This window comes from Cupriavidus sp. 05N38, from assembly GCF_056397345.1.
Genome location: NZ_JBFTNF010000010.1, coordinates 56,876 through 113,232 on the forward strand (window position 1 = coordinate 56,876; position 56,357 = coordinate 113,232).

Here is a 56,357-nt window from a genome sequence, read left to right on the forward strand (position 1 = left end):
CGCCGGTGGTGGTGTCGATCTCCGCCGATACGGCCGAGGAGTTCGCGCTGGCATGCGAGGCAATGTCATTGCCCGAAGTGGCGGTGATCGAAGCCAATATCTCATGCCCCAACCTCGAGGCCGACGGCATGGCCTTCGCCATGCTGCCGGAGACCACCTACAAGGCGGTGGCGGCGATCCGCCGGCGCACGCGCCATCCGTTCTGGGTCAAGCTCACGCCCAACGCCTCCAATATCGCGGCGGTGGCGCGCGCGGCGGAAGACGCGGGTGCCGATGCCATCGTCATGGGCAATACCGTGCTCGGCATGGCCATCGACGTGCACACGCGCAAGCCCAGGCTCGGCAATGTCATGGGCGGCCTGTCCGGGCCGGCCATCAAGCCCATCGCGCTGCGGCTGGTGCACCAGTGCTACCGCGCGGTGCGCATCCCGGTGATCGGCTGCGGCGGCATCCAGAGCGCGCACGACGCGGTGGAGTTCATGCTCGCGGGCGCCTCCGCGGTGCAGGTCGGTACCGCCTCGTTCCGCGACCCCGGCGTCATGCAGAAGATCGTCGACGGCCTGCATGCGTACTGCGACGAGACCGGCACCCCGGCGCTGCGCGACCTCACCGGGCAGGTCAGGCTGGACCGCCAGCTGAGCGACCGCTGGCTGCGCTTCGCCCAGCAATCGGGCTGAGCGCCCGCACCGCATCAATGGACATCTGTCATGGATATTGAGGAACTCAAGCCGCTCGCGCAGATGCTGTTCGACGACATCCGCGCGCTGTCGTCAGACGGCGTCGGCGTGACGCGCGACAGCTACGGCGCGGGCGAGACCGCGGCGGCCGACTACCTGCGCGCTTTCGCGCAGCGCGAGGGCCTGCACGTGGAGGCCGACGGCGCCGCCAACCTCGTGTTCCGCCTTGGCGGCGCGGCCAGCGACACCCCCGCCGCCTGGGTCGGGTCGCACCTGGACTCGGTGCCGCAAGGCGGCAACTTCGACGGCATGGCCGGCATCGTGGCCGGGCTGCTGTGCCTGGTCGCGCAGCAGCGCGCGGGCCGCGCGTCGCCCGTGCCACTCAACGTGATCGGCTTTCGTGGCGAGGAAAGCGCGTGGTTCGGCAAGGCCTACATGGGTTCCGGCGCCGCGCTCGGCAAGCTGTCGGCCGACGATCTCGCGCTGCGCCACCGCCAGCACGGCCGCACCATGGCCGAGTGCATGGCCGCGCTCGGCGCCGACATGGAAGCGATCCGCGCGCAGCAGCCGCTGTTCGACCGCGCCCGTGCGCGCGCCTACCTGGAGCTGCATATCGAGCAGGGCCCGGTGATGGTGGCGCGCGGCCTGCCGCTGGCGGTGGTGCCCGGCATCCGCGGCAATGTGCGCCACAACCGCATCGCCTGCCTCGGCGAGGCCGGGCATTCCGGCGCCGTGCCGCGCTGGCTGCGCAAGGACGCCATGTTCGCCGTGGCCGAGCTGATCGTGCGCCTGGACGAACACTGGCGCGTGCTGCTCGAGCGCGGCATCGACCTGGTGGTGACCACCGGCGTGGTCACCACCAGCCCGGAGGCGCATTCGGTCTCGCGCATCCCGGGCACGGTGAGCTTCAGCTTCGAGGCGCGCAGCAAGAGCGTGGAGACGCTGGAAGGCTTCTACCAGCTGATGCGCACGGAGTGCAAGGCCATCTCGCGCGACCGCGGCGTGCGCTTCGATTTCGACCGCCGCGTGGATTCCGCGCCGGCGACGATGGATGCGGGCCTGTCCGAGTTGCTGGCGCAGCAGTGCCGCGCGCAGGGCACGCCGTTCGAGATGGTCGCCAGCGGAGCAGGGCACGATGCGTCCCTGTTCGCCAATGCCGGCATCCCGACCGGCATGCTGTTCATCCGCAACGAGCACGGCTCGCACAACCCGGACGAGGCCATGGACCTGGACGACTTCATGCTCGGCGTGGGGGTGCTGGCAGGCACCATCGCCCGCCTCTGACGCGCCACGCCCCGCACACCGGAAGGAGACCCCCGAGATGATCCCGAACCCCCGCCGCCTGACCATCCGCCGCCCGGACGACTGGCACCTGCACCTGCGCGACGGCGACACGCTGCGCGCGGTGCTGCCCTATACGGCGCGGCAGTTTGCGCGCGCCATCGTCATGCCAAACCTGGAGCGGCCCGTGACCACGGTGGACGCGGCCCATGCCTACCGCGAGCGCATCGTGGCCGCGCTGCCGGCCGGCGCGCGCTTCACGCCGCTGATGACCTGCTACCTCTGCGACGCCACCGACCCCGCCGAGCTGCGGCGCGGCTACGCAGAAGGCGTGTTCGCCGCGGCCAAGCTGTATCCCGCGGGTGCCACCACGCACTCGGAACATGGCGTGACCGGGATCGCCCGCGTGGCCGGGGTGCTCGCCGCCATGCAGGAGATCGGCATGCCGCTGCTGGTCCATGGCGAAAGCACCGATCCCGCCGTGGATGTGTTCGACCGCGAAGCCGTGTTTATCGAACAGACGCTCAAGCCGCTGCTGCAGCGCTTTCCCCGCCTCAAGGTGGTGCTCGAGCACATCACCACGGCGCAGGCCGCCGAGTTCGTCGGCCGCGACGGCAGCGGGCGGCTGGCTGCCACCATCACCCCGCAGCACCTGATGTACAGCCGCAATGCGATGTTCGCGGGCGGGCTCCGGCCGCACTTGTATTGCCTGCCCGTGCTCAAGCGCGAGCGGCACCGGCTGGCCCTGCGGCGCGCCGCCACATCGGGCTCGCCGGCCTTCTTCCTCGGCACGGACTCGGCCCCGCATGTGCGCGCCGCCAAGGAGGCGGCGTGCGGCTGCGCCGGCATCTTCAGCGCGCCGGTGGCGCTCGAAGCCTATCTCGGCGTGTTCGGCGAGGAGGGCGCGCTTGACCGTTTCGAGGCCTTCGCCAGCGAGAACGGCAGCCGCTTCTACGGCCTGGCGCCGAACGAGGGCAGCATCACCTTCGTGCGCGAGCCCGGCCGTGCGCCGGAATCAATTGCCTTGCCGGACGGCGGAGCGATCCGGCCCTTCCTGGCGGGCGAAACACTGCAATGGCGGCTGGCGGATGCCGGCCAACCCGGCAAGCCGGAAGCCCGATCCCGGTAGCAAGCAATGGAGCAAGCCATGTCTGAACTACGAACCCGTCTCGGGCTCGCGGCCACCGTCGGCCAGGCCCTGCTGGAGGCCGGCTGCGTGAAGTTCCGCACCGACGAGCCGTTCCGGCTGCCGTCGGGCTGGGCCAGCCCGGTCTATATCGATTGCCGCCGGCTGATCGCCTTTCCGCGCCTGCGGCGCGAACTGGTGGCGCGCGGCCTGGCAATGCTGCGGGACCGCCATTGCCTGGAGGGCATCGACGCCGTCGCCGGCGCGGAATCCAGCGGCATTGCCTTCGCCGCCTGGGTGGCCGACACGCTGGACCTGCCCTTGCTGTACGTGCGCAAGGAAGCCAGGGGCCTCGGCCCGGCTTCGCAGGTCGAGGGCTTGCTGGCCGCGGGCGACCGCGTGCTGCTGGTCGACGACATGATGGCGGCGGCCCGCTCCAAGCGCATCTTCTGCGCGGCGCTTGGCGCCGCCGGCGCCACCGTGAAGGACATCTTCGTGCTGTTCGACTACGGCACCTTCCCCACCGCACAGGCGCTCGCGCCATGGCAGGTGACGGTGCATGCGCTCGCGGACTGGCGCGACATCCTCGATGCCGCGCAGGCCTCAGGGCATGTCGGCCAGCGCAGCCTCGACGAGCTGCGCCGCTTCCTCGACGACCCCGTGCGCTGGTCGCAGGACCACGGCGGCATCGGCACGCTGCCGACCTAGCCCGCGCCTTTCGCCCGCAGAGCAATCATCCGGCCGCCCGCCACAGCAGGCAGGCGGCGGGGCCCCCTTTTGCCGTCAGCCGGCGGGCAGGGCACTGGCAACGCCGGCGGCCAGGCAAGCCAGGACAACAAGCAAGAGCCACAAGCAAGAGACACACAAGAGCCACACGCAAAGACAACAACGACGAGGAGGAAACACATGCGGAAGATCGCGAAGAGAACGTCAATGGCCAGGAGCAAGGCAGCGCTGCTGCTGTTCGGCACGCTCTGCGTGGCCGGCACAGGGCACGCGCAGTCCGGCGTCACGCTCTACGGGCAGGTGGACAGCTTTGTCGGCAGCACCCGCGCCGCCGGCGGCGACCGCGCCTACGTGCTCGGCGCCGGCGGCATGCAGACTTCGTACTGGGGCATGCGCGGCAGCGAGGAACTCGGTGGCGGCCTCAAGGCGATCTTCGATCTCAACGGCTTCCTGCGCGTCGATGCGGGCAAGTCGGGCCGCTCCGATACCGATCCGATGTTCACGCGCAACGCCTTCGCAGGCCTGCAGAGCAACAGCTATGGCACGCTCAAGCTGGGCCGCAACACCACGCCGTACTTTCTCTCCACCATCCTGTTCAACCCGCTGGTGGACTCGTACAACTTCGCGCCGTCGATCTTCCAGACCTACAAGACGGCGGGCAGCGGCGCGCTCTATGATCCCGGCATCATCGGAGACTCCGGCTGGAGCAACTCGGTGGTCTACTCCACCCCGGTGCTGGCCGGGCTGACGGTCAACCTGATCTATGCCTTCGGCGAGCAGCCCGGCAGCGGCGGCCAGAACAAGTGGGGCGGCAACGTCCTGTACTTCAACGGGCCGTTCGCGGCGACGGTGGCGTTCCAGCAGGCGAAGTTCAACGGCGCGCCGGGCGATGTCACCGCGCCGGCGGCGCTGGCCGGCTTCGGCAGGCAAAATGCGGTGCAGGGCGGGCTGAGCTACGATTTCAAGGTGGTCAAGCTGTTCGCGCAGGGCCAGTACATCAAGACCGGCGTCGACAGCGCCAGCGGCGATATCCGGCACGCCAACGGGCAGCTCGGCGCGTCGGTCCCGCTCGGCGCCGGCAGCATGCTGGTGTCGTATGCCTACGCCAGGACCAGCAGCAACGCGGGCGAATTCCGCCGCAACACGGCCGGGCTGGCGTATGACTACAACCTGTCGAGGCGCACCGACGTGTACGCCGCGTACTTCTATGACCGGCTGACGGCGCAAGCGCACGCGGACACCCTCGGGGTGGGCTTGCGCCACCGGTTCTGAACGCGAACGGTGGGGAGGCCGGCCGCAGCCGGCTTACCTCAGGTCGTCATTTCAGGTCGCGGAACGACTTGCCCTGCGCCACCAGGTCTTCGAGCAGCCTGGCGGGCTTGAAATCCGCACCGAAGCTGGCCTCGAAGCGCTTCATGGCCGCCAGCACCTTGTCCAGCCCGATGGTGTCGGCATAGCACATCGGGCCACCGCGATAGACCGGCCAGCCATAGCCGTTCACCCACACCACGTCGATGTCGGAGGCGCGGATGGCCTTGCCTTCCTGCAGGATCTTGGCGCCTTCATTGATCATCGGGTAGATGCAGCGCTCCAGGATCTCCTGCCGGGACACCTCGCGGCTGGTCTTGCCCTGCTGCGCGGCGAAGGCGCGGATGATCTGCTCGACCTTGGGCGAGGGCACGGCGTTGCGCTTCTCGTCGTAGTCGTAGTAGCCGGCGCCGGTCTTCTGGCCGCGCCGGTCCATCTCGCACAGGATCTCGCGCAGCGTGGAGCTGCTCGATGCCTCGCGGCTCCAGCCCAGGTCCAGGCCGGCCAGGTCGCTCATGGCGAACGGGCCCATCGGGAAACCGAAGTCGTAGAGCACGCGGTCCACATCCCACGGCAGCGCGCCTTCCAGCACCAGTTTCTGTGCCTCGCGCTGGCGCTGGGCCAGCATGCGGTTGCCGACAAAGCCCGGGCATACGCCCACCAGCGCGGCGACCTTGCCGATCTTGCGGGCAAGCTCCATCGCGGTGCGGATGACGGGCTTGGCCGTCTTCTCCCCGCGCACGACCTCGAGCAGCTTCATCACGTTGGCGGGTGAGAAGAAGTGCAGGCCGATCACGCTCTCGGGGCGCGCGGTGGCGCCGGCGATCTCGTTGACGTCCAGCGCCGACGTGTTCGTCGCCAGGATGGCTCCCTGCTTTGCGATCTTGTCGAGCTTGCCGAAGATGTTCTTCTTCACCTCCATGTTCTCGAACACGGCTTCGATGATGAGGTCGGCGTCGGCGAGCTGGCCAAGGTCCAGCGACGGCGTCAGCAGCGCCATGCGCTTGTCGACGTCGGTGGCGGTGATGCGGCCTTTCTTCGCGGTGTTGTCGTAGTTGGCGCGGATGGTGCGCAGGCCGCGGTCCAGTGCTTCCTGCGCGGTTTCCACGATGGTGACGGGGTAGCCGGCGTTGAGGAAGTTCATGGCGATGCCGCCGCCCATGGTGCCCGCGCCGATGATGCCGATCTTCCTGACCGGGATCAGCGGCGTGTCGGCCGGCACGTCAGGCAGGTTCCATACCTGGCGCGAGGCGAAGAAATAGTAGCGCTGCGCAGCCGATTGGGTGCCGCCCATCAACTCCAGGAAGAGCTTGCGCTCCACCTTCATGCCTTCTTCGAACGGCAGGTTGACCGCCGCCTCGATGCAGCGGATGTTGTACTCGGGCGCGTCGAAGCCGCGGAAGCGGCGCGCATTGGCCTTGCGGAATTCGGCGAACAGCTCCGGCTGGCCGCGCGCGGCCTGCACCTTCTCGTCGAGGTCGCGCACCTTGCGCAGCGCACGCCCCTCGGCGATCACGCGGCGGGTGAAGGCGATGGCGTCCTGGCGCAGCGTGGCGTCGTCGGTCACCAGGTCGAACAGGCCCATTTCGGCCGCCTCGGCCGCGCCGATGTGCGCGCCGGAGGTCACCATCTCGAGCGCCTTGGCGGCGCCCACGATGCGCGGCAGGCGCTGCGTGCCGCCCGCGCCGGGCAGCAGCCCGAGGTTGACTTCGGGCAGGCCGCACTTTGCGGTCCTGGCCGCCACGCGATAGTGGCACACCAGCGCCGTTTCGAGCCCGCCACCCAGGGCGGTGCCGTGAATGGCGGCCACGACGGGCTTGGGCGCGTCCTCGATGGCGGCCTGCACCTCGGCGAGCGCCGGGCCCGACGGCGGCTTGCCGAACTCGGTGATGTCGGCGCCGGCGATAAAGGTCTTGCCCGCACAGATCAGCACGATGCCCTTGACCGCGGAGTTGGCCACGGCCTGCGCGATGCCGTCGCGCAGCCCCGCGCGCACCGCCGCCGACAGGGCGTTGACGGGGGGCGAGTCGAGCGTGAGGATGGCGATCTCGCCTTCGATGGCGAGATCGGCTACGGCGTTGATGGCTGTCATGAGGGTTGGCTCCCGGAAAGTGGCTCGGAAAATCGGCTTCAGAAAATTTCGAACAGGCCCGCGGCACCCATGCCGCCGCCAATGCACATCGTCACCACGCCGAACTTCGCGCCGCGGCGCTTGCCCTCGATCAGCAGGTGGCCCGCCATGCGCGCGCCCGACATGCCATAGGGATGGCCGATGGAGATCGCGCCGCCGGAGACGTTCAGGCGTTCGTCGGGAATGCCCAGCGTGTCGCGGCAATGCAGGACCTGGCTGGCGAAGGCTTCATTGAGTTCCCACAGGCCGATGTCGCTCACTGAGAGGCCATGCTGCTTGAGCAGCCTGGGGATGGCGAAGACCGGGCCGATGCCCATCTCGTCCGGGTCGCAGCCGGCCACGGCCATGCCGCGGTAGGCGCCCAGCGGCTGCAGGCCACGGCGTTCGGCCTCCTTTGCCTCCATCAGCACCATGGCGGAGGCGCCGTCGGAAAGCTGCGAGGCATTGCCGGCGGTGATGAAGGCGCCCTGGGCCACGCGCTGGCCGTTCTTGAAGACCGGCTTGAGCGCCTGCAGGTCCGCCAGGGTGGTGCCCGGGCGGTTGCCCTCGTCCTTGCGCAGGGTGAGCTGTTTCTCGCTGACCGCGCCGCTTTCCTTGTCGGTCACCAGCATGGTGGCGCTCATCGGCGCGATCTCGGTATCGAAGCGGCCGGCTTCCTGCGCGGCGGCGGTACGCTGCTGCGATTGCAGGGCGTAGGCATCCTGCGCCTCGCGCGAGACGCCATAGCGCGCGGCCACGATCTCGGCCGTTTCCAGCATGGTCATGTAGATCTGCGGCAGCATCTGCACCAGTTGCGGGTCGGCGGCGCGGTAGCGGTTGATCTTGTCGTTCTGCACCAGCGAGATCGACTCCAGCCCGCCGCCCACGGCGACCTGCATGCCGTCCACGATGATCTGCTTGGCGGCCGTGGCGATGGCCATCAGGCCGGAGGCGCACTGGCGGTCCAGCGACATGCCGGGCACCGTCACCGGCAGGCCGGCGCGCAGCAGCGCCTGRCGCGCCACGTTGCCGCCGCTGCTGCCCTGCTGCACGGCGCAGCCGAGGATCACGTCGGCGATCTCGGCGGGGTCGATGCCGGCGCGCTGCACCGCATGCGAGATGGCATGCGCGCCCAGTTCCTGCGCCTGGGTGTTGTTGAACGCGCCGCGATGGGCCTTGCCGATCGGGGTGCGCGCGGTGGATACGATGACGGCTTCACGCATGGGTGGTCTCCTGTCTGGTTTTGAATCAATGCTCAGCCATGCCGGGACGAGACGTCCCTGGCAATGGCGAGGAATTTGTCGAGATCGTCGCGGATCTGCTTCTTGTTGAACTTGCCCACGCTGGTCTTGGGGATGTCGCGCGTGATGGCGACCAGCTTGGGCAGCATCCAGCGGGTGATCTTGCCGGTCTCCACGCCGTGCACCTTGAGGAAGTCGATGACGCTTTCCTCGGTGGCCTCGAACCCGGTGCGCACGCTCACCAGCGCCATGGGCTTTTCGCCCCACACCGGATCGGGCACGCCGACCACGGTGGCCTCGTGCACGAAGTCCGCCATGGCGATCAGGTTTTCCAGCAGCACGGTGGGCACCATCTCGGCGCCGCTGCGGATCACGTCCTTCAGGCGGTCGGCAACCGTGATATAGCCCTCGGCATCGACGCGGGCGATATCGCCGGTGTGCAGCCAGCCGTCCTGCCACAGCTCGGCGCTCTTCTCGGGATTGCGGAAATACTGCTCGGTGGCCCACGGCGCGCGTACCACGATCTCGCCCACGGTCTGGTCGTCCTGCGGCACGGGCTTGCCTTGCCCGTCGACCACCTCCACTTCCACGCCGAGGATCGGCAGGCCGGCCTTGACCAGCACGGCGTCGGTCGCCTCGCGGCCCTCCTGGACCATGGTCTTCTTGATAAAGGAGCTGACGATGGTGGGCGCGGTTTCCGTCATGCCATAGCCGGAACTCATGCGGAAGGTGGGGATCAGCGCCTCGAGCTTGCGCTTGAGTCCCAGCGGCAGCGCGCCACCGCCCACGCTCACGCGCACCAGGCTGCTGAGGTCGTACTTGCCCAGGTCCGGGTACTCCAGCAACATCGCCGCGATGGTGGCGACGATGCCCACCGAGGTCACGCGCTCGCGCTGCACCAGCTCGCAGAAGCCCTGCACGGTGAAGGTGCCGTGCAGCACGATCTTCTGCGCGCTGTAGACCGCCACGAAGGGCTGGCCCCAGCCGTGCACGTGGAACATCGGGGTGTTGAGCAGCGGCACCGCGCCTTCGCCCAGGCGCGTGCCCAGGCCGTCGGCGATGTCCTGTTCCGGGGTGTTGGCGATGGCCGTCTGCGCCATCATGTGGACCGTCATCAGGTAGAGCTGGCGATGCGTGAAGGTGGCGCCCTTGGGCTGGCCGGTGGTGCCGGTCGTGTAGCACAGCGTGGCGTTCACGTCTTCGTGCAGCGCCGGCCATTCGATGGTGTCGGGCTGGCCGGCGAGCAGGTCTTCGTAGCTGATCAGGCCGGGGATGCGGCTGTCCGGCAGGCCTGGCTTGTCGGACATGTAGACCACTGTTTCCACCACATCGCTGATCTGCTCGTAGATGCCTTCGAGCAGGGGCATCAGCGTATCGTCGACGAAGATCACGCGGTCCTGCGCATGCCGGATGGTGTAGACGATATGCTGCGGCGACAGCCGGACATTGATCGGGTGCAGCGTGGCGCCGACACCCGTCACGCCGTAGTACAGCTCCAGGTGGCGGTGCGTATTGAGCGCCATGGTGGCGATGCGGTCGCCGGCCTCGCCCGGCACGCCCGGCCGCACCTTGAACCGGCCGCGCAAGCCGTTGGCCAGCCGCGCCACGCGCCGGTACCACTGCATCCAGGTGAAACGGAAATACTCGCCGCTGACATGGTTGCGGTACACCACGCCGGTCTGGTCGGGGTACATCCGCACCGGGCGCTTCATGATGGTGGTGAGCACAAGCGGGTAGTGCGTGCTGAACTCCGGATAGGTCTTGTTCGCCATTAGGTCTCCTGAAGATCCCGGTATGTCCCGCGCAGGCGGGCTATGCGTTGGGCTCGCGCTGCGGCCGCGGCAGGCGGCGTGGTTCCTCCACCCGCAGCGCGAGCAGGAAGGCCATGCCCAGTACGGCGATGGCGGCCACGAACACCAGCGAAAAACGCACGCCCTGCGCCAGCAGCCCGCCAAGGACCGGACCGCAAGCCATCATGGCAAAGGTGGCCGTGTCGGAGACCGCGAGCAGCATCGGGCGGTCGCGCCGGTTGCCGAATTCGAGCGCGAAGTTGTCGGCGGAAGGGAAATAGCCGCCGAAGCCGGCGCCCAGTCCGCAGAACACCAGCAAGAAGGCGGGCAGGCTGTCGCACAGCATCAGCGCCGCGGTGGACACCGCCCACAGGCCGATGCTGGACAGGAACACCAGGCGGTAGCCGTGGCGGTCGGCAAGGCGGCCCCACGCCAGGTTGCTGGTGGTCTGCGCCAGCAGGTAGGCGATGCTCAGGTAGCCCAGCGTGGCGCCCGACAGCGGCAGGTGGCTGCCGACGAAGATGGCGTAGAACGGCACCGCCATCATGCTCAGCGCCACCAGGGCGCGCGCCACGAAGAAGCGCACATAGTGCTTGTCCGCGCGCAGCAGGGCCGGCACTTCGCGCAGGCGCTGGCGAAAGCCCGCCTGCGCGCGCACGTCGTGCAGCACCGGCTCGCGCATGCGCGTCAGCGCCGAGATGCCCAGGCTGGTGAGCACGAAGGCGGACAGGAAGGTAGTGGCGTAGCCGTTGCCGAACACATTGCCGCCCACCAGGTAGCGCCCGCCCAGGTAGGCCACGGCGGCGGCGATCAGCCCGCCGAGGAAGTTGCGCAGGGCACTGAGCGCGCCGCGCCGCTCCAGCGGGATGATCTTCGACGTCAGGTAGTTGAAGGTGACGTTCTGCACCCCGTTGAACAGGCCGAACAGCAGCAGGAACACCGCCGCCGCGCCCAGCGCGCCGGCGCCGGAGAGCAGGAAGGCCGACAGCGCCAGCCCGAGGATCTGCAGCCGCACCATCCAGCCCACCAGGTAGATCAGCGGCATCACGCGCTGGCGATGCTCGATCTGCGTGGCGCCCCAGATGGAGGACAGCGCCATGCCGGCGTACTGTGCGGACAGCACGCAGCCCACCACCAGCTTGGAGCCGGACAGCAGGTAGATATAGGCGGGCACGAAGGTGGGCGCGGTCACCAGCCGGAAGCCGGTCATGCCGAGCATGCCGTGGATCAGGTAGGCCTGGGCGTTGCGCGGCAGGTTGCACCGCACGTGGGCGAGGAAATCGTCTTCCGCCAGCGCGTGGGCCGAGGACGCATCGTGTTGTACCGTGCCGGGCATGGCGGCGCCTTCGGTGGCAAGGCCGGCTTTCATGCCGCCGCGCCCCCGGCCTGCGCGGGCAGCGATGCGTAGCGCTGCAGCGCCTGCGCCAGCTCCGCCTTCTCCAGCGAGAGCAGGTCGATCACCGCCTTGAGCCAGTCGGGCCGCTCGCTGGTGCATATCGAGATCGGTTGCGGCGTGGCGGAGTGCTGCGCCGCCAGCATGGCGTAGTTGGCCGCATAGCTGGGCGGGCGCACGTCGGTGGCCAGGTCGGCGATGGCGTAGGGATCCGGCGGGCCGCTGCGCGCGGTGTCGACGATCGGGATATATGGGTTGCGCGCGGCCGTGCCGCCGCCGGCCAGGCCTGGCCCGTCGCGCAGGATCGCGCCACGCACCTCGTGCGGCCGCGCGCCCGCCAGCAGCAGCGCGATATAGCCGCCCAGCCCGCGCCCGGCCACGGTGCAGGGGCCGAGGTGGGCCAGTGCGATATCGGCGTCGGCCATCAGGAACTCGCAACTGTAGCCGCCGCCGCGCGGGATGTCCGACTGGCCGTGTCCGGTGAAGTCGAGAGCATGCACGGCGCCGGGCCACGCCGCGTACTCGGGCGGCAAGGCCTGCGGCGAGCGCTCGCCCAGGCCGTGCAGCAGCAGCAGCGAAGGGCCGTCGCCGGCCTTGAGCGGATGCAGTGCCAGCCGCAGGCGGTTGTGGCGCAGGCGGATGGGCGTGTTCATGGACGCAGGAAGCCCAGGATCAGCGCCGCGGTCTCGTGCGGCTGCTCGATATGGATGAAGTGCCCGGTATCGCGCATCACGTGGACCTGCGTCGACGGCGGGAAATAGGGCGCCAGGTCGGCGGCGGTGGCATCCCAGCCCATCGGCTCGCGCTCGGTGCCGAAGATGGCCAGCATCGGCACCGGAAAGCCGGGCAGCCGGTCGGTCATCCAGCGCGCGCGCATGGGGCCAAAGCCCGAGGTGCCGATCACCGGGTCGAGCTTCCAGCGCCAGCCGCCGGCATCCTGGCGCGCGCCCAGCGCGGCAAGGTAGCGCAGCCAGTCATGGGACAGGCGCGGGTTCATGCGCGCGCGCCGGCGCGCCAGGTCTTCCAGCGTGCCGGGCTTGCGCGCCAGCGTGGCGCTGCGGCGGCGCGTGTCCAGCCAGTGCGTGATGATCTCGGCGGTCATCGACTTCTTCTCTCGCACCGCGCTGTCCGCATGCGGATTGCGAAAGGGCAGCCCGTCGATGGCCACGAAGCGGGTGAAGCGGTGCGGCAGCGCCTGGATGGCATGCACCAGCAGGGACCCCCCCTTGCTGTGGCCGATCACCGCGAAGGGCTCCCGCGTGACCGAGTCCGCCACCGCGAGCAGGTCGCGTTCGTCGGCGACCCAGCTATACATGTCGGTGTGCTCGGAATCGCCGTGGCCGCGGTGGTCGTAGGACACCACGCGGTAGCCGGCGTCCGCCAGCAGCGGCGCGAACACGTCGAAGGTGCGCGCGAAATCCATCGCGCCGTGCACCAGCAGCACCGGGGTTGCGCTTGCGTCGCCCCATTCGTAGACGGCGATGCGGATGCCGTCGGCGTCGACGGTGCGCATGCGGTCCGGCGCGCGGGCGCCCGGATAGCTGGCGTGCGCGGGCGGCGCAATGACGGCGGCAGCCGGCGGCGTGCCGTTGGCTTCAGCCTTCACTCGGTCTCCTCGTCTTCCACGCGGCCCCGGCGAACATGGTTCGCCGGTCAGGTTTCGTGGTTTTGGTATGTTTTTTCGATGCTATCACAGCGGCGCCGGGGAAGGGCGGGGTCACCCCCGGTCAAGCGCTAAAAATGCGCGGGATTCTTCCAGTACTGCTGTGCAGAACGCGGCAAAAACTGCGGATTTGACAGGCGACATCATGCACGAGGCGGGCGGGACGTCATGCACGACGGTCATGGCCAGCAAGCGGGGGATTATCTCCGTTTCGGAAATGGAGTATTGACGTTGACCGATGCGGATTATATAAACCAGCTACGCCAGCCGCGCCTGTGCCGCGGGCAGCGGGCAAGAAAACCAAGAACAGGACAGGAGACAAGCGTGGATGACCTGGAAACCTTCCGGCAGGAGGTACGTGCCTGGCTGGAAGCGCAATGCCCGCAGGAAATGCGGCAGCCGGTGCGCAACGACGACGATATTTGCTGGGGCGGGCGCAAGTTCAGGTTCCAGTCCGAGGCGCAGCGGCAGTGGCTGGCGCGCATGGCGGACAAGGGCTGGACCGTGCCGGAATGGCCGCGCGAATACGGTGGAGGGGGCCTGGGCCGCGAGCAGGCCAAGGTGCTGCGCCAGGAAATGCAGGCGCTCGGTTGCCGCGTGCCGCTGCAGAGCTTCGGTATCTGGATGCTCGGGCCGGCCTTGCTGAAGTACGGCTCGGAAGCGCAGAAGCGCGAGCACCTGCCCAGGATCGCGCGCGGCGAGATCCGCTGGTGCCAGGGCTACTCGGAGCCCAACGCGGGTTCTGACCTTGCCTCGCTGCAGACCCGTGCGGATGACCGCGGCGATCATTTCGTCGTCAACGGCCAGAAGATCTGGACGTCGTATGCCGACAAGGCGGACTGGATCTTCTGCCTGGTGCGCACCGATTTCTCCGCGCAGAAGCACACGGGTATCAGCTTCCTGCTGTTCGACATGGAGACGCCGGGCGTATCCACGCGCCCCATCGTGCTGATCTCCGGCAAGTCCCCGTTCTGCGAGACCTTCTTCGACGATGTGGTGGTGCCGCGCGCCAACCTGGTGGGCGAGCCCAACGGCGGCTGGGCCATCGCCAAGTACCTGCTCACGCACGAGCGCGAGATGATCAGCGGCATCGGCAGCCGCGGCGTGCGCCAGCCGCTGGGCGAACTGGCGGCCGAGACGATCGGGCGCAACGCGGGCGGCGAGATCGACGCGCCCATGCTGCGCGCGCAGATCGCCGCCTTCGAGATCGACGAGGCCGCCTTCGGCCTGGCCGCGGAGCGCGCGATGGATCTCGCCCGCCAGGGCGAAGGCATTGCCGCGTTCTCGTCGGTGCTGAAGTACTACGGGTCGGAGCTCAACAAGCGACGCTACGAACTGCTGATGTCGATCGGCGGCAGCGCCGCGCTGGAGTGGGAAAGCGAGCGCAGCCAGGAGGGCGCGACCGCGCGCGGTTGGCTGCGCAGCAAGGCCAACTCGATCGAGGGCGGTACCAGCGAGGTGCAGCTGAATATCGTGGCCAAGCGCCTGCTCGGCTTGCCCGGCGCCTGAGGCTTCCCCGAATCCACGCAGAGAGATCGAACCCATGGCAATCGTACTGAACCAGACGCAGGAAATGTTGCGCGAGAGCGCGCTGGCATTCCTGCGCGAGAGCGCGCCGGTTTCCACGCTGCGCAAGCTGCGCGACACGCGCGATGAGACCGGCTTCTCGCCGGACCTGTGGCACAGCTTTGCCGAACTCGGCTTCGCCGGCGTGCTGGTGGCGGAAGAGTTCGGCGGCAGCGGCCTCGGCGCGGTGGAGGCGGGCGTGATCATGGAGGCCCTTGGCCGCACGCTGGCGCCCACCCCGTTCTTTTCCACCGCGGTGCTCGGCGCGCTGCTGATCTCGCGCTGCGGCAATGCGGCACAGCAGGCGCAATACCTGCCTGCCATTGCCGCGGGCAAGCACCTGACCGCGCTGGCCATCGACGAGCAGGGCACGCACCGGCCCGAGCGGCAGGCATTGCGCGCGGCACGCCAGGATGGTGGCTTCGTGCTGGACGGCGACAAGATGTTCGTCATCGACGGGCACGTCGCCGATACGCTGATCGTGGCCGGGCGCACCGCCGGCGGCACCGACGATGCCGACGGCATCTCGCTGTTCCTGGTGCCGCGCGGCAGCGCGGGCGTCTCGGTCGAGCGCACCGTGATGGCGGATGCGCGCAATGCGGCGCGCATCCGGTTGCGCGACGTGAGGGTGGGCGACGATGCCGTGCTCGGCCCGGTCGGCGCCGCCGCCGGGCCGCTCGGGCAGGTGCTGGACCTGGCGCGCGCGGCGCTGGCTTCCGAGCTTGTGGGCATTGCCGACGAGGCATTCGAGCGTACCGTGCAGTACCTGAAGGAGCGCAAGCAGTTCGGCAAGATCATCGGTGAGTTCCAGGCGCTGCAGCATCGCGCCGCGCACCTGTTCAGCGAGATCGAGATCACGCGCGCGCTGGTGCTGCGCAGCCAGCAGAAGCTGGACGAAGCCCCCGCCGGGCCGGCGGCGCTGGTGTCGGCGGCCAAGGCGCGCGCCGGCACCACGGCGCTGCTGGCCGTGCAGGAGGGCGTGCAGATGCACGGCGGCATGGGCATGACCGATGAGTTCGAGATCGGCTTCTACATGAAGCGGGCGAGCGCGGCGCAGGCGCTGCTGGGCGACAGCCACTTCCATACGCAGCGCTGGGCCGTACTGCGCGGCTACTAGCCGTCTCCTTGCGCGCGGCGCGGTACGCAGGCGCGTGCCGCGCTGCGCAACTTCCTCTCCATCCAGCCACCCCCGGGGCCGCCGCGCGCGAGCGCGGCGTGGCCCGTGCTCGTGCGTTGCCGGCGTTCGCGCTGCCGGTTTGCAGCGCACAAGCAGCCGCCTGGCCCCGCATCAGACCTAGGTAAATCCACTAGACATTCGGGGCCCGCTTTGGTTGTCATGAATTAGAACTCTGAGTATGCTGGTTGCTCGATCTTCGAGAAGAGCAGGGCGCCAGATGGAAGAGCGCATGACCAAGGCTGGAGGCAAGGCGAATACGCGAATATCGCTTGATTAAGCCATCAGATGACGCAGGCGCGATTGGAGTCGATGATCACACGAAGCACCGGACAGGAGACGGAATGGTCGGCGCGGAAATCGTTATCGTGATTGCGGTATCTTCTGTCGGGGCGGTGCGCCCGAGATCGGCGGCAGCCGGGGCGCGGACATCATGAACGCCTACATCGCACGCCGCGTGATGGCGCTGATTCCCACGCTGCTGTTCGCCAGCCTGATCGTCTTCGTGATCGTGCGCATGGTGCCGGGCGATGTGGTGGACCTGATGCTGAGCCAGAACGACATCAGCGCCGACACCAAGAGCCGCGAGGACCTGGTCCGCCTGCTGGGCCTGGACCAGCCGATGTGGCGCCAGTACCTGCACTGGGCCGGCAATATCGTGCTGCACGGCGATCTCGGCCATTCGCTGTGGCAGGGCGAGCCGGTGCTGAAGATGGTGCTGGCGCGCATGCCCGCCACCTTCTCGCTGGGCGTGATGGCGCTGATCGTGGCGCTGTCGGTGGCGCTGCCGATCGGCGTGCTGTCGGCGATCCGGCAGGACACCGCGGCCGACTACGTGGCGCGTTCCTTCTCCATCCTGATGCTGGCGGTGCCGAGCTTCTGGCTGGGCACCATGGTGATGGTATTTCCCTCGGTCTGGTGGGGCTGGTCGCCCGAGGTGCGCTACGTGCCTTTCCTCGAGAACCCGCTGCAGCATGTCGTCAACATGCTGGTGCCTGCCGTCATCCTGGGCATGGCGCTGTCGGCCATCACCATGCGCATGACCCGGACCATGATGCTGGAGGTGCTGCGCCAGGACTACATCCGCACCGCCTGGGCCAAGGGGCTGGACGAGCGGCTGGTGATCCTGCGCCATGCGCTGCGCAATGCGCTGATCCCCGTGGTGACCCTGATCGGCCTGCAAGCGCCGCTGCTGATCGGCGGCGCGGTCGTGATCGAGCAGATCTTCGTGCTGCCGGGCATGGGCCTGCTGCTGCTCGATGCCGTCAACCAGCGCGACTACCCCGTGATCACCGGCGTGTTCCTGGTGGTCGGCGTTGCCGTGATGCTCATCAACCTGCTCGTGGACCTGAGCTACGGGCTGTTCGATCCGAAAGTGAGGCACCGCTGATGGCCCCTCCAGTCGCCAACGCGCCCGCAATCGAGCCGGCGCAAGCCGCGCGGCCCGCACCCGGGCGCCGCGCGCCTGCCGCCATCGCGCTGGCCGGGCGCCTGTTCCGCGAGAAGCCGCTTGGCGCGGCCGGCGCGGTGATCTGCCTGGTCTTCCTGTTCTGCGGCATCTTCGCCGGCTGGCTGGCGCCATACGGCGTCAACGAGATCAGCATGATGAAGCGGCTGCAGCCGCCATCGTGGGCCCATCCCTTCGGCACCGACAACCTCGGCCGCGACATGCTCTCGCGCTGCCTCTACGGCGCGCGGCTCTCGGTGATCATCGGGCTGTCGGCGGCCACGCTGGCCACCGCGATCTCGGTGCTGGTGGGCATCCTGAGCGGCTATCTCGGCGGCAAGTTCGACATGATCGTGCAGCGCATGGTGGATGCGTGGATGAGCTTTCCGGACCTGGTGATCCTGATCGTGGTGGTCGCGGTGCTCGGCCCCGGCAGCTGGCAGATCATCGGCACGCTGGGCCTGCTGCTCGGGGTGGGCGGCTCGCGCATCATCCGCAGCGCGGTGGTATCGGTGCGCGAGAACATGTACGTGCATGCCGCCCGCTCGATGGGCGCGTCCACCGGGCGCATCCTGTGGCGCCATATCCTGCCCAATGTCCTGCCGCCCATCATCGTGCTGTTCACCACGCGCGTGGGCACCGCGATCCTGGCGGAGTCCGGCCTGTCTTTCCTGGGCCTCGGCGTGCCGCCGCCCGCGCCGACCTGGGGCGGCATGCTGTCGGGCAACGGCCGCACCTTCATGTTCCAGGGGCCGTGGCTGGCGCTGGCGCCAGGCGTGTGTCTCACGGTGGTGGTCTACGCCATCAATGTCTATGGCGATGCCCTGCGAGACCTGCTCGATCCGCGCATGCGCGGATCCCGGTAAGCGCGCCGCCGCAGGAAGACCAAGCAGAGGCCGGCGCCATGACGCCAGGCCCGGGAGGATCCGGCGCGCGAGCCGACGGCACGCGCGGCCCACTTGACGAGACCAAAGACGGAGGGACGCGGTTTGARCAGAACTGGCTCGAACGGAACGGCAGCCTTGCTGGCCGCAGGCATGGCGCTGGCGCTGGCAGCGGGCGGCGCATGCGCGCAGGCCGAAGCGCCGAAGTATGGCGGCAATCTCGAAATCGGCTCGATGTACCCGACCATCTCGGCCCTGTCCTGGGACCTGGCGGACTGGAACTGGAAGCAGAACTACGATACCGGCCAGGTCTACGAGCAGCTGTTCGTGGCCGACCTCTCCAAGGCGAAGCGCAACGGCGGCAAGTACGCCTTCCATGCCGATGCCTGGCTGCCCGAGGATGCCATCCGCGGCGAGCTTGCCGAGAGCTGGAAATGGCTCGATCCGCTGACGCTGGAAGTCAGACTGCGCAAGGGCGTGAAGTTTCCCGCCAAGCCCGGCGTGATGGCCGAGCGCGAGCTGACCGCGGAGGACGTGGTCTACAGCTATGGCCGCCAGAACAGCAGCGCCAAGAAGATCCCGACCTACTACGACCACCTCTCCAAGGTCGAGGCGACCGACAAGTACACGGTCATGTTCCGCTTCAAGGAGTTCAACGCCGAGTGGGACTACCGCTTCGGCTGGGGCTACTACTCCGGCGTGATGCCCAAGGAAGTGGCGACGGCCGGCGCCGGCAACTGGAAGAACGTCAACGGCAGCGGGCCCTTCGTGCTGAGCAACTTCGTGCAGGGCAATGCCACCACCTATGCGAAGAACACCCTGTACTGGGACAGCGACAAGATCGGCGGCAAGGACTACAAGCTGCCTTTCGTCGACAAGGTGGTGCTGCGCACGGTCAAGGACGAGGGCACCCGCAACACCATGCTGCGCACCGGCAAGATCGACGTGCTGGAGAACATCGGCTGGAGCGCGGTGGATGAACTCAAGAAGAACGCGCCCGCGCTGAAGTGGTCTCGCTGGTTGTCCACCAACGGGCAGTACCTGGCGCTGCGCGTCGATACCAAGCCGTTTACCGACCTGCGCGTGCGGCGCGCGCTGAACATGGCGGTCAACAAGGAGGAGATCGTCAAGCAGTTCTACGGCGGCAACGCCGAGCTGTTCGCTTATCCGCAGCACCCGGAGTACGCAGGCTATTTCGAGCCGCTCAGCGCCATGCCGGACTCGGTCAAGGAGCTCTACACCTACAACCCGGACAAGGCGCGCAAGCTGCTGGCCGAGGCCGGTTACCCGAAGGGCTTCACCTTCAAGGTGCAGGTGTGCGCCTGCCAGCCGGACCACCTGGAGCTGCTACCGCTGATCGGCGCCTACCTGGAGCAGGTGGGTGTGAAGATCGAGATCCAGCCGATGGAGTACGGCGCCTTCCTCTCGGCCATGACCACCAGGACCAACGCGCCCGGCTACCTGATGAGCAACGGCCACACCAACCCGACCACCACGATCCGCAAGAGCTTCGTGCTGGGCCAGGTCTGGAACGCAGCGCAGTGGGGCAACCCGAAGTACGAGCAGCGCGTAGGCGAGGCGTTCCAGATGCGCGACCTCGGGCGCCGCCAGGAAGCGCTGCGCGCGCTCACGCGCGACGTGCTGGCCGATGCGCCGTATATCTGGCTGCCCACGCCCTACCAGTACACCGCGTGGTGGCCCTGGGTGAAGAACTACAACGGCGAGCTGCGCGCCGGCGCGGTGCGTCCCGGCCCGATCTACGCGCGCATGTGGATCGACCAGGACATGAAGAAGAAGATGGGGTTCTGAGGCCGGTTCGTCCCGCGATGCCAACGCGCGGGCCGCCGGCGCAACGCCGGTCCCGCGCCACCGAAGCCACTTCATGGAGGCCCGCATGACGCAGCCGATCCTGCAGGTGAACAAGCTGACCACGCGTTTCCGTACCGACCGCGGCGTGGTCACCGCGGTGGACCAGGTCTCGTTCGGCGTGGCGCCCGGCGAGACGCTGGCCATCGTCGGCGAATCCGGCTCGGGCAAGAGCGTCACGGCCCTGTCCATCCTGGGGCTGATCCCCAGGCCGGCCGGCCGCATCGAGTCCGGCGAGATCCTGTTCGACGGGCAGGATCTGCTCAAGCTCAGCGCCGCGCGCATGCGTGCCATCCGCGGCAACCGCATCGCGATGATCTTCCAGGAGCCGATGTCCTCGCTCAATCCCGCGCTCACCGTGGGAAAACAGATCGCGGAGCCGGTCAACCTGCACCAGGGCATGCCGTGGAAGACCGCGCTCGGCATTGCCGGCGAGCTGCTCGCCAAGGTGCAGATCCCCGAGCCGCAGAGCCGCCTGGGTGCCTATCCCCATCAGTTCTCCGGGGGCATGCGCCAGCGCGCCATGATCGCCATGGCGCTGGCCTGCAAGCCGCAGCTGATCATCGCCGACGAACCCACCACCGCGCTCGACGTGACGGTGCAGGCCCAGATCCTGGACCTGCTCAAGGCGCTGGCCGCCAGCTCGGACACCGCGCTGATCCTGATCACGCACGACCTCGGCGTGGTGGCGCGCTATGCCGACCGCGTCGCCGTGATGTACGGCGGCCGCATGGTCGAGACCGCCTCCGCGCGCGACCTGTACGCGCGGCCGGCGCACCCGTACACACGCGGCCTGATGGCGTCGGTGCCACGGATCGACGGCGATACCCGCCAGCCGCTGGTGCCGATCGACGGCCAGCCGCCGGACCTCACCGCGCTGCCGCCGGGCTGCGCCTTCATGCCGCGCTGCCGGCTGGCCGCCCAGCGCTGCGGCGTCTCGCGCCCGGCGCTGCAGCCCGTACGCTCGAACCACAGTCACCTCAAGGCGTGCTTCCTCCATGACCATGACTGATACCAGCGCCGCCGGTGCCGGCAATGCCACGCGCGCGGCCGCCCGCCGCGGCGACGAGATCCTGCGCGTCGAGAACCTGAAGGTCCATTTCCCTGTGACCAGGGGTGCGTTCGTCAAGCGCCAGGTCGGCTCGGTGAAGGCTGTCGACGGCGTCTCGTTCGCGCTCAGGCGCGGCGAGACGCTGGGCCTGGTGGGCGAGAGCGGGTGCGGGAAATCCACCACGGGGCTCGCCATCATCAAGATGCTTGCCGCCAGCAGCGGTCGCATCACCTTCGAAGGCGAGGACTTCGCCAGCTTCGGCAAGGCGCAGGAGAAACATTTTCGTCGCAGCGTGCAGATGGTCTACCAGGATCCGTTCGGCTCGCTCAACCCGCGCATGAAGGTGCGCGATATCATCGGCGAGCCGCTCGAGGTGCACGGCATGGCGCGCGACCGCGAATGCTGTCGCGCGCGGGTTGCGTCATTGCTGGAGATGGTCGGCCTGCTGCCCTATATGGCCGACCGCTACCCGCATGAGTTTTCCGGCGGGCAGCGCCAGCGCGTGGGCATCGCGCGCGCGCTGGCGGTGGAACCCAGCCTGATCGTCTGCGACGAGCCGGTCTCCGCGCTGGACGTCTCGATCCAGGCGCAGGTGGTCAATGTGTTCATGGAGCTGCAGCGGCGCCTGGGCCTGACCTATGTCTTCATCGCGCATGACCTCGCGGTGGTGCGCCATATCAGCGACCGCATCGCGGTGATGTACCTGGGGCGCATCGTGGAGATCGCCGGGCGCGACGAGCTGTACGCCAACCCCCGGCATCCCTATACGCAGGCGCTGCTGTCCGCGGTGCCGGTGGCCAGCGTGGAAGCCGAAGCGAAGCGTGAGCGCATCGTGCTGCGCGGCGAAGTGCCGAGCCCGCTGAACCCGCCGGCGGGATGCCGCTTCCATCCGCGCTGCCCGCGCGCGATGGCCCGCTGCGGCACGGAAGATCCCGTCTTGCGGGACCGCGGCGGCGGGCAGATGGTGGCCTGCCACCTGGAAGACTAGCGCCGCCCCGGGCAACGCTCAGCGGCCCGAGAAGATGCCCATGAAGAGGGGCCGGATGAAGAGGTCGGCGGCATTCTCGCCCGACGCATCCGGCACCCAGCGCCGCAATTCCACCGCCGCGTTGATCATGCCGTTGACCTGCAGCGATGCGATCGACTGATCCAGCGGCCGGATCGAGCCGTCCTGCATGCCCAGCACCAGGAAGCGCACGAAGCGCGTGGAAAGGCGGCTCATGACGAGCATCTTTTCCTTGCGCATGTCCTCGGGCAGCGCACCGTAGATGGTCAGCCGCAGCAGCGGCCCCTGCCCGGAGAACTGGTAGCCGACCAGGGCGCGGGCGACCGCGCACAGCTTGTCCCAGCCGCTGCCCGGGCCTGCTTCCACGCGCGCCTGCGTATCGCGGATGACGGCGAACATGCGGTCGAAGCAGGCGGAGATCAGGTCGTCCTTGTTCTCGTTGTGGTGGTAGAACGAGCCTTTGGTGAGGTTGAGCCGCGCCGAGATGCGGTCCGCCGAGGCGCCGCGGTAGCCGAGTTCGTTGAGCAGGTCGGTGGCGGCGCGCAGGAAGGCTTCCTGCGTGCTTTCCTGCGGATCGGGCCCGGGCGGCAGCGGCGCTGCCACGCCCGCATCCCAGCGCGACCGCGCCGCGGCAAAGCCGTTGAGCAGGATGTCCACCACCGTGTCCGCCACCTTGGGATAGTCCTGCGGCTCGTAGCGCTCCAGCCACGTCATGGCGCCGCTGGTCAGCGACAGCAGCAGGTGGGCGGCGGCGCTGCGCGTGTTGCGCTCGGCCGCGTCGCGCGGGGCAGCGTCCCGCAGCAGCTTGCGGATGCGGCGGAACATATCCGTATAGGCCGCGAAGGCCACCTCGGCATGGCTTTCGGGCAGCGCGCGGATCTCGCGGAAGCTCATCAGCTCCGGACGCTCGCCGGTGGCAGTGCGGGCCAGCCGCGCGAAGAACAGCGTGATGAAGCGGCGCACGCGCTCCTGCGGCAGGGGCTCGTCCGCGGTGGCGTCGGCGATGCCCGCAATCTCGTCGATGGTGCGCAGCAGGCAGGCCACCACAAGGTCTTCCTTCTTGCGGTAGTAGTAGGTGATGCTGTTGGTGCTCAGCCCGACTTCCTGCGCCACGTCCGAAAGCGTGGCGCCGCGCAGGCCCTTGCGGTTGAACAGCCGCGCGGCGGCGTCGAGGATCGCCTCGCGCTTCTCGACGTAGCGGCGTGTCGGGCGGGCTTCCGCTGTTTCCTTGAGCATGAGGGCAGTGATTGGCCGGGCGATGGCCATGATTGGCAGGGTGCGCGGATTATAGAGCCGCGCCGCGCCTGCGGGTGGCTCGCGTCGCGCGGGGGCGACAACGCGCGGGCACGCGGCATTGCCGGCTGCCCGTGCCCCGCCCCGCGCAGCCGATCCGCCGGCCTTTTCGCCCAGGCGCGTGAGAGCGCGGTGGCGCGGCTCCCGCCGCCCTGGCCGATTCTTGCGCCGGAATCAATTATCTTCTGCACGCGGGCCGGTTATTCCGCCGGCGGGGAGCGGGGATACTCTGGCCATGTACAAGGGCCGGCAGTCGTTCCGGCCACAAGGAGCCTTCCCATGCAAGTCTTCATTACCGGCGCCGCGGGGTTTATCGGGGGCTCGGTGGCCGCGCGCCTGCTCGCCGATGGCCACGCCGTGCGCGGCCTGGTGCGCAATCCGGCCCAGGCAGGGCTGTTTGCCGGGCGCGGCATCGTGCCCGTGGCCGGCACGCTGGACGACGCGGCCCTGCTGACGCGCGAAGCCGCGCGGGCGGATGCCGTCATCAACACCGCCAGCAGCGACCACCGCGGTGCCGTGGAGGCGCTGCTGGCCGGGCTGCTCGGCTCGGGCAAGCCCTTCCTGCACACCAGTGGCTCCAGCGTGATCGGCGACGATGTCGGCGGCAATGCCGTGTCCGGGCACATCTTCGACGAAGACACGCCGCTGGTGGTGGAGCCCGGCAAGCAGGCACGCCATGCCATCGACCAGATGGTGCTGGACGCGGCCGCGCACGGCGTGCGCAGCGCTGTGTTGTGCAACAGCATGATCTACGGCACCGGCGCCGGGCTGCATCCGCACAGTGTGCAGATTCCGCCGCTGGTGGCGCAGGCGCGGCGCAGCGGCGTGGTGCGTGTGGTCGGGGCGGGCGTGAACCGCTGGTCCAACGTGCATATCGACGACGCCGTCGCGCTCTACGCGCTGGCGCTGGAGCACGCACCGGCCGGCGCCTTCTACTTCGTCGAGAACGGCGAGGCGTCCTATGCCGAGATCGGCGCGGCCATCGCGCGGCGCCTCGGGCTCGGGCCGGTGCAGTCGTGGTCCGTGGCCGAGGCCGCGCCGGTCTGGGGCGAAGGGCCCGCACGCTACTCCTTCGGCTCCAACAGCCGCGTGCGCGCCCGCCGCGCGCGGGCCGAGCTTGGCTGGCAACCCGCGCATGGCTCGGTGACCGGCTGGATCGAAAACGCGATGCCGCTCGACTGAGCGGCGCGGGGCGATTGCCGCCAGTCCCGCAATCCATCCTGAACCCTTCGCGGCCGGGCTGCCGTCAGCCCCGGCTGTCAACCCTCTGACAATGGAAAGAACCATGAGCATTCCCGCACTCGGCCTCGGCACCTTCCGCCTGCAAGGCCAGACCGTCATCGACTCCGTGCGCAACGGCCTCGAGGTCGGCTACCGTGCCATCGACACCGCGCAGATCTACGGCAACGAGGCCGAAGTCGGCCAGGCCATCGCCGAGAGCGGCGTGGCGCGCGCCGGGCTGTTCCTCACCACCAAGATCTGGGTCGAGAACCTCTCGCGCGACAAGCTGGTGCCCAGCCTCAGGCAGAGCCTGGCCAAGCTGCGCACCGACCATGTCGACCTGACCCTGATCCACTGGCCGTCGCCCGGCGGCGCGGTGCCGGTGGCGGAGTTCATGACTGCGCTGGCCGAGGCCCGCGAACAGGGCCTGACCCGCCAGATCGGTGTCTCCAACTTCAATATCGCGCTGATGCGCGAGGCGATCGACGCCGTTGGCGCGCAGGCGATCGCCACCAACCAGGTCGAGTTGCACCCCTTCCTGCAGAACCGCAAGGTGGTGGAGTTCGCGCGCAGCCAGGGCATCCACGTCACGTCGTACATGACGCTGGGCTACGGCCGCGCGCTGCAGGATCCGGTGATCCTGGGGATCGCCGGGCGCCTGGGCGCGACTGCCGCGCAAGTGGTGCTGGCCTGGGCCATGCAGCTCGGCTACGCGGTGATCCCGTCGTCCACCAGGCGCGCCAACCTGCAGGGTAACCTGGGTGCGCCGGCGGTGCGCCTGAGCGATGCCGACATGGCCGCCATCGCCGCGCTGGACCGCGGCGAGCGCCTCACCAGCCCGGATGGCCTGGCACCGGCCTGGGACTGAAGCCAGCGCTTGCCGGGGTTCGCCCCGGCTTGCATCACGCGCGCCGCCGGCAATATCCGGCGGCGCGCGTTGTCTTGCCGGCGCCGGGCGCGCGGCCATCAGGCGATGGTCTGCACGGTGCCGCCCTCGGCCCGGATCGCCGCGCCGTTGACAACGGCGGCGCGCTCGCTGGCGAGGAAGGCGACGACACTGGCGACTTCGGCGGGCTTGGCCAGGCGCAGGATCAGCGAGGACGGCCGGTTCTCGTTCATGAACTTGCGTTCCGCATCGGCATAGGCAGGATCTCGCGCAGGGCTCGGCGGCGCCGCACGGCGTGCTGCGCGTGAATGCCTCGCTGCCGCTGGGCACGCACCAGCTGCTGCCGCTGTTGCCCGAGTTCCGCCGGCGCTACCCGGGCATCACGCTGGACATCTCGCTCACGGACGAACTGGTGGACCTGCGCCGAGAGCGGATCGACGTGGCGATCCGCATGGGCCCGCTGGCCGACGCCAGCTTTCGCGCGCGCATCCTGGGGGAAAGCCGGCGCGTGGTGGTGGCCGCGCCTGCCTATGTGGCGGCCCACGGCGTGCCGCACGCGCCACAGGCGCTTGCGCAGCACAACTGCCTGAATTTCAATTTCCGGCGCTCGGTGGACGAGTGGCCGTTCTCGATCGACAAGCAGACCGTCTACATGCCGGTGCGCGGCGACCTGCTGGCCAACAACGGCGAGACCATGCGCCAGCTCACGCTGGATGGACTGGGCATCAGCCGGCTGGGCATGTTCCACGTGGCCAGGGATATCGAGGCGGGGCGGCTGGTGCCCCTGCTGGAGGATTTCAACCCGGGCGACAAGGAAGAGGTCCACGCGATCTTCAGCAACCAGCGGCATATGCCGCAACGCGTGCGGGTCTTTATCGATTTCCTGGTGGAGCGCGTCGGCGCGGCGCGCCGGGCGCGGGATAGCCGGCCGCTTACGCTGCAGCGTGCATCTCGTACAGCGAGAATTCGCCGATGCAATCGCCGGCCGCGCTGCGGAACGCATTCATGTAAGGGCTCTCCATGTGATCGCGCCATTGCGCGGCCGATGCCCATTGCTCGACGAAGATGACGAAGCCCTCTTCGGTATTGGACTGGTGCAGCTCATAGCGCAGGCAGCCGCGATGCTGCCTTGCCGCGGCCACCAGACCGACTTGCGCGGCGAGCAGGCGCGCCTGCGTGCCGGGCTTGGCGCGCACGTGGGCGATGATGGTCAGTGGCGCGGATGGCGCAGCTTGCGGGGCGGGATTCGTTTGCATGATGGATTCCTGGTGAGGGTGTCGGGCGGGGGCGGCGGATGCCATGGAGGCAGTATTGGCGGGAGCCGCGCGCGCGACTAGCCGGTGCGGCGGAAAAGGATTGCGGAATCGCTTTCCGCACGGCTCGCCCGCGACGGTTTTTTTCCCCTCTCGCGTGGAACGGGAGAGGGGCCGGCGAAGACAAGCCGCGGCAGATTTTGCTTGCCGCCTGGCATCCCCGGGCTCAGGCCGCCAGCGCGCCTTGCGGCGCATTCCCGGCGGTCTGCGCATCGCCATGGAAATGCGGCAGCACATGCGCCGCGATTTCCTCCATCGCTTCGCCCACTGGCCGGTGACTGCGGCGAAAGTGCAGGCCGATATGCGCGGCGCCTGCCGCGCGCATGGCCTCCAGCTCGGCAACCAGCCCCTTGCGCCCGACCGCCGCGCCAAAGCGGTGACGGCGGATCGGCGCATCGGGATCGTCCAGCAGGTCCAGGTGGATAAAGCTGACATAGGGTTTGGCGCCGGCCGCGCCGCGCCACATTGCGCTGCGGCGCGCGTGGTCCTCGGGCGTGCCGGGGTAGGCCAGCCAGCCATCCATGTGCTCGCCGACCCAGGCAGGCGATTGCTGCGCGAGCCCGGCCACCAGCAGCGGCAGCGGTGCGTCCAGGCGCGGCAGCATGCGCACGCCTTCGGGCAGGCGTGCCGCGCCGGCATCGCGCAGCAGCGCCACCTGCTCGCGGAACGCTTCGCCGCGGCGCGCGAAGTCGCGGCCGAAGACCGGGTATTCGACCGGGCGGTCGCCGCTGGCGACGCCGAGCAGCAGCCGGCCGTTGCTGAGGTGGTTCACGGTGGCGGCGGATTTCAGCGTCAGCATCGGCTCGCGCAGGGGTAGTACCACCGCGGCGGTGCCGAGCAGGATGCGCTCGGTCACGCCGGCCAGGTAGCCCAGGTAGCTGAAGGTCTCGAAGACCTGCGCGGCGTCGCCGAACTGCGGGTCGTACAGCGGGACGTCGCGCACCCACAGCGCGCGAAAGCCCAGCCGGTCGGCGCGCCTGGCGAGTTCGCCATGGCGTGCCAGGTCGGGCTCGCCGGGAAGGCGGCCGGCCTGGCGTCGGGCGAGTTCGCCGGCGGGCGACCAGTCGTTGTCCAGCGGCAGTTCCAAGCCGACGCTGAAGCCGCCCGCCGTCAGTTTGTCCAGTGCGCTGTGCATGGCGTTCTCCATCGCGGCGGGGTTATGCGGCATCGGCCTGGGGCGCGGCGTTGCTGGCGTGCCTCGGGTAATCGGTGTAGCCCGCCTCGCCGCCACCGAAGTACTTGGCGCGGTCGCCGGCGTTGAGCGGCAGGTCGTGCTGCAGGCGGTAGGGCAGGTCCGGATTGGCGATGAACGCGCGCCCGAAGCCGACCAGGTCGGCCCAGCCCCTGGCGAGCGCTTCCTGCGCACGCGGCCCGGTGTAGTTGCCGGAGTAGATCAGGGTGCCGGGATAGATCGCGCGCAGCGCTTCCTTGAAGGCGGCTGGCATGACGGGCGCATCCTCCCAGTCGGCCTCGGCGATATGGATATAGCCCACGCCGATCTGGCCGAGCGCGTGCGCGGCGGCCAGGTAGGTGGCTTGTGGCGTGTCGTCCACCGCGCCCTGCAGCGTGGTCAGCGGCGCCAGGCGCACGCCGATGCGGTCCTTGCCGACCACGTCGGTCACGGCCTGCGCCACTTCCTTGAGCAAGCGCAGGCGGTTGGCCAGCGAGCCGCCGTAGGCGTCGGTGCGGGCGTTGGCCTGCGAGTCGATGAACTGGTTGATCAGGTAGCCGTTGGCGCCATGCAGCTCGACACCGTCGAAGCCGGCCGCCAGGGCATTGCGCGCAGCGTTCGCGTAGTCGGCCACGATGCCGGGGATCTCGTCGATCGACAGCGCGCGCGGCGCCGAGTGCTGGATCATCTCGCCCACGCCGCCCTGCGGGCCCTGGCCGCTGGCGTCGACGAACACTTTCACGCCTTCGGCCACCAGCGCGGACGACGACACCGGCGCGGCCTCGCCGGGCTGGAGCGAGTTGTGGGAGACGCGGCCCACGTGCCAGAGCTGCGCGAAGATCTTGCCGCCCGCGGCATGCACCGCGTCGGTCACCTTGCGCCAGCCGCGTACCTGCGCGTCGGTATAGATGCCGGGCGTCCAGGCATAGCCCTGCCCTTGCCGGCTGATCTGCGTGCCTTCGGAAATGATCAGGCCGGCGCCGGCGCGCTGCGCGTAGTACTCGGCCATCAGGTCCGTTGCCACATCGCCCGCGGCAGCGCGCGAACGGGTCATCGGCGGCATCACGATGCGGTTGCGCGTGGTGATGTCGCCAAAGGTGTAGGGGGTGAACAGCATGGTTGCCTCGCTCGTCGGATATCGGTTGGATGAAGCGATTATCGGGACGGGCGGGCTTTGCAAAAACCCCGCGGCCGGCAAATGATTCTTGCGGCGGGATCAAGGATGGCGTGCGGGCCACGGTGAGGCAGAAAGCACACGGCCGCCGTGGAAGCGGGCTGGAAGCAGCTCATGCCTATTTTGCATAACCAGGCGATGCGGCTTGTGGAAGAATGCCCCCATGCGCTGCTTGTGCTCGATGCGCGCATCGCACCCCATCCACGCTGGAACCTGCCCGAAGCCTGCCCCCATGAACGAAGACATTGTCTACCTCAACGGCGAACTCACGCCCCTGTCCGAAGCCCGCATTCCCGTGCTGGACCGAGGCTTTATCTTTGGCGACGGCGTGTATGAAGTCGTGCCCATCTACAACGGCAAGCCCTTCCGCCTGCCGCAGCACCTGGCGCGGCTGGCCCGCAGCCAGGAAACCATCGGCATTCCCAACCCGCACACCGATGCCGAGTGGATCGCCCTGATCGACCGCGTGGTCAAGGCCAACGGCCTGTCCGACCAGATGATCTACATCCAGGTCACGCGCGGCGTGGCGCGGCGCACCCATGCCTTCCCGAAGGAGGTGACGCCCACSGTGCTSATCATGACCAACCCGATGWCGCCGCCGTCGGCCCAGATGCGCGAGMAGGGCGTGTCGTGCGTGACGCAGGAGGACAAGCGCTGGCTGCATTGCCAGGTCAAGTCCACCTCGCTGCTGGGCAATGTGCTGGCGGCGCAGAACGCGGTGGAGCACGGCGCCACCGAGAGCATCCAGTTCCGCGACGGCTTCCTGACCGAGGCTTCCGCCTCCAATGTGTGGATCGTCCGCAAGGGCCGCGTCGCGGCGCCGCCGAAGGACAACCTGATCCTCGAAGGCATCCGCTACGGCTGGATGGAAGAGCTATGCGCGGYGCTGGATATCTCGCTGGAGGCCCGCCGCATCACGTTCGATGAAGTGATGGCGGCGGACGAAGTCCTGCTGACCTCGGCCAGCAAGGAGGTCCTGCCCGTGGTGCGCATCGACGGCAAGACCGTCGGTACGGGCGTGCCGGGGCCGGTGTTCAAGCGCCTGTACGCGGCCTATCAGGAGGCGAAGACCGCGTCGTGACGGGCATGCCCTAAGCGGAGCGCCCGGCCTGCGCCAGCGCCGGCGCGTGCGCGGCGGGCTGCGCGGCTTCGCCACCCGCATGCATGGCCGAGGCCGAGCGCCGGTGATCGATCAGCAGCACCGCCACCACGGCGATCACCGCCGGCACCGCGATCGCCATGAAGTTCTGCTGTAGCGGCAGCGCCATGCCCACCAGGGCACCGATCACGATCGGCGCCAGGATGGCGCCGCTGCGGCCCACACCCGAGGCCCAGCCGATGCCGGTGGCGCGCACCGCCATCGGATAGAACTGCCCCGCGTAGGCATAGGTCACGATCTGCGTGCCGATGGTCGACGCGCCGGCCAGCGCCACCAGCAGGAACAGCACTTCGGTGGGCACCTTGAAGCCCAGCAGCGTGATGGACACCGCCGCCAGTGCATACATCCCCACCAGCACGTACTTGATATTGAAGCGGTCGGCCAGCCAGCCGCCGCCGATCGCGCCGATCATGGCGCCGAAGTTCAGCACCAGCACGAAGGTCAGCGCCGAGCCCAGGCTGTAGCCGGCGCTGGCCATCAGCTTGGTCAGCCACGAACTGAGCGCGTAGACCATGAAAAGGCACATGAAGAACGCGACCCAGAACATCACGGTGCTGAAGCCGCGGCCGTCCTGGAACAGCTTGCCGATCGGCGCGTCGCCGGCCTTGTCGGTGGCGGGCAGGGCGAACTGGTCATCGGGCCGCGGCTGGTAGGCCGGCTCCAGGCGCGACACGATGCGCTTGAGCGTGTCGAGGCGGCCGGTCCTGACCAGGAAGGGCATGGATTCGGGCATGACCTTGAGCACCACGGGGATCAGCAGCGCCGGCAGCGCGGCGGCGACGAATACCGACTGCCAGCCATAGCTTTCGATCAGTCCCTTGCCGAGCAGCGCGGCCAGCATGCCGCCCACGGAGTAGCCGCTGAACATCAGCGTGACCATGGTGCCGCGGATCTTGCGCGGCGAGTACTCGGTCATCTGCGCCACCACATTGGGCATCACGCCGCCGATGCCCAGCCCCGCCAGGAAGCGCGTGACGCTGAAGCTGACCGGGTCGCTGGCGAAGCCTGCTGCCGCGGTAAACACACTGAACAGCGCAATGCAGATGGCGATGGCGACGCGCCGGCCGAGGCGGTCCGCCACGGTGCCCATGACGACGGCGCCGAACATCATGCCGAACAGCGCCGAGCTGACCATGAAGCCGGCGCTGGTAGCGTCGACGCCCATGCTCTTCATGATGGAAGGCAGCGCAATGCCGACCACGGCAAGGTCATAGCCGTCGAAGATGATGATAAGGGCGCACCACAACAGCACCTGGCCGTGGAAGCGGTTGAAGCGGGCCTCGTCGGCCAGCTTGTGGACATCGATCTGACGCATGGTTGTCTCCGTTGTGTTTTTCGCCGCCGCGTGGCCGCGGCGGTCGGGGTGTGGCACGCGGCGCGGGCTTCAGGCCGGCGCGCCTTCCAGTTCGCGCAGCCGGAAGCGCTGGATCTTGCCGGTGGCGGTCTTGGGCAGCGCGGCAACGAACTCGATGACGCGCGGGTACTTGTAGGGCGCCAGGCGCTCCTTGACGAAGGCCTTCAATTCCGCCTCGCCGGCCTGCGCGCCGGCCTTCAGCACGACGAAGGCCTTGGTCCTGGTCAGGCCCGCGTCGTCGGGCACGCCGATCACGGCCGCCTCCAGCACGGCCGGATGCTGGGCCAGCGTGGCTTCCACTTCGAACGGCGACACATAGATGCCGCTGACCTTGAGCATGTCGTCGCTGCGGCCGGCGTAGCAGTAGCTTCCGTCGGGGTTGCGCACGTACTTGTCGCCGCTCTTGGTCCAGCCGCCGCGGAAGGTCTCGCGCGATTTCTCGCGGTTGCCCCAGTACATCAGCGCCGCGCTCGGGCCCTGGATATACAGCTCGCCCACCTCGCCATCCGGCACGGGGTGGCCTTCCTCGTCGCGCAGCTCCACCGCGTAGCCCGGCACCGGCCAGCCGGTGGTGCCGTAGCGCACCTGGCCGGGGCGGTTTGACAGGAAGATGTGCAGCATCTCGGTGGAGCCGATGCCGTCGATGATGTCGCAGCCGAAGTGCGCGGTGAAGCGTTCGCCGAGGTCGGCGGGCAGGGCTTCGCCAGCGGAAGAGCAAAGGCGCAGCGCCACTTCGCCGCGCGCGGGCAGGGCGGGCGAGGCCAGCATGCCCGCATAGCCGGTCGGCGCGCCGAAGAAGACCGTGGGCCGATGCGCCAGCCAGCGCCTGAAGGTGGCCTCCGGGGTCGGGCGCTCGGCCATCAGCACCACGGTGGCGCCGACGCTGAGCGGAAAGCTCAGCGCGTTGCCGAGCCCGTAGGCGAAATACAGCTTGGCCGCGGAGAAGCAGGTGTCGTGCTCGTCCAGACCGAGGATGGGTTTGGCGTACAGCTCCGCCGTCCAGTACGGGTTGGCGTGGCTGTGGAGCACGCCCTTGGGGCGGCCGGTGGAGCCCGAGGAATACAGCCAGAAGCCGGGGTCGTCGGGCCCGGTGCCGGCGGGCGCRGGCAGCGGCGCGTGACCGCCGAGCAGCGCGTCGAGCGCAAGCGCGCCGCCGTCGGGGGCGCCGTCGGGACGGGAGACGATGACCGTCTTCACTTCGTGGCCGCCCTGTGCCATGGCCTGGCGCAGCACCGGCAGCAGCGCCGCCGATACCAGCACCGCCTGGGCGCGGCTGTGCCCCAGCATATAGGCATAGTCCTCGGCGGTGAGCAGGGTGTTGACCGCCACCGGCACGATGCCGGCGTACATCGCGCCGAGGAAGGACACGGGCCAGTCGTTGCAGTCGTGCATCAGCAGCAGCACACGCTCTTCGCGGTGGATGCCGCAGCCCTGCAACGCGGCGGCCAGGCGGCGCACGCGCTCGGCCAGCGCGCCGTAGCTCAGGCTGCCGTGGTCGTCGACAAAGGCGGTCTTGGTCGCGCGCAGCGCATTGCGCTCGATCAGGTGCTGCGCGAAATTGAAGGGCGCTCCGGGCGGCTGGACTTGTGTTTCGGCGGTCATGCTTGTCTCCCCGTATCGGTGGGTTTGTCGCGCGCTGGCTTACAGGTGTGCGAGCACGTCGGTGCCGGCCTGCACGGCGCTGCGGCGGTGATAGAAGTTCAGGGCGCGCAGTCCGCCCAGCTCTTCGCCGCCGCCCGCGCGCCCCGGGCCGCCATGCAGCGATTGCGGCATGACGTTGCCGTGGCCGGTGTGGAGCTGCCCCACTTCAGGCGAGATCACGTGGACGCGGCCGTGGCTGTCGGCCAGTTCCACGGCCGTGGCAGCCAGCGCGGCGCTGTCGCTGCCGTACAGCGACGCCACCAGCGAGCCCTGGCCACGCCGCACCAGCGCCAGCGCGTGAGCGGCGTCGCGGTAGGGCACCAGCGTGGCCACCGGGCCGAAGACCTCGGTGTCGTGTACGCGGTCGGCGCCGTCGGCGTCGCGCGTGCCCAGCAGGGTGGGGCCGACGCAGCACGCCACGGCCGCGTCGGCATCCACCGGCGCGTGCGTGGCGCCGTCGTGCAGCACGTCGGCCTGCGAGCGCAGGCAGGCCAGGCCTTCGCGCACCGCGCCAAGCTGTGCGCGGCTGACCAGCGCGCCCATGCGCACCGCATCGTTGCGCGGGTTGCCCACGGTGATCTTGCGCAGGCGCGCGCCGATGGCCTCGGCGGCGGCGTCGTAGAGCGGTTCCGGGACGAAGATGCGGCGGATGGCGGTGCACTTCTGGCCGGACTTGACCGTCATCTCGCGCACGGCCTCGCGCGCCAGCAGGTCGAAGGCTTCGCTGCCGGCTGCCTCGCCGGGCAGCAGCAGCGCGGAGTTGACGCTGTCGGCCTCGATATTGACGCGCACGGAGCGTTGCGTCACCGCCGCATGGGAGCGGATCAGCGCGGCGGTATCGGCCGAGCCGGTGAAGGACACGACGTCGAACGGCTGCAACTGGTCGAGCAGGCCGGCCGCGCTGCCGCATACCACGGACAGGGCGCCGGGCGGCAGGATGCCGGCCTCGACCACGTCGCGCACCATGCGCTGCGTGAGCCAGGCGGTGGCGGTGGCGGGCTTGACGATGACCGGCACGCCGGACAACAGCGCGGGCGCGGCCTTTTCCCACAAGCCCCAGCCGGGGAAGTTGAAGGCATTGATCAGCAAGGCCACGCCGCGGGTGGGCGTGAGCACGTGCTGCGACTGGAATAGTGGCTCCTTGCCGAGGCGCGCGGCCTCGCCGTCGAGCAGGAAGCGACGCTCGCCGAGCGCGTCGCCCATCTTCGCGTAGGTGCCGAGCGTGAAGATGCCACCGTCGATATCGACCGCCGAATCGTTCCTGACCGTGCCGCTGTTGGCCGTGGCGATGTCGTAGTAGGCGTCGCGGTTGGCCTGCAGCACCTTGACGATGGCCCCCAGCATGGCGGCGCGCTCGCGGTAGGTGAGCGCGCGCAAGGCCGCGCCGCCCTGTTCGCGGGCGAAGGCGAAGCCGGCGGCGAGGTCGAGCCCGGTGGCGTCCACGCGCACCAGTTCGTTGCCCAGCACGGGATCGAGCAGCGCCGTGCCGGCGCCGGTCCCGGCCTGCCAGCGGCCGCCGAGATGGTTGGAAAGCAGTTCGGTCATGGTGCGGTTCCTGCGGGTTGCCTAACGGGTGAATTCGATGCGCCCGGCGGGCAGCAGATAGAGGACCAGGGCGCGGCCCTGGGTGACGGTGGGCCGGTGCGCGCTGCCGGGCGGGCAGACCAGCCAGCCGGCGGGTCGCCCGTCGAATCGCGCTTCGCCTTCGACGGGCATGATCAGGTCGATCTCGCCATCCGGATGCACGTGGTGCGGCCCGGCGATGTCCTGCATGTCGACCACGTCCACCGAGAAGCCGTGCAGTTCGTCGTCCGGCTTGAAGATGCGGCCGTAGCGGATGCCGCCGCCTTCCCGGTTGCACAGCCAGCCTTCGGCCACGCCGGTCTCGCAGGCGGCCTTGAGTTCGCGGTAGGTGGGGCTGGTGGCGCCGTGCTCTGCGTTGAGCCAGGCGTCGAGGCTGGCATCGAGCGGGCGGCCGGCGATCTGCGCCGTCAGCCGCGCGATCTGCGCACGGAATTCGGTTGGGGACATCTGGGGGGCTCCATTAGACTTAGCCGGGTTGCATACCGACGATTCATGCATTATTGTGCATGTGTGAAACATAGAGCCGACAAGAAATCATGTCAAGCAATATATTGCATGTTCCCGGGTTAACTCCGACCGGGCAGCCTGCGCCCGGGGGCGAGGGCGACGCCGGCGGCACGCAGCCGGCCAACGCCGCCGCGGGCGAGAAAAACGCGCTGCTGGTCTCGCTTGGCGAGCGCGTGCGCGACCTGCGCGCGCGCCGCGGCCTGACCCGCAAGGCCACCGCGCAGGCTGCGGATGTCTCGGAGCGGCACCTGGCCAACCTGGAGTACGGCAGCGGCAACGCGTCCATCCTGGTGTTGCAGCAGGTCGCGACGGCGCTGCAGTGCTCGCTGGCGGAACTGCTCGGCGACGTGTCCACCTCGTCGCCGGAGTGGCTGCTGATCCGTGAACTGCTGGAGCATCGCGACGAAGCCACGCTGCGGCGCGTGCGCATTGCCATCGGCGAGATGCTGGGCACCGGCGGCGGCAACGCCGCGCGCAGCCCGCGGGTGGCGCTGATCGGCCTGCGTGGCGCCGGCAAATCCACGCTGGGCGCCATGCTGGCGGAGGATCTCGGCTTCCCGTTCGTGGAGCTGAGCCGCGAGATCGAGCAGTTCGCCGGGTGCAGCATCTCGGAAATCCAGGGCCTGTACGGCATGAACGCCTACCGCCGCTACGAGCGGCGCGCGCTGGAAGAGGCCATCCAGATCTATCCGGAAGCGGTGATCGCCACGCCGGGCGGGCTGGTGTCCGATCCGGCCACCTTCAACCTGCTGCTGGCCCACTGCACCACGGTCTGGCTGCAGGCCGACCCGGAGGACCATATGAACCGCGTGCGCGCCCAGGGCGACCTGCGCCCCATGGCCGCCAGCAAGGAGGCGATGGAAGACCTGCGCCATATCCTGGCCGGTCGCGCGGCCTTCTATTCCAAGGCGGAGTTCAGCGTGGACACCAGCGCCGAGCCGCTGGATGCGACCTTCGCGTCCCTCCGGGACGTCGTGCGCAGGGCCTTGCAGCTACCGCTCTAGCCGTCGCATGGCCTGCGGGTCTCTTCCGCGAAAAGATGCACAATAGTGCTTGACGTAAATTCAGTGCATGAACTATATTTCGTTGCACTGGATTCCGATCAATGCACTATCGTGCTTCATCGCTGAGGAGACACAGCATGACTACCGCCCCCCGCGTCGACTACCAGACCGACCCGTCCCAATACAAGCACCTGAAGCTGACGTTCGACGGCCCCGTTGCCACGCTGGCGGTGGACATTGACGAGAATGCCGGCCTGCGCCCGGGCTACAAGCTCAAGCTCAACAGCTACGACCTCGGCGTCGACATCGAACTGAACGACGCGGTCAACCGCATCCGCTTCGAGCATCCCGAAGTGCGCACCGTGGTGGTCACCAGCGGCAAGGACAAGGTGTTCTGTTCCGGCGCCAACATCTTCATGCTGGGCGTGAGCAGCCACGCCTGGAAGGTGAACTTCTGCAAGTTCACCAACGAAACCCGCAACGGCCTGGAAGATTCCTCGACGCATAGCGGCCTGAAATTCCTCGCCGCGGTCAACGGCGCCTGCGCCGGCGGCGGCTACGAGCTGGCCCTGGCCTGCGACGAGATCATCCTGGTCGACGACCGCTCCTCCGCCGTGAGCCTGCCCGAAGTGCCGCTGCTGGGCGTGTTGCCGGGCACCGGCGGCCTGACCCGCGTGACCGACAAGCGTCACGTGCGCCACGACCTGGCCGATATCTTCTGCACCACCACCGAGGGCGTGCGCGGCCAGCGCGCCAAGGACTGGCGCCTGGTGGACGATATCGCCAAGCCCGCGGTGTTCGCGCAGAAGGTCCAGGAGCGCGCGCTGGCGCTGGCGGCGCAGAGCGACCGGCCGGCCGACGGCCGCGGCGTGGCGCTGACCCCGGTCGAATGCACCGTGGAAGCCGACGCCCTGCGCTACACCCACGTCACGGTGGAGATCGACCGCGCGGGCCGCAAGGCTACCTTTACCGTGAAGGCGCCGTCGGCCACCCAGCCGCAGACGCTCGGCGCCATCGCCGAAGCCGGCGCCGCCTGGTATCCGCTGCAACTGGGGCGCGAACTGGAAGACGCCATCCTGTCGATGCGCACCAACGAGCTCGACATCGGCACCTGGCTGATCAAGACCGAAGGCGAGGCCGCCAACGTGCTGGCGATGGACGCCACGCTGCTGGCGCACAAAGACCACTGGCTGGTGCGCGAGACCATCGGCCTGCTGCGCCGCACGCTGTCGCGCCTGGACGTGTCGTCGCGCAGCCTGTTCGCGCTGATCGAGCCGGGCTCGTGCTTTGCCGGCACCTTCCTCGAGCTTGCGCTGGCCTGCGACCGCAGCTACCACCTCGCGCTGCCGGACGATGAAGCCCGCGCGCCGAAGATCACCGTGGCCGAGACCAACTTCGGGCTCTACCCGATGGTGACGGGCCAGAGCCGCCTGGGCCGCCGCTTCTACGACGAGCAGCCCGCGCTGGAAGCGGTGCGCGCCCGCGCCGGCCAGGCGCTCGACGCCGACGCCGCCCATGCGCTGGGCCTGGTCACTGCCAACCCGGACGACATCGACTGGACCGATGAAGTGCGCATCGCGCTGGAAGAGCGCGCGGCCATGTCGCCCGACGCGCTCACCGGCATGGAAGCCAACCTGCGCTTCAACGGCCCGGAGAACATGTTCACCCGCATCTTCGGCCGGCTGACTGCCTGGCAGAACTGGATCTTCCAGCGCCCCAACGCTGTCGGCGAGAAGGGTGCGCTCAAGGTCTACGGCAAGGGCGACAAGGCGGCATTCGACTGGAACCGCGTCTAGACCTCACGCCCCCGCGTCGCGGCGCGTTTCCCGGTGGGGGCGCCGCGACCGACACCGCCCCTGCTCCACCAATGCCAATGCACAGCCAGCCACGGAGACCATGATGTCCGGCATCAACTACAGCGAAAAGATCCCCAACAACGTCAACCTCAGCGAAGACCGCACCCTGCAGCGCGCGCTGGAGCAATGGCAGCCGAACTACCTGAGCTGGTGGAACGACATGGGCCCGGACGGCTCGCAGAATTTCGACATCTACCTGCGCACGGCCATCAGCGTGGACCCGCAGGGCTGGGCCCACTTCGGCCACGTGAAGATGCCGGACTACCGCTGGGGCATCTTCCTCAATCCCGCCGAGGCCAACCGCAAGATCCATTTCGGCGACCACAAGGGCGAGGATGCCTGGCAGGACGTGCCCGGCGAATACCGCGCCAACCTGCGCCGCATCATCGTCACCCAGGGCGATACCGAGCCCGCCTCGGTGGAGCAGCAGCGCCATCTCGGCCTGACCGCGCCGAGCATGTACGACCTGCGCAACCTGTTCCAGGTCAACGTGGAAGAAGGCCGCCACCTGTGGGCCATGGTCTACCTGCTGCACAAGTACTTCGGCCGCGATGGCCGCGAGGAAGGCGAGGCACTGCTGGAGCGCCGCAGCGGCCAGCAGGACAACCCGCGCATCCTGCAGGCGTTCAACGAGGAAACGCCTGACTGGCTGTCCTTCTTCATGTTCACCTACTTCACCGACCGCGACGGCAAGTTCCAGCTGTGCGCGCTGGCGGAGAGCTCGTTCGATCCGCTGGCACGCACCACCAAGTTCATGCTGACCGAGGAAGCGCACCACATGTTCGTGGGCGAGAGCGGCGTGTCGCGCGTGATCCAGCGCACCTGCCAGGTCATGAACGAACTGAAGACCRACGACCCGGCCCGCCTGCGCGCGGCCGGCGTGATCGACCTGCCCACGCTGCAGCGCTACCTGAACTTCCACTACAGCGTCACCATCGACCTGTTCGGCGCGGACGAGTCCAGCAACGCCGCCACCTTCTACAGCACCGGCCTCAAGGGCCGCTACGAAGAAGGCAAGCGCACCGACGACCACGTGCTCAAGGGCCAGAGCTACAAGGTGCTGCAGGCCGTGGGCGGCCAGCTCGTGGAGAAGGAAGTGCCGATGCTCAACGCGCTCAACGAAGTGCTGCGCGACGACTACATCAAGGACAGCGTGGGCGGCGTGGAGCGCTGGAACAAGGTCATCGAGAAGGCCGCGATCCCGTTCCGCCTGAAGGTGCCGCACAAGGCGTTCCACCGCAATATCGGCGCGCTCTCGGGCGTGAAGATCTCGCCGGACGGCCGGGTGATTTCCGAGGCGGAATGGAAGGCCAACGTGGACCACTGGCTGCCGAGCGAAGCCGACCGGCTCTTCGTGGCCAGCCTGATGGGCCGCGTGGTCGAACCGGGCAAGTTCGCCAACTGGATCGCGCCGCCGGTGATGGGCATCAACCGCCAGCCGGTGGACTTCGAATACGTGCGTTTCAACTGAGCGAAGCATCGCCCGCGCGCACGAGCGGTACCCACGACAGGCGCCCGCATGGCGCCTGTCATCGAAAGGAAAGGGGAAGGCCCTGGCTACAGGGGTCGCATCACCCGGAGATCGCCATGGACATGTCCGACATCCAAGTCATCAGGCAGCACCTGATCGACCCCGAGATCTGCATCCGCTGCAATACCTGCGAGGCTACCTGCCCGGTTGCGGCCATCACCCACGACTCGCGCAACTATGTGGTCGATGCGGATAAGTGCAACGGTTGCATGGCCTGCATCTCGCCGTGTCCCACTGGCTCGATCGACAACTGGCGCACCATGCCGCGCGCCAAGGCCTACGGCGTCGGCGAACAACTCGGCTGGGACGAGCTGCCGGCCGAACTCACGCCCGAGCAATTGTCCGCGGCCGGCGTGGCCGCCGGTGCGCAGATGCCGGCCGAACCCGTGGCCGTGTCGCTGCCCGCCGCCGCCAGCGGCGAAGACGCCTTCGACAGCGCGCAGTTCGGCGCCACCGTGCCGCCGTGGTCGGCCGCGCATGCCTACACCAACCTGTATGGCGCCAAGGCCGCCAGGACCGTCACGGCCACCGTGACCGGGAACGTACGCGTCACCGGGGTGGGCCGCGACTACGACACGCACCACATCGTGCTGGACTTCGGCACGGCGCCGTTCCCGGTGCTCGAAGGCCAGTCCATCGGCATCGTGCCGCCCGGCGTGGATGCCAGCGGCCGTGCGCACCACGCGCGCCAGTATTCGCTGGCCAGCGCGCGCAACGGCGAGCGGCCCGGCTACAACAATATCTCGCTGACCATCAAGCGCGTGCTCGAAGACCACCAGGGCAATCCGGTGCGCGGCGTGGCGTCGAACTATATGTGCGACCTGCAGGTGGGCGACAAGGTGGAGGTGATCGGGCCGTTCGGCAGCAGCTTCCTGATGCCCAACCACCCGCGCTCGAATATCGTCATGATCTGCACGGGCACGGGCAGCGCGCCGATGCGCGCGATGACCGAATGGCGCCGCCGGCTGCGCAAGTCGGGCAAGTTCGAGGGCGGCAAGCTGATGCTGTTCTTCGGCGCGCGCACGCGCGAAGAACTGCCTTACTTCGGCCCGCTGCAGAACCTGCCGAAGGATTTCATCGACATCAACATGGTGTTCTCGCGCACGCCCGGCCAGCCCAAGCGCTATGTGCAGGACGCCATGCGGGAGCGCGCCGCCGACCTGGCCGCGCTGCTGGCGGACGCGAACACGTATTTCTACGTGTGCGGGCTCAAGAGCATGGAGGAAGGCGTGGTGCTGGCCCTGCGCGACGTCGCGCAGCAGGCCGGGCTGTCATGGGAGACGGTGGGCGCCGACCTGAAGCGGGAAGGGCGGCTTCATCTCGAGACGTATTAGACGTATTAGACGTATTCGACGTATTCGACGTAATAGACGTATGGAATGAGCGAGGCACGCCGTTGCCGGTGCGAGCCGACGCAAGCGGCCGGCGCTCTGCTCAATAGCCGTGCGACGTGCCGCCTGCCGGCGCCTTGCCGGCCCGCATCTGCGTCACCACCTGCCTGGCCCCGGCTGCCATCAGGCGGGCATCCGAGCCCACCGTGACAAAGCGGAAGCCCTGCTCGATGCGGCGCAATGCCGCCTCCGGCGCGCCGTTGTGGATGCCGGCGACCACGCCGTGCGCCTTGGCGCGCGCCACCACGTGCGCGATCGCGTCCGCCACCGGCTGGTCGACATCGTCGAAGGTGGGCCGGCAGCCAAGCGCGAGCGACAGGTCGGACGGGCCGATGTAGACCGCGTCCAGTCCCGGCACGGAGAGGATCTCGTCGAGGTTGTCCAGGCCTTGCCGGGTTTCGATCATGGCGAAGGTGACGATGGTCTCGTTGGCGCGCTCCGGATAGTCGGCGCCGCCGTAGAGCAGCCCGCGGATGGGGCCGAAGCTGCGCGACCCCTGCGGCGGGTAGTGCGTGGCGGCCACGAAGCGCTGCGCATCCTCGCGCGTGTTGATCATGGGGCAGATCACGCCATACGCGCCTGCATCCAGCACCTTCATCAGGATGCCGGGTTCGTTCCAGGGCACGCGCGCCACGGGCACGGTGTCGGTGGTCGAGACGGCGGTGAACAGCGCCAGCGCATCGCGATAGTCGAGCGCGCCGTGCTGCAGGTCGACGGTGAGGGAGTCCCAGCCCTGGTGGGCCATGGTCTCGGCCGCGAAGCTGCTGGGAATGGAGAGCCAGCCATTGACGACGGCCTGGTCGGCCGCCCACATTTTTCGAATCCGGTTTTCGCGCATGGGCTTTGTCTCCTGTCTTGTCCTCGCCGGGCAGCGTGCCACCTTGGTCTATAGGTTGTCGTACAAGGTTGGGCAAGTATAAGCCCACAAAGCAAAGGCGGGCCCACTTGTGTATCGGGGCCCGCCTTGGTTCCTGCCGTGGTCCGGTACTAGCGCTTGCCGACCGTGAACGCGATCTCGCCGATGCCTTCGATACCCGCGGTCACCGAGTCGCCAGGACGCAGTTCGCCCACGCCGGCCGGCGTACCGGTGAAGATCAGGTCGCCGGGAGCCAGGGTCACACTTTGCGAGACATAGGCAATCACGTCGGCCACCGGCCAGATCAGCTCGTTCAGGTCGCCGTCCTGGCGGGTCTCGCCATTGACCGCCAGCCAGATGCGTCCCTTGGCGGGATGCCCGACGCCGGCCACCGGGTGCAGCGGGCCGCACGGGCCGGAAGCATCGAAGCTCTTCGACCAGTCCCACGGCCGGCTCATCTTCTTGGCCACGTCCTGCAGGTCGCGGCGCGTCATGTCCACGCCCACGCCGTAGCCCCACACCAGGTCCAGCGCCTGTTCGGGCGTGACGTTGGCGCCGCCCTTGCCGATCGCCACCACCATCTCGATCTCGTGGTGGAGGTTTTCGGTCAGCGGGGGATAGGCCACCGTGCCTTCGGCCGGCACCACGGCATCGGCCGGCTTGGTGAAGAAGAAGGGCGGATCGCGGTCCGGGTCATTGCCGAACTCGCGCGCATGCGCCGCGTAGTTGCGGCCCACGCAGAACACGCGGCGGATGGGAAAGCGGGCGTTGCTGCCGGCCACGGCGACGCTCGCCTGCTCGGCGGGCTGGATCACGAAATCGGTCATCTTTGAATCCGTAGTGAGGGGCGTGAAAAATGGCTGCGTGCTTACTTGGCAAAAACCTGGCTCAGATCGCCGAAGGCCTTGAACTCCAGGGCATTGCCCGACGGGTCGAGGAAGAACATGGTGGCCTGCTCGCCCACCTGGCCCTTGAAGCGCACATGCGGCTCGATCACAAAGCGCGTATTGGCCGCGCGCAGCCTGCCGGCCAGCGCTTCCCATTCTTCCATCGGCAGGATCGCGCCGAAGTGCCGTACCGGCACGTCGTCGCCATCCACCGCGCTGGTGGCGCGATGGCCGCATTCCTCGGGCGCCAGGTGCGCCACCACCTGGTGGCCGTAGAAATTGAAATCGATCCAGGCGTCGGAGCTGCGGCCTTCGGGGCAGCCGAGCAGGCCGCCGTAGAAACGGCGCGCCTCTTCCAGGTCATTGACGGGAAAAGCCAGGTGGAAAAGCGGGGTGGCGCTCATGGGAGGGCTCTCTTGGGGGAGGGATTGTCGGACTCAGCCGCGCGCAGGAAAAACCGCGGCGGCGCTGGTGCGTTGATTGTAATCAGCAGAACTCGTAATATGAAACGAATGTTTTACGCGCTAAGCATCAAAAATTAAGATATATGATCCGCTACTTCCAGACCTTCCTCGTCGCCGCGGAGACGGCCTCCTTCTCCGCTGCCGGGGCGCGGCTGGGCCTGACCCAGTCGGCCGTCAGCACACAGATCCGCCGGCTCGAGGAAGACCTTGGCTGCACCCTGTTCGACCGTGCCGGCAAATCCGTCACACTCAGCGAGGAGGGCCGCAAGCTGCTGCCGGAAGCCCGGCGCTTCATCGAACTCTATGCATCGATGAAAGGCCGCGCGCAGTCCGCCTCCGACACCACGCCGCTGGATCTCGGCGCGGTCTCCACGGTGCAGGCCACGCTGCTGCCCAAGGCGATGAAGCGCTTTCGCGAGGGATTTCCAAAGACCCATGTCAACATCATCCCCGGCATGTCCACCCAGCTGCTCACGCAGGTGGACGCCCGCGAGCTAGATATCGCCGTCCTGATCAAGCCGCGCCTGGGCATCCCGCCTGAACTCAAATGGGTCCACCTGATGCGCGAGCGCTTCGTCGGCATCGTCCCCAAGGGCGCCCCGCGCGAACTCAAGGCCGCGCTGGCCGCCTTGCCCTTCATCCGCTACAACCGCCACTCCATGGGCGGCCAGCTGGTGGACCGCTACCTGCGCCGGCACCGGCTCTGGGTCGAAGGCGGCATGGAGCTGGACGAACCCGCGGTCATCCTGCAGATGGTCAGCGAGGGCCTGGGCTGGGCCATCATCCCCGCCGAGCTGGTGCCGCTCAGGCAGACCCGCAACGTGGTGGAGATCCCGTTGCCGGGCGAGCCGATCTTCCGGGAGATCGGCGTGCTGGTGCGGCAGACGGCGCTCAAGCGGGCGCCGGTGGCGGGGCTGATCGAGGCGCTGGTGGGGGAGGCGGCGGGGCGGGAAGGTTAGTACAGGCAGCACAGGCGGCAATCGCTGCCGGTTCGAAGAGGCGCTCTGCGTGGCGTCGCGTCACCACGACGTCTGGTGTCGCCGGCCGTGCTGCGCGTCCGGGCGGACGGGCGGGTGGAAGTGCAACGATGATCATGCCGCGGCGGCATGATCGCAATCGCTGTCGCAATCACCGTCGCAATTCCTCCCGTATGCCGCGGCATCGTCCGGCGCGCGTGGCTTGCGTCCTACCGCTCCCATTTTCCCGTGGGACTTGACGCCAGGTACCTGTCGGGCCTGGCGATGCCCAGCCGGGCGCGCGCCGCATCGAGCGGTTCGTGCAGCAGGGTCTCGTAGTCCTCGCCCAGCAGCCACTTTGCCTTGCGGCCATGCCGGTAGCCCTCGATCACGGCGCGGGCAAAGGCGGTGCTGCGGGTAAGGCGCAGGCTGTGCAAGGTGGCGGAGACCGCGATGAAGCCCCAGCCGAGACCGCCGGTCTGCGCGTAGCTGAACGCAACCAGCGCCGCTTCGCCCAGGGTCTCGTCCGCGCTGTAGCCTGTCAGTACGTGCCAGATGTCGTGGATGTCGCGCGTTCGTCTGCCGAACCAGGCGTAGGGGTCTTCGACCAGCGGCTCGCGGTTGAGGTTCGAGATCTTGGCGAGGTCGGCGGCGCTGTATCCGGTCTCCTCGAGGAACGAGCGATAGGCTGCGCCGAGCGTGCCCGGCGCGAAGCTTGCGACGAATGCCGGGTCGGAGAGGCGCTCCGCCAGCTCCACGCGCAGATAGGCCAGCCGCCGCCCGGCCGGGGTCTTCATGAGCCGGGAGAAATTCCTTGGCGCCGCCGGCCCGTTGAGGGCGCGCATGATGAGAAACACCTGTGTGGTGTCGTCTCCGTTCGCGAGCAGCTTGCGGATCGCGCGGAACGCGGTCGGCAGGTCACGCTTGTACAGATCGGGGGAGGTCGCGATAGCCATTGGCTCGTTCCTGTTGACGAGGTGGTTGTCATGACGGTGGGGACTGGTCAGTCCACGCAGGCCAGCGTCGGAGCCGGGTCGGTCAAGTGCAGCGCCCCGCATACGAGGGTATTCATCTACACCACCGGGCTCCAGGGGAAGATCTTTGCAGCGAACGGCCGATTACAATGTCGTCTTCCCGACATAAGTCCACGATTGACGCTGTGTCTAAGCCATTCACCGCTCAGGACCGCCTGCCTGCCCTGAAATCCAGTGCCTGGTTTGCCGGTCTTGCGCCGGCGCTGCAGGCATGGATTGCGCAAGCCGCGAGGGTCAGGACCCTGGCGGCGGGCCAGCGGCTCTTTGCGCCTGGAGACGTATCCGACGGGCTCTATTTCGTCGTGAAGGGCGCAATCCGGATGACAAGCTCGTCGGCGGACGGCAGGCAGGCGCTGCTGGCGATTGCCGAGACACCGCAGTGGTTCGGCGAAGCCAGCCTGTTCGACGAACTGCCGCGCACCCACGATGCCTGGGTGGAGAGCGACGTGCTCCTCCTCCACTTGCACCAGCATGACCTGATTGAATTCCTCGAGCAGAACCCTTCGCACTGGCGGGCGTTCGGGCTCTTGCTGACGCAGAAGCTTCGCCTGGCATTCGAAGCCATCGAAGGGTCGGTGTTGCTGCCCGTGGCGGTCAGGCTGGCCCGCCGCCTGCTGGCCATCGCCAGCGGCTACGGCGAGCGCAGCGGCAGCAGCAAGCGCGTGATCAGCGTGCAGCAGGAACAGCTCGGCTCGATGCTCTCGATATCCCGGCAGACCGTGAACCAGATTCTCAAGGATTTCGAGGAGCAGGGCTTTCTGCGCCGCACGCGAGGCGCGATCGAGATTCTGGACATCGATCAATTGCGCTCGTTCGCGGCGACCCGCTAGCGAGCCGTGCCGCTACTGGTACGAATGCAAATAGGCCAGCAGGTTCTCGATTTGCTGCTTGTCGCTGATGCCCCAGAAACGCATCCTGGTGCCCGGCACGACCTTGCCGGGCGCTTCGATGAACGCCGCCAGTGTCTGTTGAGACCATACGATGCCCGACTGCTTCATCTGCGCGGAATACTTGTAGTCGCTGGTGGCGCCGGCCACCCTGCCAAAGATGGCATTGAGCTGCGGGCCGAACGCAGCGCGCGCGGAGGGTCCCACGCTGTGGCAGGACGCGCATTTCGAAGCGAACACGGCCTTGCCGGCCTGTACGTCCCCGGCAGCGTGCGCGGCTGCATGGAACGCCGATGCGAGAATCAACAATGCCGCTTTGTTCATGCGCGGCCCGGGAAGGTATCGTCGCGCCGGACGGCTTCGAGCAGGCGCTCCTCTTCATCGGTGTCCGCGTCGATCTGGGTGACCAGCGTCCAGAGCCCGTCGTCCGCGCCGATGGCCGCGAACGCATGGCTTTGTTCGAGGCGCACCATCACGCGGCGCAGGCTTTGCAGGAAGCCCTCTTCGAAGGCGTCGAGCGCGTCGTAGTCGTCGCCGAAGTCTTCCACCTGCTGCACATAGGCGGTCTCCACCGCCGCGTACCCGGCTCTCCAGAGCGCGGCGATCTCGGGCACGTCGCTCTCCACCAATTCGTAGTCCCAGTCGGGCGGATACAGCTTCTGTTCGCGGCGATCCGCCTGGGTAGACAGGCTGAGCAGGACGGAGCCATCTGCCGCGCCCACGTTGAACGCAAAGCAATGGACCGGCTCGTCGCCCAGCGCCGACTGGGCGATCAATGCCAGCGACTGGCGAGTCAGGTCGAAGACGGTCTGTTCCACCTGGTAGTTTTGTTCGAAATCGTTCCAGTACATTTTGCGGTCCATGGTCAGTGCCGGGCGTGCCGCGTCGATCCGTCGTGCCCGCTGCGGGGCGTGGACCAGCGTCACCGCTAGCGGGCGCGCGGCGGGAAAAACGCAGGAATTGTACTTTGCCCGCGGAACCGCCGCCGCAAAAGGGGGCCGGCCCGGGCCTCCCTCGTGAAAGCGGTGCATCCCGCGCCGTTCGATGCTATTTTCCAGCCTCGGCCGGCCGGCGCGTCGCCGGCCTCGAGTCGCATCCGCTTTCCCTATCCGGCTTTCCTTACCCGAACAGAAATGACAATCCAACGCGTATTCATGACCGCGGTGCTCGCCGCGCTGGTCGGCAACGCCATTGCCGCCGACGACCGCATGCCACCGATCCCGGCCGACAAGCYGACCGACGCACAGAAGAAATCGATCGAACTGCTGTCCGAAGGCGCGCCCGCGGGCGGCGCGCCGCGCAATATCGGCGCGGGTCCGTGGGTGCCGCTGATGCGCAGCCCCGAGCTGCTGAACCGGCTGCAGCGCATGGGCTCGTACCTGCGCTACGAGAGCGCCTTCGAGCCGCGCCTGAGCGAGTTCGTGATCCTCCTGACGGCGCGTGACTGGGGCAACCAGTACGAGTGGTACGCGCACCAGAAGCTTGCGCTGAAGGCCGGTGTCGCACCGGCGGTCGCGCAGGCCATCGCCGAGGGGCGCAGGCCGGCGGGCATGAGCGCCGAGGAGGAGATCGTCTACGACTTCATCGACGAGCTGATCCGCAACAAGAGCGTGAGCGACCCGACCTATGCGCGCGTCAAGGACAAGTTCGGCGAGCGCGGCGTCATCGACCTGATTGCGATCAACGGCTATTACAGCATGCTGGCGGCGGTCCTGAACGTGGCGCAATCGCCATTGCCGGGCAACGCGCCGCAGCAGCTCCCGGCACTGCCGCGCTGAAGCAGGGCGAGGCCGCTTCCAGAACCCTCCGTGCGGCCTGGCGGCATCATCGTTTCCACGCGATGGCCGGCCGTTCCCCGCGGTGTCCCGGACGGTACATGCCTGGCCTGCCGGCCGGACAATCGGCATGCAAGCCGGCGCGGCGCTGGACTAGACTAGGTAAACCGGAAGCCCGTCACGACTTGCTTCGGAGGTGACATGAACGCGCCTATTACCAAAGAACGGCGGACACCAAGACGCCCTTCCGAGCGGATGCTGAACGTGCTCGCGGTGCTCGTCGGCCTGCTCACCCTGATACTGGGTATCGCCTGGCTCATCTACACGCACTACGTCGACCGGGAAGTGCCGATGTTCGCGATTCCGCTGGTGCTCTCCATGCCGGTGATCGTCGCTGCGGCGTTCCGATGTCTGTGGGATTGACGGGCTGGCCGGCGCAAAGCCGGATGCCGGCAGCAGCGCAGGCAGGCTGTCTGCGGCGTTCCCCGGAACTGGCGTTCGGGGAGTGGGCGGCGCGTGTCATGGGAAGCACATCGCGGCCGCCTCGATACTGCAGGAATTGCCCGCCGGCAGGGAGCCGGCGGGGACGCGCCCGGACAGGCAGCGCTGGATCAGGCAACGCCCGGACAGCATGAGCGCGGGTGCCGCCCCGACTGGCGGGGCGGCTTGTTCGCCTTAGGCCTGCACTGCATCCAGCGCGGCATTCAGCGTCTTGCTCGGGCGCATCACGCTTTCCAGCTTTGCGAAGTCGGGCCAGTAGTAGCCGCCGATGTCCGCCGGCTTGCCCTGCACGTCCGACAGCTCGCCGACGATGGTCTTCTCGTTGTCGGTCAGCTTCTTGGCCAGCGCCTTGAACTGCTCGGCCAGTGCCGCGTCGCCCGTCTGTGCCGCGAGTTCCTGGGCCCAGTACATGGCCAGGTAGAACTGGCTGCCACGGTTGTCGAGCTGGCCGGTCTTGGGCGACGGGCTCTTGTTGTTGTCGAGCAGCTTGCCGGTGGCGGCATCCAGCGTCGTGGCCAGGATCTTGGCGCGAGCGTTGCCGGTCTTGATGCCCAGGTCTTCCAGCGACACGGCCAGCGCGAGGAACTCACCCAGCGAGTCCCAGCGCAGGTGGTTCTCTTCCACCAGTTGCTTGACGTGCTTGGGAGCCGAGCCGCCCGCACCGGTTTCGTACATGCCGCCGCCGGCCATCAGCGGGAYGATCGACAGCATCTTGGCGCTGGTGCCCAGTTCCATGATGGGGAACAGGTCGGTCAGGTAGTCGCGCAGGATGTTGCCGGTCACCGAGATGGTGTCCAGGCCGCGGATCACGCGCTCCAGCGTGTAGCGCATGGCGCGTACCTGCGACATGATCTGGATGTCCAGGCCCTTGGTGTCGTAGTCCTTCAGGTAGGTCTCGACCTTCTTGATCAGCTCGGCTTCGTGCGGACGGTACGGGTCCAGCCAGAACACGGCCGGCATGCCCGAGTTGCGCGCGCGGGCAACGGCCAGCTTGACCCAGTCGCGGATCGGCGCGTCCTTGACCTGGCACATGCGCCAGATATCGCCTTCTTCGACGTTTTGCGTCAGCAGCACTTCACCGGTGGCCAGGTCGACAATGTTGGCCACGCCGTCTTCCGTGATCTCGAAGGTCTTGTCGTGCGAGCCGTATTCCTCGGCCTTCTGGGCCATCAGGCCGACGTTCGGCACCGTGCCCATGGTGGTCGGGTCGAAGTTGCCGTTGGTCTTGCAGAAGTTGATGATCTCCTGGTAGATGCGCGCGAACGTGCTTTCCGGGATCACGGCCTTGGTGTCCTTCGGACGGCCGTCGGCACCCCACATCTTGCCGCCGATACGGATCATGGCCGGCATCGAGGCGTCCACGATCACGTCGTTGGGCGCGTGCAGGTTGGAGATGCCCTTGGCCGAATCCACCATCGCCAGCTCGGGGCGGTGCTCGTGGCAGGCGTGCATGTCGCGGATGATTTCTTCGCGCTTGGAGCTGGGCAGCGTTTCGAGCTTCTCGTACAGGTTGACCAGGCCGTTGTTGACGTTCACGCCCAGTTCGTCGAACAGCGCGCCGTGCTTGGCGAAGGCTTCCTTGTAGAAGATCTTCACGGCGTGGCCGAACACGATGGGGTGCGAGACCTTCATCATGGTGGCCTTGACGTGCAGCGACAGCATCACGCCGGTCGTGCGCGCATCTTCGAACTGCTCTTCATAGAAGTCGCACAGCGCCTTCTTGCTCATGAACATGCTGTCGATGATCTCGCCGTCCAGCAGCGAAACCTTGGGCTTGAGCACGATGGTCTTGCCGCTCTTGGTGACCAGCTCCATCTTCACGTCGCGTGCGCGGTCCAGGGTCATGGACTTTTCGCCGTGGTAGAAGTCACCGTGCTTCATGTGCGCCACATGGGTGCGCGAGGCCATGCTCCACTCGCCCATGCTGTGCGGGTTCTTGCGCGCGTAGTTCTTCACGGCGGCGGGAGCGCGGCGGTCCGAGTTGCCTTCGCGCAGGACCGGGTTCACGGCGCTGCCCAGGCATTTGGAATAGCGCTGGCGGATGGCCTTTTCTTCGTCGGTCTTCGGGTCTTCCGGGTAGTCGGGCACCTTGTAGCCCTTGGCCTGGAGTTCCTTGATCGCGCTGCCCAGCTGGTGCACCGAGGCGCTGATGTTCGGCAGCTTGATGATATTGGTGTCCGGCAGCAGCGTCAGGCGACCCAGCTCGGCCAGGTTGTCCGGCACGCGTTGCTCTTCGGTCAGGAATTCGGGGAATTCGCCCAGGATGCGCCCAGCCACCGAGATATCGCTGGTCGTGACGTTGATACCTGCCGGCGCGGTGAAAGTGCGGATGATGGGCAGGAAGGCACTGGTCGCCAGCAGCGGGGCTTCGTCGGTCAGCGTGTAGATGATGGTGGGTTGCTGGGTACTCATTGCTTACCTCAAGGTCAGAAATAGTAGGGAAACGCTGCCGCCTGGATCGCAAACCGGCAGTAAGGATCGAATTTTGCCTGATTTTGCTTTCATCAGTCTGTCGAGGGCGCGGTTTTCCTGTTCTGTAATCGAATAATTGCCGCTCCCGGAAGCAGGCGGTCGCGCTCCTCGCGCAGGTTTTCATTCCTAACGTCCTGTTTTTTCTGGATTTCCCGTTAATGCTTCGGCTGCGGCTGCCAATTGACCTTCCGGCCATCGGGGGGCGTCAAGCGTGCCCTTGCCGCCGGACAGCCGGCCGGGGTGACCGGCGCGTTCCCAGCCCCGATGCGATATCTCCGGGGCACTTCGCCGCCCGGAGGAGGCCGACGGCGCACTTGGGTCAATCGCGCGCCATGCCGGTGGCGTTCGATCGCCTTGGCAAAAAGTGCGGCATGCGCCTGCTGGCATTGGGTGCGTTCATGGCGGAAGGCGGGGGGGTGCGCCGCGCCGGCAGGATAAAAAAATMGCCCTGCGCAGCGGGAACGGGCGCAGGGCGATTCAGGACCACAGAAGCATGAACAAAAGCACCGGAACGTACTGCCGATGCCGGCGCGGCGCCGGGAGCGCAGTGCAGCTTGTCCTCCCGTGCGGCACGGCGCCGTGCCGGACAGCATTGCGCAATGGATTGCCGGGTGACATTGCAACGGGTTGCATGGCCCGCGGGACTGCAGCGATGCGTGCCGTGCCGCGTTTGCGTTTCGACAGGTACATCGCAATCTTACGCAGCGGCGCTGCGCTTCAAAACGCGGAGGACGGCGGGCAATGCGGCCCAATCCCGGCGTTGAAAAAAATACCGGCGGGCTGGTCGCCAGAGGTATTTTTTGCGACGCGGCAGGCGGCCATCGCGGGGCGGGGCGCGCAGCGCCAGCCAGCCCTTCGGCCTGCCTTGGTCATGTCGCAGCGTATGTCCGGGGCAGCTCAGGCGGGCGGCGGCGTGTTGCTGGTGAAGCGGGCCGGCATCTTGTCCGCCAGCGGGAACAGATGGAAGTAGGGGCGCGCTTCGGCAAGGACGCGCTGCACGCTCGGCCGGCTCAACAGCCGCTCGAAATAGGCGGCGAGGTGCGGGTGCGTATCGGTGAACGGCATCGCGATGCCCGCGTAGAACAGCGCCGGCGTGGCCGCGCAGTCGGCCAGCGTGAAGTCTTGCCCGGCGGCCCAGGTGTGGTCCGCCATGTGCTTGTCGACCAGATCGTAGGCCGTGCGCAGGGTGGCCCGCGCGTCCGCCACGCCGCGCGGGTCGCGCTCGGCCTCGGGCCGCAGGCGGTCGTTGACGATCTTCTGCATCTGCAGGTGCACGTAGAGATCGAAGAGGCGGTCCCACAGGCGCGCTTCGCGTTGCGCGTCCTCGGCGGCGGGCAGCAGCGGCCGGGCACCCGGGTAATGGCGATCCAGATATTCGATGATGGTGGTGCTTTCCGGCACGGTCAGCCCGCGCGTGTCGTCGCGCAGCACCGGGAACTTGCCGAGCGGCCACAGCGCCGCGAAGGCGGCACGGTCGGCGGGGTCGCCAAGGTCGACAATGCGGCCGGTGAAAGGGGTGGCGTTCTCGTAGAGCGCGATCAGCACCTTGTGGCAGAACGAAGACAGGGGATGGTAGTGCAGCGTCAGGGCCATTGATGACTCCTCCTTTTCGTTCAGCGCAGGCGGGGCTTCCGGGCGCCGTTATGTCGCCGCCATCTGCGGCGGGCGCGGCCGCGTGACGACCGCAAAGGTGATCTGTACCAGCCCGGCGGCCAGCCCCAGTGCCACGCCGATCTGCCAGGCCAGGGTGTAGGACCCCAGCCTGTCATAGACCAGCCCGCCGCCGAAGGCCCCCACGAAGCTGCCGATCTGGTGGCTGAAGAAGGCTACGCCGCCCAGCATGGCCTGCCAGCGCAGGCCGAAGGTCTCGGCGATCCAGCCTGCCACCAGCGGCGCCACGCCCAGCCACAGGAAGCCCATCACGGCGGCGAAGACCAGCGTACTGCCTGGCGTGGGCGGCGAGGTGAAGTACCAGGTCAGCGCGAGCGAGCGGATGGTGTAGATGCCGCCGAGCAGCAGCAGCTTGTTGACGCGCCCGCCGGCCCAGCCGAAGAACAGGCTGCCCAGCACGTTGAAACCGCCGATCACGCCCAGCGCCTTGGCGCTGAGCATGGGGTCCATGCCGCAGATGTCCAGGTAGGAAGGCAGGTGCGTGGTGAGGAAGACCAACTGCATGCCGCACACGAAATAGGCCGCGCCCATGACCAGGAACGGCGTATGGTGCAGCGCGGTGCCAAGCGCCTCGCGCGCATTCTGCTGCACGCCGCCGGGCGGCGTGGGCAGCGGCATCCGGTCGACGCGCCCGGCGAACCACGCCGCCGGCAGCATTACCAGGGCGAGCACCACGAAGGCCGCCAGCCCCACGCGCCAGCCATGGGATTGCGCCACCACCTGCCCGATCGGTGCCGCCACCAGTGCGCCCAGCGAACCGGCGCCAGACACGATGCCGAGCACCGTGCTGCGCAGCGCGGCCGGCACCGGCCGCGCCGAGACCGCCATGGCGATGGCGCTGCCGGTGCAGGCCATCGAGGCGCCGATGGCCACGCCCGCGCCGAGCGTGACGCCGACAATGCCTTGCGCGGTAGCCAGCATGACCAGCCCGAGCACGTAGAGCAGCGAGCCGGCCATCATCAGCGGCCGGAAGCCCGTGCGCGCGGCCCACGCGCCCGCGATGGGCTGCAGCAGGCCCCAGGCCAGGTTCTGCACCGCGATGGCGGCCGTGAAATCGGACACCGAGATGCCGATGCCCTTGGTCAGCGGTGGCATGAAGATGCCCAGGCTCTGCCGCAGGCCCATGGCCAGGCTCAGCATGACGGAGGCGCCGAGGAGGATCGGCAGGACCGGGCGAAGTTCGGAAAGGCGGGATGGCGCGGGGGTGCTCACGAGGATTTTGTCTCTGTCTTTGTATTGTTCTTATTGTTTTGTTCTTGTGTCCCGGCGCAGCGCGCCGCGCGCGCCGGAGGCTCAGGCGAGCGTAAGCCCGAACCAGGTTCAAGTCAATGCGGGGGCAAAGCCGCGCCGGCCCCGGGCATCGTCGTGTGCGGTCGGGCGGCGGCGCCCGCTCCGGGTTTTGCCCGGCGGCGCGGCGACCGGCAAGGCGCGTATGCTTTGCAGACTGCCCATTCATCCGCATCCCCATGCCGATCGTCCGCAAATCCACGCTTGTCCTGGGTCTGGCGCTGGCCGTGGTGCTGGCCGGCTGCGTGACCCGCTACCGGGTCGAGACCGGTACGCCAGCCTCGCGCGTGCGACTGGTGACCAATACCGACGACAACACGACCTTCAGCGTGGTGGACGCCGGCAAATGTCCCAAGCCGCCCAAGCCGGCGCTGCTTGCGGCCACCGGGCTCCAGGCCACGGCGATGGGCAAGGAGGCGGATCTGGGCATGTGGGGCATCTCGCCGGAGCCCGCCGGCCGCACGCGCGAACGCTGGCTGGTGGCGAGCCACCGCATCTACCTGACGGCCGCGGCGACCTCGGCGGCGGGCGACGAGCCGTACCGCTGCGCGATCGGCGTGTCCTTCGTGCCGCTGCCGGGCTGGCAGTACGAGTTGCGCTACCAGCGCAACGCGCAGACCAGGAATTGCGCCGCACAGGTCCTGCGCCTGTTGCGCGCACCGTCGGGCGAGATCGTGACCACGCCCGACCCGACACAGCAGACCTTCCGCGGCTTCGAGCCCGATGGCGTGTGCGCGTCGCTGTGAGCCCCGGGGCGGGCCGCGCACTCAGCGTCCGTTGGCCACCGGCATCGCATTCGCCGGCATCGCGTTGACATAGGGCGCATCCGTCAGCGTGCGCAGGAAGACGGTGATGTCGTCGATCTCCGCTTCGGTCAGCGCGGGCGTGCTTCCCGCGCGCAGGTTCATCGGCATCGAGTTGATATTGATATTGCCGCGGTAGGCGGCGGGCACGTCGTCGAATGGCTTGCCGCCGCGGTACCACTTGCCCGGATCGGTCGAGCGCGTGTTGTAGAACGCGACCGCATCGCGCAACGTGGTGAACACCCCGTTGTGCATGAAGCTCTGGCGCACCGCCACGTTGCGCAGGCCGGGGGTGCGCAGGTAGCCGCACCATTGTTCCGGTTCCGGCCAGCGCAGGCGGCGCGCGGTGTCGCACAGGCCGTTGTCGAAATGCCCGGGGTCTCGGTTGGCGGGCAGGGCCCGGTTGCGCGGCACGGCGATGGCGTCGTAGCCGAAGTCCGTAAACAGGGAGCGCTCGGGCCGGCTGGCGGTGTCCGCCAGCGTGTGGCAGCTCATGCAGTTGCCCTTGTCGGGATTCTTGAACAGCGCCAGGCCGCGCGTTTCCTGCGGCGACAGCGGCGTGCGCCGGCGCAGGTAGTCGTCGAAGCGCGAACTGAAGGGTGCCATCTCGTCGCTTTGCAGATAGGCCTCCAGCGCGCGGCCCAGCGCCACCATCATCTGCCCGGGATCGCGCTGCGCCGCCGCGCCGAAGCGCGCGGCCAGCGCGGGCGCCAGCTCCGTGCCCTTTACCTTGCGCAGCAGGCTGGCCGGGCTGCCGTTATTCATCTCGCCGGGATCGAGCAGCGGGCCGCGCACCTGCTCGGCCAGGGTATCGGCACGGCCGTCGGCGAACAGGCCGCCGAACGGCGAGGCATATGGCGCGTCGTCGTCCTGGTAGAAATGCCGGCGCGGGATATAGCGCACGTACAGCAGCGAGGGCGCGTTGCGCAGGCTGAAGTGCCCGGGCCGGCTGCCCTGCGGCACGTGCGGCCCGGCCAGCGCGGCGGGCGAGAGCGTGGGCGCGAACGCACGCGCGGGGTCGTGGCAGCCGGCGCAGGACATGCCGCGCGGCTCGGACAGGCGCGTGTCGAAGAAGATGCGCTTGCCCAGCGCGGCGAGCGCCGGGTCGGGGCGGAAGACGGCGGCGGTGGGGTCGACCTTGGCGGAGACCTTGGGCGTGCCGTTGCCGATGGTATCCACCACGGTGGCGGGCGGCGCGCCCGGCGTCAGCACGGTAGTGGCCACGGTGGCTGGAAGGGCCGGCGGGGCCGGCGGGGCCGCTGGGGCCGGAGGGGCCAATGAGGCGGCCGGCGCTGGCGCGCTGGCGCAGAGGCCGGCGGCCAGGACGGCGCAATGCACGGCGCAAAGTACGGCAAAGCGGGCGGCAATCC

50 protein-coding genes and 1 pseudogene (2 of these 51 running past the window's edge) are annotated in these 56,357 nt (G+C 68.3%); 26 read left to right on the forward strand and 25 right to left on the reverse strand.

Annotated features, from left to right (window positions below; all coding sequences use genetic code 11):
• From AC1DK4_RS09500 to AC1DK4_RS09520, 5 genes are all read left to right on the forward strand, one after another.
• On the forward strand, positions 1-677 hold the 3' portion of the coding sequence (locus AC1DK4_RS09500) for a dihydroorotate dehydrogenase (protein ID WP_441649774.1). The gene continues 274 nt to the left of window position 1, outside the view; the window shows 677 of its 951 coding nt (coding positions 275-951); its start codon lies beyond the left edge, outside the window; its stop codon occupies positions 675-677.
• A 30-nt stretch (positions 678-707) separates the two neighbouring features.
• Positions 708-1,961: a Zn-dependent hydrolase gene (locus AC1DK4_RS09505; RefSeq protein WP_441649775.1), complete on the forward strand. Its 1,254-nt coding sequence runs from the start codon at positions 708-710 to the stop codon at positions 1,959-1,961.
• A gap of 37 nt (positions 1,962-1,998) precedes the next feature.
• On the forward strand, positions 1,999-3,087 hold the full coding sequence (gene pyrC / locus AC1DK4_RS09510) for a dihydroorotase (RefSeq protein WP_441649776.1): 1,089 nt from the start codon (positions 1,999-2,001) through the stop codon (positions 3,085-3,087).
• 18 nt (positions 3,088-3,105) lie between these two features.
• Positions 3,106-3,792 (forward strand): orotate phosphoribosyltransferase, encoded by a 687-nt coding sequence (locus tag AC1DK4_RS09515; RefSeq protein WP_441649777.1) that lies wholly within the window; start codon positions 3,106-3,108, stop codon positions 3,790-3,792.
• A gap of 225 nt (positions 3,793-4,017) precedes the next feature.
• A complete protein-coding gene (locus AC1DK4_RS09520; protein WP_441649778.1) occupies positions 4,018-5,082 on the forward strand; it encodes a porin in 1,065 nt (354 codons plus the stop codon).
• A gap of 46 nt (positions 5,083-5,128) precedes the next feature.
• Here the strand turns inward: AC1DK4_RS09520 and AC1DK4_RS09525 are convergent, their stop codons facing one another.
• From AC1DK4_RS09525 to AC1DK4_RS09550, 6 genes are read right to left on the reverse strand one after another with little or no spacing between them, the layout of a single operon-like run.
• On the reverse strand, positions 5,129-7,210 hold the full coding sequence (locus AC1DK4_RS09525) for a 3-hydroxyacyl-CoA dehydrogenase NAD-binding domain-containing protein (protein WP_441649779.1): 2,082 nt from the start codon (positions 7,208-7,210) through the stop codon (positions 5,129-5,131).
• Between the two features lie 38 nt (positions 7,211-7,248).
• On the reverse strand, positions 7,249-8,451 hold the full coding sequence (locus AC1DK4_RS09530; RefSeq protein ID WP_441649780.1) for an acetyl-CoA C-acyltransferase: 1,203 nt from the start codon (positions 8,449-8,451) through the stop codon (positions 7,249-7,251).
• A 32-nt stretch (positions 8,452-8,483) separates the two neighbouring features.
• Positions 8,484-10,241 carry a long-chain-fatty-acid--CoA ligase gene (locus AC1DK4_RS09535; protein ID WP_441649781.1) on the reverse strand — a complete coding sequence of 586 codons (1,758 nt, stop codon included), beginning with the start codon at positions 10,239-10,241 and terminating at the stop codon, positions 8,484-8,486.
• Positions 10,242-10,281: 40 nt separating this feature from the next.
• Positions 10,282-11,628 carry an MFS transporter gene (locus tag AC1DK4_RS09540; RefSeq protein ID WP_441649782.1) on the reverse strand — a complete coding sequence of 449 codons (1,347 nt, stop codon included), beginning with the start codon at positions 11,626-11,628 and terminating at the stop codon, positions 10,282-10,284.
• Positions 11,625-12,305, reverse strand: a complete 681-nt coding sequence (locus AC1DK4_RS09545) for an alpha/beta fold hydrolase (RefSeq protein WP_441649783.1) — start codon at positions 12,303-12,305, stop codon at positions 11,625-11,627. The genes AC1DK4_RS09540 and AC1DK4_RS09545 overlap by 4 nt, the downstream gene beginning before the upstream one ends.
• Positions 12,302-13,258: an alpha/beta fold hydrolase gene (locus AC1DK4_RS09550; RefSeq protein ID WP_441613885.1), complete on the reverse strand. Its 957-nt coding sequence runs from the start codon at positions 13,256-13,258 to the stop codon at positions 12,302-12,304. The genes AC1DK4_RS09545 and AC1DK4_RS09550 overlap by 4 nt, the downstream gene beginning before the upstream one ends.
• Before the next feature lie 381 nt (positions 13,259-13,639).
• On the opposite strand from AC1DK4_RS09550, the gene AC1DK4_RS09555 reads away from it, so the two are divergent.
• The 7 genes from AC1DK4_RS09555 to AC1DK4_RS09585 all read left to right on the forward strand — a co-directional run bounded on the left by AC1DK4_RS09555 (position 13,640) and on the right by AC1DK4_RS09585 (position 22,291).
• Positions 13,640-14,824: an acyl-CoA dehydrogenase family protein gene (locus AC1DK4_RS09555; protein ID WP_441649784.1), complete on the forward strand. Its 1,185-nt coding sequence runs from the start codon at positions 13,640-13,642 to the stop codon at positions 14,822-14,824.
• Between the two features lie 34 nt (positions 14,825-14,858).
• On the forward strand, positions 14,859-15,998 hold the full coding sequence (locus AC1DK4_RS09560; protein ID WP_441649785.1) for an acyl-CoA dehydrogenase family protein: 1,140 nt from the start codon (positions 14,859-14,861) through the stop codon (positions 15,996-15,998).
• A gap of 490 nt (positions 15,999-16,488) precedes the next feature.
• Positions 16,489-17,445, forward strand: coding sequence for an ABC transporter permease (locus AC1DK4_RS09565; protein ID WP_441613888.1), 957 nt, complete (start codon positions 16,489-16,491; stop codon positions 17,443-17,445).
• Complete coding sequence (locus AC1DK4_RS09570) at positions 17,445-18,368, forward strand: ABC transporter permease (protein WP_441613889.1); 924 nt, start codon at positions 17,445-17,447, stop codon at positions 18,366-18,368. The genes AC1DK4_RS09565 and AC1DK4_RS09570 overlap by 1 nt, the downstream gene beginning before the upstream one ends.
• 171 nt (positions 18,369-18,539) lie before the next feature.
• Entirely contained in the window at positions 18,540-20,195 is a 1,656-nt protein-coding gene (locus tag AC1DK4_RS09575) for an ABC transporter substrate-binding protein (protein WP_441614068.1), read from the forward strand.
• An 85-nt stretch (positions 20,196-20,280) separates the two neighbouring features.
• Positions 20,281-21,264: an ABC transporter ATP-binding protein gene (locus AC1DK4_RS09580; RefSeq protein WP_441649786.1), complete on the forward strand. Its 984-nt coding sequence runs from the start codon at positions 20,281-20,283 to the stop codon at positions 21,262-21,264.
• The gene (locus AC1DK4_RS09585; protein WP_441649812.1) at positions 21,257-22,291 is read left to right on the forward strand and encodes an ABC transporter ATP-binding protein; all 1,035 of its coding nucleotides are present in this window, start codon (positions 21,257-21,259) and stop codon (positions 22,289-22,291) included. The genes AC1DK4_RS09580 and AC1DK4_RS09585 overlap by 8 nt, the downstream gene beginning before the upstream one ends.
• An 18-nt stretch (positions 22,292-22,309) precedes the next feature.
• Here the strand turns inward: AC1DK4_RS09585 and AC1DK4_RS09590 are convergent, their stop codons facing one another.
• A complete protein-coding gene (locus tag AC1DK4_RS09590) occupies positions 22,310-23,545 on the reverse strand; it encodes a TetR/AcrR family transcriptional regulator (protein ID WP_441613891.1) in 1,236 nt (411 codons plus the stop codon).
• 336 nt (positions 23,546-23,881) lie between these two features.
• Here AC1DK4_RS09590 and AC1DK4_RS09595 point away from each other — a divergent pair, with 336 nt between their 5' ends.
• Together AC1DK4_RS09595 and dkgB are read left to right on the forward strand one after the other, a co-directional pair.
• Entirely contained in the window at positions 23,882-24,784 is a 903-nt protein-coding gene (locus AC1DK4_RS09595; protein WP_441613892.1) for an NAD-dependent epimerase/dehydratase family protein, read from the forward strand.
• Between the two features lie 103 nt (positions 24,785-24,887).
• Entirely contained in the window at positions 24,888-25,691 is an 804-nt protein-coding gene (gene dkgB / locus AC1DK4_RS09600) for a 2,5-didehydrogluconate reductase DkgB (protein ID WP_441613893.1), read from the forward strand.
• Positions 25,692-25,789: 98 nt separating this feature from the next.
• Here the strand turns inward: dkgB and AC1DK4_RS09605 are convergent, their stop codons facing one another.
• The gene (locus AC1DK4_RS09605) at positions 25,790-25,942 is read right to left on the reverse strand and encodes an SDR family oxidoreductase (protein ID WP_441649787.1); all 153 of its coding nucleotides are present in this window, start codon (positions 25,940-25,942) and stop codon (positions 25,790-25,792) included.
• 62 nt (positions 25,943-26,004) lie between these two features.
• Between AC1DK4_RS09605 and AC1DK4_RS09610 the strand changes: the two are divergent.
• A pseudogene (locus tag AC1DK4_RS09610) lies at positions 26,005-26,592 on the forward strand (LysR substrate-binding domain-containing protein); the annotation flags it as partial.
• Positions 26,593-26,641: 49 nt separating this feature from the next.
• Here AC1DK4_RS09610 and AC1DK4_RS09615 read toward each other — a convergent pair.
• Positions 26,642-26,875 (reverse strand): putative quinol monooxygenase, encoded by a 234-nt coding sequence (locus tag AC1DK4_RS09615; protein ID WP_441649813.1) that lies wholly within the window; start codon positions 26,873-26,875, stop codon positions 26,642-26,644.
• Here AC1DK4_RS09615 and AC1DK4_RS09620 point away from each other — a divergent pair.
• Entirely contained in the window at positions 26,762-27,046 is a 285-nt protein-coding gene (locus AC1DK4_RS09620) for a hypothetical protein (RefSeq protein WP_441649814.1), read from the forward strand. The genes AC1DK4_RS09615 and AC1DK4_RS09620 overlap by 114 nt on opposite strands.
• Positions 27,047-27,188: 142 nt before the next feature.
• Here AC1DK4_RS09620 and AC1DK4_RS09625 read toward each other — a convergent pair whose 3' ends face one another.
• The gene (locus AC1DK4_RS09625) at positions 27,189-28,157 is read right to left on the reverse strand and encodes a TIGR03571 family LLM class oxidoreductase (RefSeq protein WP_441649788.1); all 969 of its coding nucleotides are present in this window, start codon (positions 28,155-28,157) and stop codon (positions 27,189-27,191) included.
• A 22-nt stretch (positions 28,158-28,179) separates the two neighbouring features.
• Positions 28,180-29,310 carry an alkene reductase gene (locus tag AC1DK4_RS09630; protein WP_441649789.1) on the reverse strand — a complete coding sequence of 377 codons (1,131 nt, stop codon included), beginning with the start codon at positions 29,308-29,310 and terminating at the stop codon, positions 28,180-28,182.
• Between the two features lie 289 nt (positions 29,311-29,599).
• Between AC1DK4_RS09630 and AC1DK4_RS09635 the strand changes: the two genes are divergently transcribed.
• Positions 29,600-30,448, forward strand: a complete 849-nt coding sequence (locus AC1DK4_RS09635) for a D-amino acid aminotransferase (RefSeq protein ID WP_477131495.1) — start codon at positions 29,600-29,602, stop codon at positions 30,446-30,448.
• A 10-nt stretch (positions 30,449-30,458) separates the two neighbouring features.
• On the opposite strand, the gene AC1DK4_RS09640 is transcribed toward AC1DK4_RS09635, so the two are convergent.
• The 4 genes from AC1DK4_RS09640 to AC1DK4_RS09655 form a co-directional block, all read right to left on the reverse strand.
• Complete coding sequence (locus AC1DK4_RS09640; protein ID WP_441649791.1) at positions 30,459-31,841, reverse strand: MFS transporter; 1,383 nt, start codon at positions 31,839-31,841, stop codon at positions 30,459-30,461.
• 69 nt (positions 31,842-31,910) lie between these two features.
• Positions 31,911-33,482: a benzoate-CoA ligase family protein gene (locus tag AC1DK4_RS09645; protein WP_441613901.1), complete on the reverse strand. Its 1,572-nt coding sequence runs from the start codon at positions 33,480-33,482 to the stop codon at positions 31,911-31,913.
• A 39-nt stretch (positions 33,483-33,521) separates the two neighbouring features.
• Complete coding sequence (locus AC1DK4_RS09650) at positions 33,522-35,066, reverse strand: 3,4-dehydroadipyl-CoA semialdehyde dehydrogenase (RefSeq protein WP_441649792.1); 1,545 nt, start codon at positions 35,064-35,066, stop codon at positions 33,522-33,524.
• A 21-nt stretch (positions 35,067-35,087) separates the two neighbouring features.
• Positions 35,088-35,552: a DUF4863 family protein gene (locus AC1DK4_RS09655; protein ID WP_441613903.1), complete on the reverse strand. Its 465-nt coding sequence runs from the start codon at positions 35,550-35,552 to the stop codon at positions 35,088-35,090.
• A gap of 89 nt (positions 35,553-35,641) precedes the next feature.
• Here AC1DK4_RS09655 and AC1DK4_RS09660 point away from each other — a divergent pair, with 89 nt between their 5' ends.
• From AC1DK4_RS09660 to boxA, 4 genes are all read left to right on the forward strand, one after another.
• Positions 35,642-36,616 carry a helix-turn-helix transcriptional regulator gene (locus AC1DK4_RS09660; RefSeq protein ID WP_441649793.1) on the forward strand — a complete coding sequence of 325 codons (975 nt, stop codon included), beginning with the start codon at positions 35,642-35,644 and terminating at the stop codon, positions 36,614-36,616.
• Between the two features lie 137 nt (positions 36,617-36,753).
• A complete protein-coding gene (boxC, locus tag AC1DK4_RS09665; protein WP_441649794.1) occupies positions 36,754-38,412 on the forward strand; it encodes a 2,3-epoxybenzoyl-CoA dihydrolase in 1,659 nt (552 codons plus the stop codon).
• Positions 38,413-38,515: 103 nt separating this feature from the next.
• Positions 38,516-39,943: a benzoyl-CoA 2,3-epoxidase subunit BoxB gene (gene boxB, locus AC1DK4_RS09670; protein ID WP_477131513.1), complete on the forward strand. Its 1,428-nt coding sequence runs from the start codon at positions 38,516-38,518 to the stop codon at positions 39,941-39,943.
• A 116-nt stretch (positions 39,944-40,059) separates the two neighbouring features.
• Positions 40,060-41,337, forward strand: a complete 1,278-nt coding sequence (gene boxA / locus AC1DK4_RS09675; RefSeq protein WP_441649795.1) for a benzoyl-CoA 2,3-epoxidase subunit BoxA — start codon at positions 40,060-40,062, stop codon at positions 41,335-41,337.
• A gap of 100 nt (positions 41,338-41,437) precedes the next feature.
• Here the strand turns inward: boxA and AC1DK4_RS09680 are convergent, their stop codons facing one another.
• The 3 genes from AC1DK4_RS09680 to AC1DK4_RS09690 form a co-directional block, all read right to left on the reverse strand.
• Positions 41,438-42,232, reverse strand: a complete 795-nt coding sequence (locus AC1DK4_RS09680; RefSeq protein WP_441613907.1) for an HpcH/HpaI aldolase family protein — start codon at positions 42,230-42,232, stop codon at positions 41,438-41,440.
• A 149-nt stretch (positions 42,233-42,381) separates the two neighbouring features.
• The gene (locus AC1DK4_RS09685) at positions 42,382-43,077 is read right to left on the reverse strand and encodes a fumarylacetoacetate hydrolase family protein (protein ID WP_441649796.1); all 696 of its coding nucleotides are present in this window, start codon (positions 43,075-43,077) and stop codon (positions 42,382-42,384) included.
• A 41-nt stretch (positions 43,078-43,118) separates the two neighbouring features.
• Positions 43,119-43,541, reverse strand: coding sequence for a VOC family protein (locus AC1DK4_RS09690; protein WP_441613909.1), 423 nt, complete (start codon positions 43,539-43,541; stop codon positions 43,119-43,121).
• A 143-nt stretch (positions 43,542-43,684) separates the two neighbouring features.
• On the opposite strand from AC1DK4_RS09690, the gene AC1DK4_RS09695 reads away from it, so the two are divergent.
• Positions 43,685-44,560: a LysR family transcriptional regulator gene (locus AC1DK4_RS09695; RefSeq protein WP_441649797.1), complete on the forward strand. Its 876-nt coding sequence runs from the start codon at positions 43,685-43,687 to the stop codon at positions 44,558-44,560.
• A gap of 227 nt (positions 44,561-44,787) precedes the next feature.
• Here the strand turns inward: AC1DK4_RS09695 and AC1DK4_RS09700 are convergent, their stop codons facing one another.
• The gene (locus AC1DK4_RS09700) at positions 44,788-45,513 is read right to left on the reverse strand and encodes a Coq4 family protein (protein ID WP_441649798.1); all 726 of its coding nucleotides are present in this window, start codon (positions 45,511-45,513) and stop codon (positions 44,788-44,790) included.
• 203 nt (positions 45,514-45,716) lie between these two features.
• Between AC1DK4_RS09700 and AC1DK4_RS09705 the strand changes: the two genes are divergently transcribed.
• Positions 45,717-46,421 carry a Crp/Fnr family transcriptional regulator gene (locus tag AC1DK4_RS09705; RefSeq protein WP_441649799.1) on the forward strand — a complete coding sequence of 235 codons (705 nt, stop codon included), beginning with the start codon at positions 45,717-45,719 and terminating at the stop codon, positions 46,419-46,421.
• A gap of 12 nt (positions 46,422-46,433) precedes the next feature.
• On the opposite strand, the gene AC1DK4_RS09710 is transcribed toward AC1DK4_RS09705, so the two are convergent.
• Positions 46,434-46,802, reverse strand: coding sequence for a c-type cytochrome (locus AC1DK4_RS09710; protein WP_441613913.1), 369 nt, complete (start codon positions 46,800-46,802; stop codon positions 46,434-46,436).
• Entirely contained in the window at positions 46,799-47,341 is a 543-nt protein-coding gene (locus AC1DK4_RS09715) for a hypothetical protein (RefSeq protein ID WP_441613914.1), read from the reverse strand. Before AC1DK4_RS09715 ends, AC1DK4_RS09710 begins: the two co-directional genes overlap by 4 nt.
• A gap of 270 nt (positions 47,342-47,611) precedes the next feature.
• On the opposite strand from AC1DK4_RS09715, the gene AC1DK4_RS09720 reads away from it, so the two are divergent.
• Both AC1DK4_RS09720 and AC1DK4_RS09725 read left to right on the forward strand, forming a co-directional pair.
• A complete protein-coding gene (locus tag AC1DK4_RS09720) occupies positions 47,612-48,256 on the forward strand; it encodes a carboxymuconolactone decarboxylase family protein (RefSeq protein WP_477131496.1) in 645 nt (214 codons plus the stop codon).
• A gap of 198 nt (positions 48,257-48,454) precedes the next feature.
• Positions 48,455-48,676, forward strand: coding sequence for a hypothetical protein (locus AC1DK4_RS09725; protein WP_441613916.1), 222 nt, complete (start codon positions 48,455-48,457; stop codon positions 48,674-48,676).
• Between the two features lie 252 nt (positions 48,677-48,928).
• On the opposite strand, the gene AC1DK4_RS09730 is transcribed toward AC1DK4_RS09725, so the two are convergent.
• The 3 genes from AC1DK4_RS09730 to AC1DK4_RS09740 all read right to left on the reverse strand — a co-directional run bounded on the left by AC1DK4_RS09730 (position 48,929) and on the right by AC1DK4_RS09740 (position 54,109).
• Positions 48,929-51,166: an NADP-dependent isocitrate dehydrogenase gene (locus AC1DK4_RS09730; protein WP_477131497.1), complete on the reverse strand. Its 2,238-nt coding sequence runs from the start codon at positions 51,164-51,166 to the stop codon at positions 48,929-48,931.
• A 957-nt stretch (positions 51,167-52,123) separates the two neighbouring features.
• Positions 52,124-52,819: a glutathione S-transferase family protein gene (locus AC1DK4_RS09735; protein ID WP_441649800.1), complete on the reverse strand. Its 696-nt coding sequence runs from the start codon at positions 52,817-52,819 to the stop codon at positions 52,124-52,126.
• 48 nt (positions 52,820-52,867) lie between these two features.
• Complete coding sequence (locus tag AC1DK4_RS09740; RefSeq protein WP_441649801.1) at positions 52,868-54,109, reverse strand: MFS transporter; 1,242 nt, start codon at positions 54,107-54,109, stop codon at positions 52,868-52,870.
• Positions 54,110-54,363: 254 nt separating this feature from the next.
• Between AC1DK4_RS09740 and AC1DK4_RS09745 the strand changes: the two genes are divergently transcribed.
• Positions 54,364-54,930, forward strand: coding sequence for a hypothetical protein (locus AC1DK4_RS09745; RefSeq protein WP_441613920.1), 567 nt, complete (start codon positions 54,364-54,366; stop codon positions 54,928-54,930).
• 21 nt (positions 54,931-54,951) lie between these two features.
• Here the strand turns inward: AC1DK4_RS09745 and AC1DK4_RS09750 are convergent, their stop codons facing one another.
• Positions 54,952-56,357, reverse strand: partial view of a cytochrome-c peroxidase gene (locus tag AC1DK4_RS09750; RefSeq protein ID WP_441649802.1) — the 3' portion only. It continues 19 nt past the right edge of the window; only the last 1,406 of its 1,425 coding nucleotides appear in the window; the start codon falls outside the window, past its right edge; it ends in the stop codon at positions 54,952-54,954.

Bases quoted from the DNA above. Each gene is read 5' to 3' on its own strand.
- AC1DK4_RS09505 (WP_441649775.1), top strand. From the start codon at position 708: ATGGATATTGAGGAACTCAAGCCGCTCGCGCAGATGCTGTTCGACGAC.
- pyrC (WP_441649776.1), top strand. From the start codon at position 1,999: ATGATCCCGAACCCCCGCCGCCTGACCATCCGCCGCCCGGACGACTGG.
- AC1DK4_RS09515 (WP_441649777.1), top strand. From the start codon at position 3,106: ATGTCTGAACTACGAACCCGTCTCGGGCTCGCGGCCACCGTCGGCCAG.
- AC1DK4_RS09520 (WP_441649778.1), top strand. From the start codon at position 4,018: ATGGCCAGGAGCAAGGCAGCGCTGCTGCTGTTCGGCACGCTCTGCGTG.
- AC1DK4_RS09525 (WP_441649779.1), bottom strand. From the start codon at position 7,210: ATGACAGCCATCAACGCCGTAGCCGATCTCGCCATCGAAGGCGAGATC.
- AC1DK4_RS09535 (WP_441649781.1), bottom strand. From the start codon at position 10,241: ATGGCGAACAAGACCTATCCGGAGTTCAGCACGCACTACCCGCTTGTG.
- AC1DK4_RS09540 (WP_441649782.1), bottom strand. From the start codon at position 11,628: ATGAAAGCCGGCCTTGCCACCGAAGGCGCCGCCATGCCCGGCACGGTA.
- AC1DK4_RS09545 (WP_441649783.1), bottom strand. From the start codon at position 12,305: ATGAACACGCCCATCCGCCTGCGCCACAACCGCCTGCGGCTGGCACTG.
- AC1DK4_RS09560 (WP_441649785.1), top strand. From the start codon at position 14,859: ATGGCAATCGTACTGAACCAGACGCAGGAAATGTTGCGCGAGAGCGCG.
- AC1DK4_RS09565 (WP_441613888.1), top strand. From the start codon at position 16,489: ATGAACGCCTACATCGCACGCCGCGTGATGGCGCTGATTCCCACGCTG.
- AC1DK4_RS09570 (WP_441613889.1), top strand. From the start codon at position 17,445: ATGGCCCCTCCAGTCGCCAACGCGCCCGCAATCGAGCCGGCGCAAGCC.
- AC1DK4_RS09575 (WP_441614068.1), top strand. From the start codon at position 18,540: ATGGCGCTGGCGCTGGCAGCGGGCGGCGCATGCGCGCAGGCCGAAGCG.
- AC1DK4_RS09580 (WP_441649786.1), top strand. From the start codon at position 20,281: ATGACGCAGCCGATCCTGCAGGTGAACAAGCTGACCACGCGTTTCCGT.
- AC1DK4_RS09585 (WP_441649812.1), top strand. From the start codon at position 21,257: ATGACTGATACCAGCGCCGCCGGTGCCGGCAATGCCACGCGCGCGGCC.
- AC1DK4_RS09590 (WP_441613891.1), bottom strand. From the start codon at position 23,545: ATGCTCAAGGAAACAGCGGAAGCCCGCCCGACACGCCGCTACGTCGAG.
- AC1DK4_RS09595 (WP_441613892.1), top strand. From the start codon at position 23,882: ATGCAAGTCTTCATTACCGGCGCCGCGGGGTTTATCGGGGGCTCGGTG.
- dkgB (WP_441613893.1), top strand. From the start codon at position 24,888: ATGAGCATTCCCGCACTCGGCCTCGGCACCTTCCGCCTGCAAGGCCAG.
- AC1DK4_RS09605 (WP_441649787.1), bottom strand. From the start codon at position 25,942: ATGAACGAGAACCGGCCGTCCTCGCTGATCCTGCGCCTGGCCAAGCCC.
- AC1DK4_RS09625 (WP_441649788.1), bottom strand. From the start codon at position 28,157: ATGCACAGCGCACTGGACAAACTGACGGCGGGCGGCTTCAGCGTCGGC.
- AC1DK4_RS09630 (WP_441649789.1), bottom strand. From the start codon at position 29,310: ATGCTGTTCACCCCCTACACCTTTGGCGACATCACCACGCGCAACCGC.
- AC1DK4_RS09640 (WP_441649791.1), bottom strand. From the start codon at position 31,841: ATGCGTCAGATCGATGTCCACAAGCTGGCCGACGAGGCCCGCTTCAAC.
- AC1DK4_RS09650 (WP_441649792.1), bottom strand. From the start codon at position 35,066: ATGACCGAACTGCTTTCCAACCATCTCGGCGGCCGCTGGCAGGCCGGG.
- AC1DK4_RS09655 (WP_441613903.1), bottom strand. From the start codon at position 35,552: ATGTCCCCAACCGAATTCCGTGCGCAGATCGCGCGGCTGACGGCGCAG.
- AC1DK4_RS09660 (WP_441649793.1), top strand. From the start codon at position 35,642: ATGTCAAGCAATATATTGCATGTTCCCGGGTTAACTCCGACCGGGCAG.
- boxC (WP_441649794.1), top strand. From the start codon at position 36,754: ATGACTACCGCCCCCCGCGTCGACTACCAGACCGACCCGTCCCAATAC.
- boxA (WP_441649795.1), top strand. From the start codon at position 40,060: ATGGACATGTCCGACATCCAAGTCATCAGGCAGCACCTGATCGACCCC.
- AC1DK4_RS09680 (WP_441613907.1), bottom strand. From the start codon at position 42,232: ATGCGCGAAAACCGGATTCGAAAAATGTGGGCGGCCGACCAGGCCGTC.
- AC1DK4_RS09685 (WP_441649796.1), bottom strand. From the start codon at position 43,077: ATGACCGATTTCGTGATCCAGCCCGCCGAGCAGGCGAGCGTCGCCGTG.
- AC1DK4_RS09690 (WP_441613909.1), bottom strand. From the start codon at position 43,541: ATGAGCGCCACCCCGCTTTTCCACCTGGCTTTTCCCGTCAATGACCTG.
- AC1DK4_RS09695 (WP_441649797.1), top strand. From the start codon at position 43,685: ATGATCCGCTACTTCCAGACCTTCCTCGTCGCCGCGGAGACGGCCTCC.
- AC1DK4_RS09700 (WP_441649798.1), bottom strand. From the start codon at position 45,513: ATGGCTATCGCGACCTCCCCCGATCTGTACAAGCGTGACCTGCCGACC.
- AC1DK4_RS09710 (WP_441613913.1), bottom strand. From the start codon at position 46,802: ATGAACAAAGCGGCATTGTTGATTCTCGCATCGGCGTTCCATGCAGCC.
- AC1DK4_RS09715 (WP_441613914.1), bottom strand. From the start codon at position 47,341: ATGGACCGCAAAATGTACTGGAACGATTTCGAACAAAACTACCAGGTG.
- AC1DK4_RS09725 (WP_441613916.1), top strand. From the start codon at position 48,455: ATGAACGCGCCTATTACCAAAGAACGGCGGACACCAAGACGCCCTTCC.
- AC1DK4_RS09735 (WP_441649800.1), bottom strand. From the start codon at position 52,819: ATGGCCCTGACGCTGCACTACCATCCCCTGTCTTCGTTCTGCCACAAG.
- AC1DK4_RS09745 (WP_441613920.1), top strand. From the start codon at position 54,364: ATGCCGATCGTCCGCAAATCCACGCTTGTCCTGGGTCTGGCGCTGGCC.